This window comes from Methanobrevibacter sp. (genome assembly GCF_045126245.1).
Classification (GTDB): domain Archaea; phylum Methanobacteriota; class Methanobacteria; order Methanobacteriales; family Methanobacteriaceae; genus Methanocatella.
On record NZ_JBGVOG010000080.1, the window covers coordinates 1 to 50397 of the forward strand.

Sequence of the window (50397 nt, forward strand, 5' to 3'; positions counted from 1 at the left end):
CCCAAAACCTTCAATGTTGCAATTTCCCGCTCCATTTCTGTAAATGATAAAATTCCCAAATTGTACAATACCAAAATAGCTAGGGCAACCGCTACAAATGTCACCACATAAACCATCATCATTACCGCTTCGGTTACCTTATCCCAACTTTCCTTCATCTTATCGATGGTTGAAACCGATTTGATTGAATCATAGTCCTCATCGAATTTCTCTTTGGTCAGGATATTTGTAGGGGTGAAATTCAGTCCCTGATCATTCAGAGTGTCCGGAGACATTATGAGCCCTTGTGATACAGGTTCTGCATGAATCTGGCTTATCTTTGAGTCTACCCACTTGTCGCTTCCGACAATGTGCCATTCAATCTCATCACCAACAGCCAAGTTAAATTTCTCTGCAAGCTTAATTGAAATTGAAACATCCCCATCATCAATTTCAATCGGATTCTTATTTTTATCTGTGTAGGAAATCAAGTCCGTGTTGTTCGATACCAAAAGCACTACCTGGTCTTCCAGGTCATTTGCTTTGATTTCAATAGCTTGCTGCATGATGAAACTGCCATTGGTTTCATTTAAGATATCCGATACTTCCATTTGGTCAACATCATTAGAAAGCAATAGTTTAGACTCGAAATGGCTGATGTCATCATATTCCCAGTGTTTCAGCTCATCCATACTGTCATTCATGCCGAAGGCTGCAATCAATAATGCCACACAACCCATCACTCCCACTATTGCCATCAATGCTCTGAATTTGTTTCTTCTTGCATCACGCCAATTCCAACGAAGATTGAAGCTCAAATGATTCCACAATTTTGACTTTTCAATTAAAGCCCTTGAGGAGACATTCGGAGCTTTAGGCCTTAATGTGTTTGCAGGATTTTCCTTTGAAATTCTTCTGCATGACAGGTATGTGACAAAAACGGAAGATACGACAAGCAATAGAGAAATGTAGATAAAACTCATGTCAAAGCCAGGATTCCAACTAGGCATACTGTAAGTCGCAGCCATTGTCGGATAAAACATTTGAGGAATTATCATAGGCCCTGTAATTAGGCCTAAAATGGATCCTATTAAAACCGGCCAGAACCCATAAGAAATATAATGCAGGATAATTGTTTTGTCTTTGTAGCCGACTGCCTTTAGAATTCCAATCTGAGTGCGTTGATGAGTTACAATTCTGGTCATGGTTGTCAAAAGTGTTAGAAAAGTAACCAAAATAAATACGATTGGAAAAACGTCCCCTATCATCTTGTGTTGTGCCATTTCGTCTGCAAATTTGGCAACACTGATCTGGTCTTCCTTTTTGGTGAGTGACAGGTAATCAATAGAATCATCCAGATCATCCTTAAAATCACTATCTGAGCCATTATACTTAACAAGCAAGGTATTATAAGTAATATCTACAGGAAATGCCTTATAAGACATGTAAGCAAAACCGATTTGTGAAAAATCAGGAGTTAGAGAATTGGGTGAAGATTCATAAATATATTCCGGAGAATATCCGATACCCTTGATTTCCTTTGTAATATTGATGTTATTGAATTCAAAAGTGATTTCATCTCCAACGCTTAAATTCCTTTCATCTGCAAAACGCTTATCCAGCCAGACCCCCGAGTCATCTGATGCATCAAAGTCCTTACCTTCTGTAGAATAAAATTTGGATATCTCTCCCTTTTCAGCGAAGTGCAGCGTGATGTCAGGTTTGTTATCAAAATCAGCTACCGATTGAACAACCAGCTGTCTTTCAGTTTGTGTTGTAAACTCACTTATCTCATCGATTGAAGCATTATCAAAATTAGTATTGTAAATCCAAGCATCCGCCATATTGGTAACATTATAATATTCATCGGAAGTTTGCACTAACCCATAATACTCACCATAAATTCCACAGTAAGCAAAAATGCCTAAAAATGCCATTAGAAATATCGCAATAAACTGTGTTTTATTGATTTTTATATCCCTCAGCATTTTTCGAGTAAGTGACATAATATAATATTAGAAACTGAAACATAAAAAACCTAACTAAATTGATTTCATGCATCATTAAAAAGACAGTTCCACATAAAAATGATAGATTTTTTAGGAGTATTTCACATTAACACCAAGCATTTCTTCAAAATAGATTGATTGAAAACATAGATATACATCAAACAGCTAAAAAAAGAATTAATATGAGTTAATCAGCTCACTGAAAAGGGAAACTGTTTCACCAACACTCATTTCAGCATGCTGGCTAACTTCCTCAAGATTGGCTTCCCATAGGGAAATTTTCCCCATGGGTGTAACTAAAAATTTGAACTTATGGTTCCTCTTGACAAGATCTGTCTTAAGCAACGGATATTCATTCAGCAGGTCCATATATTTTGACTTGGAAGTAACTTCAACCATCATATCACCTAAATAATAATCTAAGTTACATCTTTTTAAACATTTTGTCACTAATGGGGGTGAATGGTATAAAACCTATTCAACACCCTTAAGTGATTCAACCATATCCAACTTCCTGATTTTACCTGAAAACATCAAATTCACAAGTATTGACAGAGTGAATGTTATTACGGCAGTCAAGATGAAGTTTGTTATTGATATGGACGGCAATACATAAAATGAATCGCCTGAGGATTGCCACATTATGGCCAGAATATAATAACCCACTGGAAGGCCCAATATAAATCCAATAGCTGTAAACCATAAGTTCTGTGTTAAGAGCAACTTCCTTAAGGCACCTGTTTTGAAACCCAAAACCTTCAGGGTTGCAATTTCACGTTCAATTTCTGTAAATGACAACAATCCCAGATTATAAAGCACAACAACCGCCAAGAGGCTTGCAAAGAATATCAATATGTAAATCAAAAGCCACATTGATTCTGTTAGCTCATCCCAGCTGGAGGTCATGTCCTTCATTGAACTTGTTGACTTGATTGCTGAGAAATTTTTATCAACATGTTCACTGGTTACAATGCTTGTTGGAGTGTAATTAAGTCCCAAATCTTCCAGTTTATCTTTAGACATAATAAATCCTTGTGAAATCGGGTCTGCGTGAATCTTATCTATGGTTACATTAACCCATTTATCTGAACCCATGATGTGCCATTTTACGGTATCGCCAATGCCAACACCCAACAGGTCAGCCATTTTCTGTGAAATTGAAATCTCATCATCGGCAATTTCAACTTTATTCCAATCATAATCAGTAGGAGTTACCAAATCAGTATCGTTTAGAACCAATAGCGAACCTGACTTTTTAGTCGAACCTGCCTCAATTTCAATGGCTGATTCCATCAATTTATCGCCGTCAACTTCATCGGCAACACTGTCAATTTCAGAAATGCTCGCCTCTTCATCAATGACAAGTTTTGAGTCATAATGATTAATCTGATTATATTCCCACTCCTTTAAATCATTCATGCCGTCATACATTCCAAATGCAGAAACCAGAAGTGCAGTACATCCTATAACACCAACAATGGTCATTAGTGCCCGGAATTTGTTTCTTTTAGTATCCCTGTAATTCCAGCGTGCATTGAATGACAGTCTCTTCCAGAATCCCAATTTTTCCAAAACGCCTGTTGTGGAAATCTTCGGCGCTTTAGGCCTTATTGTATCGGCAGGATTTTCCTTCGAAATGCTTCTGACTGCAACATATGAAACAATCAGTGACATTATTATCATCAATGCGGCAACATAAATAAAATTCATGCTCCATGCGGGATCCCATGAAGGAAGTTTATATGTAGCGCTCATTGAAGGATAGAACAGCTGCGGCAAGGTCAAAGGACCGACAATCAAACCTAAAATTGAACCTATAAATACTAGCCAGAAACCATATGAGACATAATGAAAGATTATTGACCTGTTTTTAAAACCGTTAGCCTTTAAAATACCTATCTGGGTTCTCTGATGGGCAATGATTCTTGTCATTGTTGTTAAAAGAATCAGCATTGCAATCAATATGAATACAACAGGGAAAATATCCCCCATCATCTTGTGCTGGTCCATTTCTTCAGAAAACTGGCTTACACTGGAATGCTCTGATTGTTCAACAAATGAGTTATAATCACCATCCAACTTATCGGACAGCAAATCATTATAATCGCTTGGACTTCCTGTGAATTTTACTTCCAAAACATTATATGGAACATTATCCATTGGAAATGCCTTATATGACATGTATGCAAAGCCAATCTTGTTAAAGTCAGGGATTATGGATGCTGAAGATGCATGATAAACGTATTCAGGGGAATATCCAATTCCCTTAATTTCCTTTTCTATAGAAATTCCGTTAAACTCAAAAGTAATCTTGTCACCGACTTTTAAGTTTTTAGCATCTGCAAAGCTTTTGTCCAACCATACGCCGTCGCCGTCAGAGATATTTAAAGGTTCACCATCCATCAGATAAAACTTAGACAGGGCATTGTTTTCTACAAAATGCAGCGTAATTTCCGGATCGTTTGAAAAGTCTGCAACCGAATCCAGAACAAGCTGTCTTTCCGATTGGGTGGTTGGGCTTAAATTGTTTACCTTATCTACAAAATCATCATCCAGATTTGCTGAGTAAATCCAACCGTCGGCAAGGTTGGTGTCCTCATAATAATTATCCACATTAACTTCAAGGCCAACTGATTCTCCGCCGACACCTGCAAAAACAAAAACTCCTAAAAACGCCATTAAAAAAATTGACAGAAATTGGGTTTTATGCTTCCAGATGTCTCTCAACATCTTTTTTGAAAGCATATGCTCACCATTCCAAATCAGTTACCTTTTTAGGATTGTCATTTATAGCAATACTTTCTATCTGGCCGTTCTTAATTCTTATAACCTTATCGGCCGCTTCGGCAAGTATTGCATTGTGAGTTACAATTACAACAGTAGTATTCCTGTTATTGCTCATGTCCTGGAGCAAATTTAAAATTAGCACACCTGTTTTTGAATCAAGTGCTCCTGTCGGCTCATCACACAAAAGCATGGTCGGTTGTTTGGCTACTGCTCTTGCAATAGAAACCCGTTGCTGTTCTCCACCGGACAACTGTGCCGGAAACTGGCTGGCATGGTCCTTAAGCCCAACGGAGTCTAAAACTTCAAGCCCGTCAATATCCACATCAACAATGTCCTTCATTAGCTCAACGTTTTCCAGTGAAGTCAAATTCGGAATCAGGTTGTAGAACTGAAATATGAAACCGACATTTTTTGCCCTGTATTCAGTTAGCTGATTATCGTTGAAACTTTCCACGTTCTGATTATTTACAATGATTTGACCGGAGGTTACGCTGTCAAGACCTCCCAGGAGGTTTAAAAGTGTTGATTTTCCTGCTCCTGACGGGCCAAGGATTACGACAAACTCCCCTTCATCAATTGTAAAATTAACATTATCCATAGCTTTTAAGATGTGATCTCCGGACTTATATTCCTTTACCACATTTTTAAATTCTATAATTGTACTCATTAATATGCCTTCTTTATTTAATTATACTTATATTTTATTTATTTTAGTATATAAATTTAGGCATACCTAAAAATTTTATAGGGATATAAACAATACATATAAAACATTTCAAAACATATAATTAAATTATAATAAAATAGTACAGGAAAAATGTAAATGTCATTTAAAAAAGATGAAATGTTGATAATGCCCGCAGTGGACATCAAAAATGGAAAATGCGTGCAGCTCGTTCAGGGCGAACCAGGAAGTGAAATGGTCGAAATAGAAAATCCAGAGCTTGTTGCTCGCCACTGGGAGGATTTAGGAGCTAAAAATATCCATGTCATTGACCTTGACGGAACCATAAATGGACAGGCCAGTTTTGATGTCATTAAAAAAATCCTTAAGGAAGTTTCCGTTCCGATTCAGCTTGGTGGCGGAATAAGAAGTGTTGAATATGCTCGCCAATTATTGGACTTGGATATTGAAAGAATCATAATTGGAACAATGGGTATCAAACACCCCGAAACCATTTCCCAACTTTCAGAGGAATACGGAACAGACAGAATCATGATTTCACTTGACAGCAAAGACAATAAAGTTGTAATCAAGGGATGGCAGGAAAAGATTGACAAAAGCCCTGTGGAACTTTCCCAAGAGTTTAAGGAACACGGTGCAGGCAGCATCCTATTTACAAATGTCGATGTTGAAGGCCTTTTAGGTGGCTTTTACACAGAACCTGTTGAAGATTTGAAAAAGTCCGTTGACATTCCTATCGTTTATTCAGGAGGAATTACAACAATTGACGATATCAAAAAATTAAATGAAAGCGGTGTGGAAGGAATTGTTATCGGTTCTGCACTTTATACTGATAAAATTGATTTAACTGAAGCGTTAAAATACCAAAAGAGGTAATTGAATGAAAAAAGTAATGGCAAGCGGTGCATTTGACCTGCTCCATCCTGGACATGGAGTCTATCTAGAAGAAGCAAAAAACCTTGGAGGATACAATTCCAAACTGTATGTTGTTGTAGCCCGTGACTCAACTGTAGAGAAAAGGAAAAGGGTTCCCATCATCGGTGAAAATCAACGTTTGGAATTGGTAAAAATGTTAAAGCCCGTAGATGAAGCTTATTTAGGCAATGAAGAAGGAGATATCTTTAAAATAGTAGAGGATATCGACCCTGACATTATAGCTATCGGACCTGACCAAACCCATAACGTTGAAAAGCTGCAAAAGGCAATTGATGACCGGGGTCTGAAAGCACGTGTACAGCGTGTGAAAGTTTATCACAAAGATGAACTGGACAGCAGCTGTAAGATTATCAAAAAAATTAAAAATACTGACTTTGAAGGAAAAATATTAGATAACTGTGAAGATTAAGGAGATTATTAAAATGTTTAAAGTAGCAATTATTGGAGCAAGTGGATATACTGGCGGAGAGCTATTAAGAATGCTTTTAAACCACCCTGAAGTGGAAATTACCGACATTACTTCAAGACAATACGACGGAACTCCGGCACATAAAATCCACCCCCATATTAGAGATTCAGGACTTGTCTTTAAAAACAAGAGCCCATCTGAGTTAGATGCCGATGTTGTATTTACCGCAACCCCACATGGAGCATCAATGAAAATTGTTCCGGAAATACTTGAAACCGGTGCAAAGGTAGTTGATTTGAGTGGAGACTACAGATACAGGGATACCGCAGTCTATGAAAAATGGTACGGGATGGAACACACCGACAGTGACAATGAAGGTGTATTCGGACTTCCGGAACTGTACAGAGATGAAATCAAAAAAGCAAACCTGGTTGCAAATCCAGGGTGTTTTCCAACAGGCGCAATCCTATCATCATATCCTCTTGTTGAAAATGGCTTGGTTGAACGAATCATAATTGACTCAAAAACTGGAGTGAGCGGAGCGGGAGTAAATCCGTCTGCAACTACACATTATCCTAACATTGCAGATAACGTCAATCCATATAAGATTTCATCACACAGGCACATGTCTGAAATCCAACAGGAATTGCATGGATTTGATGAAGTTAAAGTTTCCTTTACACCGCACCTGGTGCCAGTGAACAGAGGAATTCAGACAACAAGCCATAGCTTTTTAAATGATGAAAATAAAGATATCACTCCTGAAGAGTTAAGAAAGCTATATGAAAAGCAATACTCAAAAGAATACTTTATCAAACTTATGGATGATGGAGAAGTACCTCACTTAAGCTCAGTTAGGGGATCCAACTTTGTTCACATTGGAGGATTTGAAATAGATGACACCGGAAGAGTTGTAATGTTATCCGCTATCGATAACCTTGTTAAAGGCGCATCCGGTCAGGCCATCCAGAACATGAACATTTTACTTGGCATTGATGAGACAACTGGCTTAACTCACTTCGGCCTTCATCCTTAAATAAAAAGGAGATTGGAAAATGGCAACATTAATCATGTATTACTCACAGGGAGGTACAACAGAAACAGTTGCAAAAACGCTTGCCGAAAACTTGGACGGAAGTTTACTTAAAATCCATGATTTGAAAAATCGTGACGGATTTAAAAATAGGTTATTGGCTTCCATAAATGCATTTAGAGAAAACAAAACAGACATCTACCCTGCAAGAGTTGATTTGGAAAATTTTGATACAATATACATTGGAACTCCTACCTGGGCGGGAAATCCGACACCGGCGATACTGACCATTATTGACAGATGCAACTTTACCGGAAAGGATGTTGTCCTATTTGCTACAATGGACAGCAGTCGAGGAGACAGCAATATTGCAAGACTTGAAGAGAAAGTTAAAATGCGTGGGGCGAGAGTCATTGAAAGTTTTACAATTGAAACTAAAGGCAAAAGCCCTGAAAAATTAGTTAACGATACCGAAGCAATTATTGAAATGAAAGACTTAAAAATGTATAAAAGGTAGATAAAATTGACAAAAAACAAAAAATCAGAATTAAAGATTAAAGCTATTGAAAATGGAACAGTTATTGACCATATCACTGCCAATAAAGCTCTACACATTCTTAAAATTTTAGATCTTCCTGATGCTGAAACACATAATGTCACAGTGGCCATGAATGTTTCATCTGCCGAAATTGGCAGAAAGGATATTGTAAAAATTGAAAACCGAGAATTGGATCACAAAGAACTTAATCAAGTTGCGTTAATTGCTCCTAAAGCTACAATCAACATCATCAGGAATTATGAAACTATCAAAAAAGACAAAATCATACTGCCTGATAAGATTACATCAATAATAAAATGCACCAATCCGAAATGCATTACAAATTACGAAAATGAACCTATTACACCAATTTTTAATGTAATCAATAAATATCCTCCCGTTGTAAGATGCCATTACTGTGAAAAACTTATAAAAACAGAAGATATCGATAAGCAATTCGAATAATCTTCTTTATTTATTTTTTAGATAATCAGCCAATCTTTTAGATAATGCCAGAATTGTCAGTATTGGAGGTTTTCCAGGTGATATTGGCAATACGCTTGCATCACTTACAAACAAACCATCGATTTCTGTTTCCTGATTTGAATCAACTATTTTTCCTATTTTAGCTGTTCCTCCAGGATGTGCTCCCCTATAGACTGTAGAACCGATAGTTGATGGGTCAACTCCTGCCTTTTCAAGAATAAATCCTGCAGTAGCCACTCCTTCTGCCAGATATCGGATATCCTGGATGGTGTTCTCTTTTATTACATCACCTTCGCTATCGACATAACCCCTGCATTCATCAGCGGTTTTGACCATGATGCTTAAAATGTCTTTATCGTCAACTTTTTTATCATCAATATTTCCTTTAATGAATGATGAGAAATGCGGGGATAAAACGAAGTTTTTACCTATTACCAATCCCGCCATCTGAACTTCAGTATTGAAATTTATATCCTTTAGATATCCTCCAACACTAACAAATGGATCAAAGAATATTTCGCTGCCTGCATCTTCAATTCCTGATTGCCTTAAAATCAATGTAGTTCCAATGGCTCCCGCAGATAAAACTACAGTATCAGCGTAAATTGATTCTTTTTTATTATCTTTAATGTAAGAAACACCTTTTACTTTATTATTCTCAGATATTACTTCAATTACTTCAGCGTCAGTTATTAATTTAGCTCCAGCTTCAACCGCTTCATCAACAAAGTCCTTTCCTGAAAACTTTGCATCAGCCGGACAACCAAATGCACATCTGCCGCATTGAACACAATCCTCCTCTCGAATAGCTTTAGGCATTTTGAGTGTGTTCAAGCCCAATTCATGACCTGCATCCAAAAACAATTGTGTTCCTCTGCCAATATGCGAATCGTCAAGTTGGTGAACTCCAACCAATTTTTCAACATAATCATATTCCTCAGTTAAATCAATGCCGAATTCGTGCAATTCCTCATCAAGGGCTCTAACCATGTTTGCCATTGACACGATTGTCGCCCCACCAATACATGTGGTTGTTAGTAAATCCACAGAATCATTGTACTCATCATAATAGTTAAATGCTTCACCCGATTTTATATAAGGTCCTTTCTCAATAATAGTAACTGGTATGTTTTCTTTTGATAGTTCACGAGCTATAATAGCTCCTCCAGCACCGGTACCAACAATAATAACCATTCAATCACCAAATTTCAAATTATAATATGTCAATTGTTATATTATACTTCAACACATAAATAAATTTTATTATAGATGTACTCCAATATAAATATTAGATTAATAATAATGAGGGATAGAATGGAAGAATACATTGATTTATTCGAAAAGATTATTACACAAACAATCCCTAAAGTAGATTACATAGACATCAGAGCCGGAAAAAGTGATAACACTTCCATATTGATGAAAGACGGAGATGTCGATGAAATCAACACCGGAATGAGCTTAGGAGCCAGAATAAGAGTGTTGAAAAATGGAGCATGGGGATTTGCATATACTACAGATTTATCAAAATTAAATGAAATAACAGATACTGCCATCCAATTATCAAATTCACTTACAGGAGACGTCAAGTTAAGTGAAAGTGAAATAATTAAAGATAAGGTGGCTGTTGATGTTAAAATACCTTTTAAAGATATTTCAATTGAAGAGAAAAAAGAAATCATGAAAGATGCAAATGATTCTGCTACAATTGAAAAGGTCAACAGTACCACCGTAAGCTATTCAGATGGTGAAATAAATGAACTGTTCATGAACAGCGAAGGCAGTCAAATTCAGACAATCACAAGCAAAGTGAGAATGGCCTTAAACGCATCTGCAACAGATGGTGAAATTATCCAATTTGGTCATGGAAGCCTTGGAGGAGTTAAAGGATTTGAAGTCATAGCTGATGAGGATATTGAAGAATTCGGTCGAAAAATCGGCGAAAAGGCTGTGAGATTACTTGATGCTGAAGCAGCACCATCCGGAATTTTCCCCGTAATAGCTGACCCCGAGTTAACAGGAGTTTTAATCCATGAAGCATTGGGACATGCCGTTGAAGGAGATTTGATACTTCAAAACGATTCAATCCTAAAAGACAAGATGGGGGATAAAATCGCGTCAGACATTGTAAACATATTTGATGATGCAAGCAGAAAGGATGGATTCGGATACTACCCATATGATGTGGAAGGAGTTAAAACCAAACCAAATCAGCTGGTAAAAGACGGGAAATTAATTTCCCTTTTAAATTCAAGGGAAACAGCATCAAAATTAGGAATGAAATCCTCAGGAAATGCAAGGTCAATAATAGCGGACCAGCCAATTGTAAGAATGAGCAATACATATCTGCAGCCTGGAGACAATAGCTTTGAAGAATTATTTGAAGACATACAAGACGGAATTTATCTGAAAGGTTCCAGAGGCGGACAGGTGGATACAGGTAAGGGAATTTTCCAATTCAATGCTGCGGAAGGATATCTGATTGAAAATGGTGAAATTTCAACACCTTTAAGGGATGTTTCATTATCTGGAAACATATTGGAAACCCTTAAAAACATTGACGCCATTGGAAATGACTTTAAGCTAAGTGTTGGTTTTTGTGGAAAAGATGGTCAAACCGCACCTGTTGGAGATGGCGGTCCACACACAAGAATTCTAAATGCAATAGTTGGAGGAATGGGATAATGATAAGTGATAGAGCTGGGCAATATTTAGTGAAAATAGCAAAAGATGCGATTGGACATTATATAGAAACAAAAGAGAAATTAGAAGTACCTGAAGATTATCCGATTGAATTAGATGAAAAATTAGGAGTTTTTGTAACATTAAATAAAAATAATGCACTGCGAGGATGCATTGGATATGCTGAACCAATTGAACGCGCAATTGCTGCAACAATAGATGTTGCTATTGCGGCTGCATTCAACGATCCAAGATTCAGTGCCGTGACTAAAGACGAATATCCTATACTTGATTTGGAAGTTACAGTTTTGACAAAACCTGAACTGATTGAAGTAGCCCATCCGAACCAATATTTTGATGAAATTGAAATCGGAACAGATGGTTTGATTATTCAAAAAGGATATTCAAGAGGATTATTGCTTCCGCAAGTGGCAACAGAAAATCTTTTTACTGTTGAAGAATTCTTAGAACACACCTGCATGAAAGCAGGAATCAGCGCCGACAGCTGGATGGATGAAAGCTGTGACGTGTATAAATTCCAAGGACAAATTTTCAAATAGTGGCGGTCATTTTTGTTCTGACATTCGACTGTTGGATAAAGAGATTAAAAAACTAGGTAAAAAGCTTAAAAAAGCATGAGAGTTTTATCTCTCATTTTATCTTTTTTTATTATTTAATAGTTCAAATTAAGCATTATTTCCCCATATTGTACATTAATTATACCTAATAACGTTCCAATGCAATATGGCATCATATTTGTGCTTCAGGAACCTTTTTGTAATTTGATGCATCCAGTTTCAGTTCAATTGGAGGGTAATCTAACTCTTCACCTGTCATTTCATGGGTTTCCGGGTTGAGTTTAACCTTTAAAGTTTTGCTGTTTTTGTTTTGTGCCCAGATTACATCGTTCAGTATTTGTTTCCCATCTTTGAATGCTTGAGTCTGCATATCATTACAGTATGAAGTGATGTAATTTGCTCGCGTATTATTGTCCTTCATTTTAGCTGCATTTGAGAGTACTTTGCTCATTCCAGCAAACATATTGCTTTCTGCATCATACCAGTAACTTTGCACAGGCTCACCATAATCTTCATAGTTTTCTGGTCCAATGCAGAGACTACTAAGTTCTTTAAAGACATAATACGGGTATTTATCTGTATCAAACTCACCTTCCTTCTCCGTAGGTTGATTGGCTCCGTAAGGCTCACTGACATTTATACAATCATTGGATATTGGTACAAACACTCCATAATTTGGCGGGCCGCAACTGACCCAACTAACATATGACATTTCCACAGGTAAATCTGGGAATACCTGTATCGCATGGGCACTTAGTGTTGTCTCAGTTCCAATCACTCTCATATCAATTCTACCGGTCTCATCAGGGGAATATTTTGTTCCTTCAAATCTATCTCGCAAGAGTTGGCAGACATCTTGTACTGAAACATCCTTATCTGGTGTGAAGCAAAGAGGATATCTAGCATTATGGTTGTAGTCTGCACTGAAGTTTGAAGGCGCTAGAATTTGGTGTCCAATCCAGGTTCTCATATGGGAGTATTCGGTTGTTGTCTGATTTCCTGAATAAGTATCAAACAAATTAACCTCATTATTTTTACCATGTGCCGCGAAGTTATTTTCCTCTGCTAGACTAATTAATTCTTTGGATGTGATGGAATCCTCATAGTCAGATAAGTACTCTAAGCTATACTCATTACCAAAGACTGATACTTTGTCAGCTGGCAATTTCACTGCAGCATACTGGTGTCCAGTATATATCTCCACATATCATACTTCGTTCTGATCAGCAATCATGGCAATATTGGATTCGCTACTTCCATACTTATCAATGGTTCCCAAAAGAACTTCGACTCCTTCCCTAGCTGTTTTGCTCTGACAGATAACAAGGTCCGAAGCTGCAAGTTCAGTAAGTCCATCATCTACTAAGGGGTCGCTTCCAATGAGGCATTGTTTGGAAAGGCTGTAACAGCCATAGTTATGGACACACCGTATTCATTGGTGCATGCAGTTGCATCACTGCACAGTTCGTTGTATGCCTGTGTGCTGTTCATAAATGGTGTAGAAGTGTATTTAAAAGTGGTTGCCGGAATTTCTGTTTTTATCTTTCCATCCGCGCTTATGGGCATTAGACGACCAAGCTCATTCTCTAGCCTAGGGGTCACTTTGATATGATTTCCCCAAACATCAGGATAGTCGTTTGACCGTGCAAAAATCACTGAACCGTCAGCACTAACATCTTTGCCCACATATATTCCGGTACATGCTGCGCCTGCAGGCATACTGCACAGTAGCAGTCCACAGAAAACCAGAACTATAAATTTTTTGGATAGATATTTTATTTCCAACTTAAAATCCCCCTTAAACAATCTTGGAAATGATTACACCCATTAAATAATATTGGGCACTGATTCATAAATTTTGTTTATTGAATTGAATAAAATCTTTAATTTTTTTTATTTAATTACCATATTTGTTATTAATTAATTTAAACGTTTTTGTTATATCCATTGAACTACTTCGACCTTGAAGAGATTGAGGCAGTCAGGAATGATATTTTCTGAATGCATAGGCAAGAATTGATCCTGCAAAATTCTGCAAGACAGAATAAAGCGCACCGGGAACAGTTGCCTGAGATAAGTTTGGAAAATGAGTTTTTGCAAGGCTAGTTGACAAACCTGAATTTTGAAATGCCAGTTCGATAGCTATTGTAATTATCTGTTTTCTGTCCATTCCTACAAGGCGGCCAATTCCAAATCCAATTAACATTGCAAGAATATATTGTAGGACAATGACAATGAGTATTATATAGGATGAAGTTAAAATAGCTTGTTTATTTGCTCCAATTACTCCTGCAACGATTAAACAAATTACAATAGATGATACTGTAGGCAAATAATCTTTTAATTTTTCACAAAAATTAGGGAATTTGTAATTCAATATTAAACCTAAAATAAGTGGGACAATCACTATCTGAACAATTGAAATGAACAAGTCAACCGGATTGAAATGAATCTGATTACCGATTAACAATAATGTGATTACTGGAGTTAATATGGGTGAAATCACAGTAGAAACTGCAGTCAAAGAAACAGACAATGCCACATCCCCTTTTGCAAGAAAAGTGATGACATCAGATGCTGTTCCCCCAGGCACAGTTCCAACAAGAATTAGTCCAACTGTCAAAGCAGTATCCAGGGAAAATGCACTTGCAAGAATAAATGCCAAAAGAGGCATTATGACATATTGTGCTGAAATTCCAGCTGCAATTTCCTTAGGATTCCTGAACACATTAATAAAGTCATCAACTTTCAATGTGGTTCCCATTGTAAAAAGAACAATACTTAAAAGTAAATTAATTATGTTGACACCATTATATTCACTTAAAACCCATTTAAATGAATTTGGATAAAGTAGAGAAATAGCTACCGCCAACAATATTACAATGAAAAAATATTTTTCAACAAATTCAAAAATCCCTTTCATATTTTAATTTTTGATTTAAAACATTAAAAAGGTATTTGATTGTCCGCCAAAAGTGATTTTAAGGTGATAGCAATATTAGGAGATTCCATTAATTGTGTTGTTTTTAATTGAAAAACTTTATATTATTTCATGAAACAAGAAATATGCTACTGAAATACATAACCTTATCCACAAATTTAATTAACCAACCCAATCTAAACTATAGTATAGAAATGTTGAGAGAAAAATAATTAATGATATTTAAAGTGATATAAATGATGGCTCCATCGGAAATATCAATCACTTATCAAAATACTCTAAAGTGTATAAATTAATATCACGATTTGAAATTTGATGAAATATGTTTTGAATAGTCAAGATGGTTGTTTATGTAAAATTTTGAAATGATGGTGTTTTAAAAGGATACTCTCAAACCTTTATTTTTCATTTTCTTTTAGTTTCTGTTCCAGCTTATCGACTTTATTTTTATATTCCTCTAATTCCTGTGATAACTCCATTATTCTTTCGGTATGAACATCAATAATATCCATATTGGTTGAAATGTCTTGCCTATTTTCCCGAACTTCCTTTTCAAGTTCTGTTGAAGCTTCCTCTTTTTTCTCAGTTAAAAACATGGTGAACAATAGCATTCCAAGCACTGCGGTGAAAGTCATTGGGGCATAAAGTGCATTGGCAATGACTAAACCCTGTCCTCCGGAACTTAAAACTGATATTATAAACATGTCAAATCCACTATAGAGAAACATCAGTAGCGCACCGTTGAATGGATTTAAAAACCGACCATCACTCCATTTATAGATTAATCCCCCTATAATACCACATAGTATTGTTGCAACGGAACATGAAAGGGCAGTAGGCCCTCCGAGGAAGTATCTCCAAACGCCGGAAATGAGTCCGACAGGGATTCCAACAAAAGGCCCTCCGAATAATGCTGCAATCATCACGACCAAGCTTCTTGCATTGGCAGGGACTCCGTTAACGCTTAAAGTGAAATATGATGATAAAATTCCAAGGACTGAAAATATGATGATTTGCCATATTATTGATTTTCTTGAAATCTTGCCTCTGACAGTAGCATTGAAACTTTTGGATTTGGTGGCTATGAATGTTAAAATCAATATTACTGACAGCATCCTAAACATTTCCAGAAATGGAGCCCATAAAGACTCTCCATTTGTAGATTTGTTAAAATAAGAAACTGTAATACTCAACAAGCCAATAATTACCAGATAAGCGATTTCATAAATGGATCCATCAGTAATCTCTTTAAGTCTTGGAAGTCGGGTTGAAATAAATCCTAAGATAATAATTGCTGAGATAATGGTGCCCGCCTCATGCAATATAGAAATATTTACATGTTTTACAATAGTCATATATTCAAATAGGTTAATGAAAAGGAGAAGATTGAATATAAACAAAACTGTCAATATGACTGCTATTTTTCTATCATTATGTAGGTTATTTTTTAATCGGTCAATCATAGAACTTCCAAGTAATATTTTTATAGTTTCTCATATTTAATTGTCTAATATAATATGTGATTCCATTGATTAATTATGGAATCTTTTCACTCAATAATTCAGTTATAGATTAATCCTTAAGGAATGTTGTAAGCATTATACTTTTCAGCGATTTCATCAACTGCTTCATCTTTAGAATTTCATCTAAAGTTTTTTTTGAACATGATTTTTTATATCTGTGCTTCCTTTTTTAAATCCAATTCCATACTGCTCATAGAATAACGGCTCGTCAAATTAAATATAAACACTTTATTAAATTAAATACATGAAAAATAATATTCAAGCAGCAGGTCAACCCCCTAAATTTTATTAAAATAATTAATCAAAGAATTAGAATAAACGAAAAAATATTCAATGAAAAAAAAATTAGAAAAAATCTTAGCTTGACAGCATTGAACCTTATCCACAAATTAATTAACCAATCAAAACTAAACTATATTATAGAAATGTTGAGAGAAAAAATAATTAATTGATATTTAATGTGATATAAATGATGACACCATCGGAAATATCAATCACTTTTCAAATGTTCATCATTAACATTTATAATTATCAAAATATTAGTAGGAATAACGAACTTTGAATTTTTTGAAAAATACACATTTTACATTTGGAGTCCATCTTTATGAGATTATTTGTTGGCAATATAGGTAATGCAGTAAAGTATGCATTAAGCGATAGAAAGGGAATCCTAGTAATCAGTGCCCTGATGGCAATTACCTCCATTGCCACTGCAAACCAGCATCTCAACTCATTCTGGAGAATGTTGGCTGTAACTCTGCTTATTGTTATGGGATACGGGTCATATGTCTCATGGTATACTCTTAACGGTTCGGATGAACATCCAAAAATCAACAATTTAAAAAAGCTAATCTGGGAAGGCTTTAAAAAATCCGCCCTTACATTTATCTATTCCATACCCCTGACATTCTTTGTTCATATGGCAAAAGTGAACATGAACGGAAACATTATACTTTCAGTAATAGGCATTATCCTATTTGTACTGACATATCTCTGTTTTATCGCAGGATCGTTAAACAGATACCTGCATAAAGGAAAATTTACAGAGGCTTTCAATCTCCGTGAAATATGGAATTTAGCATGCCTGTTTGATATTAAATCTTTTATAAGAGTTGTAAGTGCAGTTATAATCTCACAGATATTTGCAATTACAGTCATTGTCGGATTCAGTGACGGATTCGATTTGATTGAACTTGTAAAGTCACTTTCAACATTCTTTTTGGCACCGTTTTTCTATATTTCTGCCAAAAGATTTGTTGGTTTGAATGTCCGTGAACTTCTTAATAATACTCCAATATAATCATCTCCATTATTAGACATATCCATAAATTTAATTAACCTGCCAAATCTAAACTATAGTATAGAAATGTGAGAGAAGAATAACTAATTGATATTAAAAGTGATATAAATGATGATACCGACAATACCTACTCCAGAAGAATTATTAGACAAGGGATTTAGTAGGGGTAAAAAGCAAGCAGACTTAATCAGGTCTCAGAAAATCCCTAAACATTTAAAAGGCAAAAGAATAGAAGAGAGAAGAGTTGTCACTTCATGCCAAGTTATTAAAGACAAATTGAAATCAATTATCGATGCAGTTCCGGAAATTGAGGAACTCCACCCATTCTATCAGGATTATATCGACATCACTGTTGGTGTGGATGATATGAAACAATCCTTAGGAGCTTTAAATTGGGCTTATGGAATCATTACCCAACTTGAAAAGGAGTATGGTGCCAAAATCAGGAAAAATCCTTCTGAAAAGGCAACTGCAATACAAAAGCAAGCATACGGAAGAATATCTTCTGTTGTGAATAAAATCAAAAAGGATTTGGACTTTTTGGATTTTGCAAAACAAAACTTAAGAAATATGCCTACAATTGATTTTGACGCAACCACAATAGTCATTGCCGGTTTTCCAAATGTAGGAAAATCAACCCTTTTAAGGCAAATTACCGGTGCTGATCCCCAAGTTGCAAATTACCCATTTACAACAAAAGGTATTCAAATCGGCCACACTGAAATACATTGGAGAAGCATACAGATTATAGATACTCCCGGACTGCTAGACCGGCCTGTTTTGGAGATGAACGATATTGAGATGAATGCTATTGTTGCGCTTGAGCATTTGGCCGATGCAATCCTGTTTATTTTTGATGCATCAGAGACATGCGGCTTCCACCTGGAAAACCAATATAACCTGCTTAAGCAAATCGAGAAAATATTTGCTGAGATTCCTGTGTATTACTTATTCAATAAAATGGATTTAGTGGAAGATAAGGAATATCTCAACCAGTATATAGATGATGAAAACAAATCCATCTTCATTTCAGCCATTGAAGGCGAAGGTGTTGATGAAATCAATAAGGTCATTCGCTCCATTAAAAAAATAAACCGAACTCCCGAAGAAGAGGAAGATGATGACTATTATTGATTAAATTGTGCTCTGGAAAATGAAAATTCATTTCCAGAAATGCAATTACTCTTAATTTTTAATTAAATGTAAAATTATATCCTCAAAAAAGTTTTTAAACAAGAAAAATAAATTATTTAAATGAAAAAAATAGACAAAATAGGAGACGGATTAAATGAAAATTACAGTTGCAGGTGTGGGATATGTAGGGCTTTCCCTTGCAGTTCTACTCGCTCAAAAACATGACGTTACAGCAATCACAACAACAGAATCAAAAGCAGAAAAGCTTAATCAGTTTATTAGCCCTATTCAGGATGATGAAATAGAAAGATTCTTTAAAGAGGCACGAGAGGGTGAAAGAAAACTTAACCTTCATACAACTACAGATAAGGAATCCGCCTATAAGAATGCCGAACTTGTTATCATTGCCACACCAACAAATTATGATGATGTCAATCATTTCTTTGACACCTCCGCAGTGGAAGATGCGATAGAATGGACTCTTAAGGTCAATCCCGATGTCCTTATGGTTATCAAGTCAACAATACCTGTCGGATATACAGAATCTGTGCGTGAAAAGTATGGAATTAAAAACATTATATTCAGCCCAGAATTCCTTCGTGAGTCAAAGGCGCTTTATGACAATCTTCACCCAAGCCGTATAGTCGTTGGATGTGATGATGACCAAAAAGAGGAATGCCAGATGTTTGCAGACCTTCTCCTAGAAGGTGCAAGAGAAGAAGAAAAAAGAGCTGGTTGTCCTGAACAAGACATTCCAGTATTGCTTGCTCATTTAACAGAATCCGAAGCCATAAAGCTTTTTGCAAACACTTACCTTGCCGTGAGGGTAAGCTACTTCAATGAACTTGATACATATGCCCAGACAAAAGGTCTCGACACACAGATGATTATAGACGGTGTTTGTATGGATCCCCGTATTGGCGGACATTACAACAATCCATCATTCGGATACGGAGGATACTGTTTGCCTAAAGATACAAAACAGCTGTTAGCAAACTATAAAGATGTTCCGCAGACCATGATAGAGGCTGTTGTCCATTCAAATGTAGTGCGTAAGGATTTCATTTCAGACCAGATTATTTCAAAAAATCCCGAAACAGTCGGTGTCTATCGCCTTACCATGAAGAGTAACAGTGACAATTTCCGCGCATCTGCTATCCAAGACGTTATGAAAAACATAAGGGCAGAAGGAATTCCTATTATTATCTACGAACCGACACTGGATGATGGAAGCGAATTCTTCAGGTCTGAAGTGGTGAATGACATTGACCGTTTCAAAAGCGAAAGCGATGTAATTCTCGCAAATCGCTTTGATTCAGACATCCTCGGTGACGTTGTGGATAAGGTATATACAAGAGATCTCTTTAGAAGAGATTGAAATAATTAGTAAAAAAAACTATCTTCGTTGAATAGTGCTTAAATTAAAATTAAGCACTCTCATTTTCTTTTATTCTTAATTTATCAAATTATGCATAGCTATCTAAACATTGCCTGCAAACTTAAGCAATATTCATCTTCCATATAACAAAACAACTATAGTTCGAAATTAAAGCTTACTGCTGTAAATTTCATGCCGCTGTCCCTGATTTTTTTAGATTTTATTTCAACATCCCCGTATTTCTTTAAGAAAGTATTAATCTCTCTTGAGACAGCGTTGTAATTTTTTCTGTCATAAACCCTGTAGTTTCCCATGAATTTGACTGTCTCAGCTTTATTGAGAATGTTTACTTTATCCATCCTGAATGATTCGTTGTTTTTCTCTAAAACAGAGTTAATTTTGGTTACTATCTCCTCTTTGATTTTCGCTTTTTCCTCTTCGCTAATCATGATATATCCCCCATTTATCAGTGAACATCCACATTTGGCTATCCCCAATCTTCGAAAACTCACTGGTTAAATAAATAAATTAATCATCAGTAATATTTATTTTACTTACTTAATAGTTATATATCATTATTTTTAAAATTTGTGCAGGGTTATGATATGTGAAGGAGAAACCGAATATGATAATGCCTTCCGGCAGCAATGGCTCCAGACCTGCAAAACCGAATAAATGGAAGAATATACGTAAAAAACAATACATCTGTCCAGAATGTGGGAAAACAGCACCACAAGTTTAGAAAATTTTATAAAAAGATATTCTAATTATACACTGCCAATTTGCAAAAAATCATTAGAATATGAGTCCATTGCTTATTTATCCTACCAAAAAAAGGCAGAACAAATCAGATGGACACGAAGAAATGCTGTTGACAATCTCAACTAAAATTACACAAAATCATGACGATTTTTGACGGCGCCTTTAAAACACTTATTTTTTTAAAATTAGATTAATTAGTTATTTTTAAATTATTTTAAGATGTAAGTGGGCACTTACACTCGAAAAACTTTATATATGGTCTTGAATAAACTTACAGTGAAAAATACAAGTTTCAAAAAATAAGAAAGGTGTTAATATGAAAAAATTTGCATTAATCACATTTTCATTATTGATTTTAATTATCGGTGTTGGCATTGCTTCAGCAACAGATATTAATGGTACCATTGATGATGCATCCCTCCATGCAATTAATCATCAATGTAGTGTAGATGAAATAGATAATACTGTTCAAAATGACACCAATGATAACAGCATTATTTCTGTTGGAAATAATGCAGATGTTAATGGCACTATTGTCAATAGCAACAGTTCCACCGCTGCAGTTGGGAATTCAAATCAAAATCCTATAGACCAAAAAGTAGTTCCAACCGTTGGTGTAAAAAATCCAAAACATATTGATTTAAGTCCTGAAAATCAAGATTCTCTTAAAAAAGACATTGCAAAATATAACAAATACTTCCAAGATAATCATTTAAAAACAATGTCAAACGGTAAAAAATTCTCTAAAATGGACTTGATTTTAGAGATTTACAAACACTATTCATTTGAAGACACTGTAATAATCGCAACCCATGTATTAAGGGATGGAGGATTAAAAATATCCTTCAGTGAAGTGGAAGCCATGATGTACCAAATGATTGACGGATCAGTATATACAGGTTCCAAAGAAATGAACGGTTCCTATTATAAGGATGAAATGCACAAAGCAGATGAATTACACAAGTCAATCGACAATGAATCCAAAAAATACATAGAACTCTTCAATAAACAGAATGGAAAGGCTTTTATAGAACGTCCTGATCTGCATTACTCATATCTTGATTTGATTTTAGATGTTTACAGGAATCATTCCAGCATTGAAGAAACAATATTGATTGCTACTCATACTTTGAAGAATTGCGGTTACAATGTCACTGCTGCATCCATAGAAGAAACCTTTAATCAAATGATGCATGCATCAATCAAAACAAATAGCAGTCAGTTTACTCCGCTTCAGTATTTCCTTTTCTTTACTGAATTAAAAATTATGCATGAACAGGGCCTTGCCCCTGAAGCTTTTGGTTCCACAGGTACCGGATTTCCTGTACAGTTATAATATAACAAGAAATTATTATGTTTAATTAACTAGGATTTTTTCCTAGTCCTTTTCTTTTTTTATTTTTACATTTTAAATTAAATGCTTATTTTTGAGAATTTTAGCCCGACTTTTGAAAAAATTTCATGAAAAATTAAAAAAATATGAAATTCAATGAAAGAGATTAGATAAAAACAATTAATACATTATCAAATCTTTTTAGTGAAAAATATTCTTACCCTAAGGACATCATAAAAAATTGCATATTTACTTCCTACTAAGAACAATTTCAACAAATTATAAAGTAGGATTTTATTTAATTTTAGCAATCAAATAATCCCCATTAATAATACCAATGAAATAAATCATAAATTTTATAAAATAACACCTTATTTATATGAAAAACCAAAGATTAAAAGAATTATTTTTTAAATAACTTTTAGTTATAAAAATAGAAAACTTTATATAGTAACAAAAAGTAAATAAAATACATTCATGCAATTCATCAAAATAAGGAGCGTGAAAATTATGGTAGATAGCGAAACTATTGAAACCAAAATCTCTGAAGAAAATGAAGAAACCGAAGAAAAATTTGATGAAACCAAAGACAAATTCGAAGATAAAAAAGATGAATTTGGTGAAAAATTCGAAGAAACCAAAGAAAAAGGCAAAAATATTGCAGACAATGTAATCAGTGATTTATACAAAAGCATTGACGAATTTAAAGACAGCCTTAAAAACATGCAAAAAACTGCAGATCAAAAATACAACGATTACAAAAAAGCAACCGTGCAAAGTTTGGATGCTGACTTAATCGAAACTGAAGATGTTTACTACCTTAAAGTAGCTGTTCCAGGAATCAGCAAAGAAGATATTTCCATTGAAGCTGGAGACAATGACATTACTGTTGAAGCAACCTTCAAAGCATACATTGAAGAATTTGAAGAAGATGAAACCGCAGAAGTAATTGCATCTTCCCTAAAAGCAGGAACCTGCGTAAAAACTGTAAGATTTGAAAACAGCATCGATATCGAAAACATCACTGCTAAATTCAACAACGGAACCGTTACCGTAAGCATTCCAAAATTAGTTATACCAAAACATAAAGTAAATGTAGAATAAATTCTACATTTTTATTTTTCTTTTTTTAAAAAAAATAATAAATTTTTAATATCTGACTTTTCCAATGTGTCTTGTTGCACCAGGATCTTCACCGTTGAAGTGAGCCAAATAATATACAAACCATTCTAGCGGAATTACCAATATGAACGGTGACAACAGCTTATCCACATCAGCGTAATCTTCCAGATTATATATTATTGATTTCAACTCCAAGTTTTCAGAAAATTCAACGGCCTTTTGGGTTATTTCATCAGATTCAAAATCGGATTTTAAGAATATTATTGGAACATCCTTCTCAGCCCTTTCAATCAGACCATGCCTAAATTCGGCAGAATATTCCGGACAAGCGTGTTTGACTGCCCCTTCCATAAGCATTGTCATGGCCAATTTATAAGCAAGCCCGAAGTTAGGACCACTGCCCAGACAGTAGAAAATGTCTTCATCTTTAAACTCTTCAGCCAAAGCTTTGTTTTCACCTTCAGTCAAGAGCAACAATTTCTCCAATATTTTCGGCATTTCAGACAACTGAGCCAATAATTCAGTTTTGTTTTCATAATCTGATGCCTTAAATAAAATCTGATATAAACATGCCAGTTGAGTGATATAGGTTTTTGTACCTAAAATGGCCGTTTCTGTCTCACACCGGGTTGTAATCGGAGTTTTAGCTTCTTTAATCATTGAACTTTCAGGTTCATTTGAAATGGAAACAGTATGAATGCCATATTCATTTGCCCTTCTGAGTGATGCCAAAGTGTCAGCTGTTTCACCAGATTGAGAAGTGAAGATAGCTATTGTATTCTCATCTTTTTGTAGTTTCTTATTATAGAAAAATTCATAACCTGTGTAAACTTCCAAGTCAATGTTGGTGGAAGACATCCTTATAGCATCCCTAACACTGTAACAAGTTGAAATTGAACTGCCGCAACCAATCAGATAAACTTTATCCGCATCAGCGACTAATTCTGAAACTTCATCCATTGTGGATAGCTCACTATGAAAAGTTTTCGTAAGGGATTCAGGTTGCTCCATCATCTCATCATACATTTTGTATTTCATTTGCTAAACTCCTTAAAAATTAATTAACAATATTAATATGTTGTTAAAACATATATAAAAATGTTTTTTAATTAAATAAAAATAATGATAACTATGGAAGTTGATTTAAGTTTAATAGGAATGGAAAAAGGAAAACAGTATGAAACAATCATTACTACAAATGATTGTGAAAATCTTCAAAATGCCGCACCCATTGGAGTATTGTGTGCCGGAAAGGACATTATTTTAAACCGCATTTTCAAAGGAAGCCACACACTGGAAAACATTATCGCCCAAAAGGAGTTTGTAGTCAACATCACACATGACCCCGAATTATTCCTAAAATCAACATTTGGAAATTTGCCTGAAAGTTATTTCAATGAAGACAATACCCTGAAATGTGCTGACGCCTATTTTAAATGTGAAGTAATCAGCTTAAAAGAGGCCGTCAAACAAAGTGATCCAATCAAAAAGAAAGGCGAAGCCATAGTTATAAAATCAAAAGTAATCGAATTGGTCATCAACAAACCTACCAATGCATTCAATAGAAGTTTCGGTTGCGTTATAGAAACCTTAGCGAATTTTTCACGTTTTGATTTGGTTGATGAGCCTCAAAAAGAATATTATTTAACCAGATTTAGAGAATGCAGCCGTATTGTAAATAAAGTAGGTTATAAGCAGGATAAAATTGCAATGGGAGAAATAAAAAAAGAATTGGAAAAAAGGGGATATGAACCCTAATCTCTTATAACATCCATAAATTCAAATGCATCACCATCAAACAATCCCTTATCAGATAGTTTAATAGAAGGAATTACCAATAGGGACATGAAAGCCATTGTCATGAATGGTGAGTCTAGGTCACAGCCCAGCCCAATTGCCCTTTTATGCAATTTTTCAAGTTTGTCGGAAACTTCATAAACATCTTCATTACTCATCAAACCAGCAATCGGAAGAGAAAGTGACTCTTCGAAGTCATCACCGACAATAGCAAGTCCGCCCATATTATCAATAACTATATTGGCTGCTTTAGCCATCATTTCAGAATCGCATCCGATTACAACAATATTATGTGAATCATGAGCTACAGAGGATGCAATAGCTCCATTCTTAAGATTAAATCCAGTGATAAATGCATTTGATACATTATTACCACCGTATCTTTCAACCACCGCTATTTTCAATACATCCTGAGAAGTATCTGCCTGGACTTTACCATCTATGCATTTCAGTTTAGCTGTTTTCTTTTCAGTTAAAAGTTCACCATTGAAACATTTGATGACATTAACTTCACAATCATCCCCTTCAAATGATATTTCAAAGTCTTCAGCTGTCTTTTTGGAAGCATTGATTGAATTTTTAGGTGAAACTTCCTCCACATCAAACAAAACATTCTCACCATCAAAAACGCATTCCCCATCGATGTAGGTCTTCAATACATTGAAGTCATATAAATTGTCGACAATTATAAAATCAGCTTTAGCTCCAACTACAATTGCCCCTCCATTAATTCCATAGTGATTTGCAGGATTGATTGTAACAAGCTGAATGGCTTTCATAACATCGATTCCTATCCTAACTGCCTTTTCAAGGGATTTGTCAAGGTGGCCTTCAATCAAATCGTTAGGATGTTTGTCATCACTTACAATAAATTCAAATATCGGAGTTGGCAATCTTCTCCAGATTACCTCCATAGGCACCAAACCAAATATTTTTTGGTTTCTCAATATGTCAATCTTAGTCGGAATATCCAATAGAGCCTCCATATTTTTAGCAGATGACCCATCACGAGCCATAATTTTCATGCCTTTAAGTGTTTTGTCCATAGCTTCAGAGAAATAACTGCATTCATGTTCAGTTGATATACCTTGTGCTACATATAAATCTAATTTTTCCCCATTTAACAGAGGAGCATGACCGTCAATAGGTTTTCCGGATTGCCTTGCAACTTCCAATTTTTTTAGAACTTCCTCATCACCGTTGATGACACCAGGATAATTCATCATTTCACCAAGCGCAACCATCTCATCTTTTTTGAGCAAAAATTCTATATCGTTATGGTCTAAAACTGCACCCGATGTCTCAAAAGGAGTTGCAGGTACACAAGAAGGTGCTGTAAAATAAAAATTGAATGGAACTTTAGATGCATTATCTATCATGAATTCAATAGCATCAATTCCACCAACATTTGCTATTTCGTGCGGATCACAGACAACAGAAGTGGTACCATGGCGAACCGCAATCTTAGCAAACTGCTGTGGAGTCACCATACTGCTCTCAATGTGGATATGCGAATCAATCAAACCTGGAAGAATAACACCTTCAACATCTATTACCGTATCCTCCTCTAGAAAAATTAACTCAATCTCCTTGAAGATTCCATCTTCAACAACCATTCTAACCGGATAAATAGCTTCAGTTAAAACATCCAACATATAAGCTGTGAATTCCATTTTTACTCCTCCTGCAATGCATTATACAGAAGTGGCAGGAATGTTCCAATATCTGTAACAATACCTACTACCTGTGCACTTCCCCTATCGGACAATTTTGTAACTGTAGATGGGTTGATGTCTACACAGATACTTTTAACTCTTGAAGGGAGCAGGTTTCCGGTTGCAATGGAATGGAGCATTGTTGCAATCATGATAACCATATCCACTTCCTGTGCGTATTTTCTCATTAGCTTTTGAGCTTCAACTACATCAGTTATGACATCCGGAAGAGGCCCATCATCACGAATAGATCCGGCAAGAACAAATGGAACATCGTTTTTGATACACTCATACATTATTCCTCCTGTTAAGGTTCCATCCTCAACTGCCTCCCTTATTGAGCCTGAACGGTTGATTCTATTGATTGCCCTCATATGGTGAGTGTGACCATGTGCAACAATTTTTCCGGTTTCCACCTCAATACCCAAAGAGGTACCAAAGAGATTTGACTCAATGTCATGAGTTGCTAAAGCGTTTCCGGCCATAATAACATCTATGTAACCGTCTTTAACTAAAGAGGCCAAGTATTTTCCAGAACCTGTGTGCACAATAGCAGGACCTCCGACTATACCGATTTTTCCCCCTTTAGCTTTGATTTCCCTCATTTCTTTTGCAATACCATTGATTAGATTCATTAATGGCTTTTCAGAGGATACCTCACTGTTCATGAATTCAAATACCTGCTGTTCATCTCTTGACCTGTGAGGAGGTGTTACCTTAACACCATCAAGGCCAACAACTATTTTATCGCCCACTTTAATATCTGCTATTGGCTTTACAAAAGCCCTATTTTGCTCTTCGTCAACGACAACCAAACAGTCCATTTCAATTTCTTCAACAGGAATCCAGTTGCCTTTGTAAAAAATATGAGTGGTGTGATTGGATGATGAATAAAAACCTTCAGGAGCAACTTTATCTTTAGATGCCGCCACAAGATTAACTTCCTTAATCTCATCGATTGATGCACCTAGAACAGACAGTTCATCTAAAATGGACTCTAACAATTCGGGAGAATCTGCTTGAACTTCAATTTTTGCATGACTTACATCGGATTTTTTGCGTCCAACATCGATTTCCAATATATCAAATTCCCCACCTTTGTCCATAATTATGCCCATTGTTTTAGTCAATGTCAATGAGTCGATAATATGGCCTGAAAGCTCTATAATTCTTTTATCCATAATATTAATGCTCCAATTAGTTAATATTATAAATATATGTTTTGGTGATATTTAATGATTGTTATGGTTGAAAAAAAGAAAAAAATAAGTTGAAGTCCTGATTGGCCAATCCTAAAAAAAAGATTATAACCAGGATGCGAAATTACCTGCAATTTCCCGAATATTCTTTTTTAAATAGACATTTGAAACATAAGCGCAGATTATTCCCAAAATAATCAACAATAGAATCTGGCCGCCAAAAAACCATTCATAAAGTCCTGCTACAAAGGAACCATACCAAAATTCAACCAATGGATTTTCCAATATTCCCAATATTAAACCCACAATTGCACCCATCACAATTGCATTGGCTTCATTATCGACAAGTCCCGCGAAAAATCCGACGCTGATAATAATTGCTATGATAAATGAAACCCATGAAAATCCAATCAGCAATCCTAATGAGGACAATATAATAGAGACTATTAACGTGATTACTGTCGGTTTTAAGATTGTGTTTAAATTGATTTTATCCACAAAACCTTTATCAGAATCAGATGACTGAATCATTTCTTTGGTTTTTTCTCCAGTGAATATATTAGAGCCACATTCCGGACAGAATGTGGTGCCCTGATTCACTATAAATCCACAATTAGGACATTCCTTATTTATCTCAGGCTGTTTCTGTTCTATTTTAGCGCCGCAAGTCGGACAAAATAAAACATTTTCCGGAATTTCAGACCCGCAGCCTTCACATTTTGGAACTTCGTTAGCCTCATCCACTTTATTTCCGCATTTATCACAAAATGCGGCATCTTCTTTTAAAGTTGCACCGCAATTACTGCATGTTATATTATCACCGGATTGCGGTTCCGGCGATTCAGCAGCACCGGTTAAATCGTTTCCACAATTTGGACAGATGTTCCAATCACCGGTTATATCAATTCCACAACGATTACATTTAGCCATATTTTACACCAATTAACCGAATAATAAATCTTTCTTGAGTTGATCAAACTCTTCCTGGGTTATTGCACCGCTTTCGAGTAATTCTTGGTATTCTTTAATTTGTTGAGCTTTAGTCGGCTCGCCAGATTGGTTTTCAATAACCACAGTTTGAGGTTTATCTCTTAAAGCCTCATATAAATCCACTAAATTTTGACCGAATTCATAACTTGGAAGTCTGATTTCATAAGAGGTGTTATCAACCAATTTTATCAATAGCCTATCAAACATGTCCGCACTGTCATTGTTGGCAACCATATCCTTAAATCTTGTTGCTTTAAGAGAAGCTATTTTATTTTGGATATCCCTTCTGATATCATGCGGAGATGTCCAAGCCCTTTTTGTAATATCCTCATATCGGCTTTCATCACCTAATCTTTTAGTGACCCTCATTGAAACAATTTTATCAAAATAAAAATTATTTATACCCGCATTGACTTTTTTAAAGTCCCTGTTATCAATTTCCATGAAAACAAATTTATTTTCTTTGATTAAGAAAAATCCATCAATTTGAGTTTCATTACCTATGAAATTACCCGGATTATAACCTGAAACCCATTTATTAATTGTTTTGTGTTTTGATGATGATTTTTCCAACATGTTGAAACGTTCAACACTGGTCAGGAAATAATCTTCATCCTTAATTCCAAATTCCTCTGCAAGCTTATCATATCTGGCAAGAACTTCATCACGCCTAGCATTCCATTCCTGCTGCCTGAATGAGACAGATGCCCCACTATCCAATTTGTGGCCACATTCAACACAGAAATTTGTGTTTTTGGAGTTTTTGGTTCCGCATTTTGGACAGACATCCGAATTGCTTTCATATTTTTCTACTTTCTCACCACAGTTAAAGCAAAAGTCAGATCCAACAACTTCCGCTCCACAGTTACTACATTTAACCATTCAATCACCTACTGTTGATTAATTGTTTTTCTAATCCTATTTCCCCAATCCTTTTCTTCAATGTCATTTACAGTGCTTTGAAGATTATTGGATACATCAGATATGGATGAATTCAAGGCATTGATCTTATTGTCCATAATATCAATTTCCAATTTCATGAACCCCTTTTCAATGTCTGTATAGGTTTTAGAATTCTCCTCTGAAATCATTTCAATGCCATTTCCCTCGTTTAGCATATCCATCAATCTTAGGAACACATGTTCCTGGTGCTGCTTTTCATATTCCTTAATATCTGAAACGCTGTAAACCTTATCCAATAACATTTTAATTACATTAATGAAATCTTCCCTGTCTGAATGACCATTAACATTATTTGGAAGAATATCAGTTTTTAGCAGGAATACTGAATCGATTTCTTCGCCTTCTTTTAAAACTAAGGAATATCCCTTATTTTCAATGTAAACTAAAGCGATTGATTTTCCGTCATAAATATCAACTTCAACTTTAGCGAACTCTTTTGGTATAGATAAAAAATCCAAATTACGCACTAACATTTAATCACCTTAACACTATTTAATGAAATCTTTAGCAAATTTTCCAATTAAATAAATTACAAGACCAATAGCAGCTATAATAAATATTATACCAAAAATATAGCCAATCAATCCAATAAAAATAGGAAGAACGTACCTAAGAGTAGAAATTACAATAATCAGTATGATTATTGAAATGACAATTCCCAAGCCCAATCCAAAATTTTCAAAGATTTCACCAATATCCATTTTATCACCTATTTAAATTCAACAGAATCTGCATATCTTTTCAAATCATCAAGATGGTGTCCACCAACAAAAACAGCTTTGCTTCCATCATCATTTTTAACGCCTACAAGATATGGAGGCATCACTTTCATGCCAAGGTCATTAGTTAAAACCAATGAATTTCCATCATCCTGAACTACTTGGTAAAAATAAGATGTTGTAAGGTCATTGACTGCATGCTGCCATGCATTTGATTCCCCTTCCACCAGATAAGAATCATTATAATAAAAAATCATGATGTCATCCTGTTCCAGTTCACAACCAGTATTATCATCCAAATATTCCCTTGAACAACCCAATGCCCCATTTGGAAGGCAATATGCCACATCCGTAAAATGTTGGCCTGCAGGAATGTCCATTGTAAACAATCCGTCGAAATCCTGATTGGATTTAAAGGAAGTTACAGCCATTATGGAAGTTAAAGCCAATATAATCATCAAAATTAAAATAACCTTTTTGTTCATGAACTCCACCTCATGTGTATACCTAATTATGTTACACACATAATATAAACATTGCTATTAGCATGCTAATATCATATACATATCCATAAAATAGCTAAAGTTTATAACTAAAATCATGAATAAAAAGGATGACATGAGCATAATTTCATTACTTGCAAGGTCAAAAAAGAGAATCAACGTTTTGAAATCACTTGAAAATGAAGATAAGATACCTTCAAAAATCAGTAAAGACATTCACGATAACAGCAATCATGTATCCAAATACTTAAAGACCCTAAAGGAAGCCGAACTTGTGGAATGTCTTAATGAAAATGACAAAAGATACAGATTCTACAGCATCACCGATAAAGGCAAATACTACTTGGATAAAGTTGAAAAAGATTATAACGACTAATTTTAAAAAAAAAGAAAAAATTAAACTCACATCTGTGAGTTTAAAGTCCGAAGAACAGGTATATTATAAATACTATTACAAGTATCCACATACCCCAACTTAATTTATCTTTATTAGCAGCAAGACTTGCGATTGCATAAACAACGAATCCCCATGCAATACCTAAAGAAATGGAGTATGTTAAAAGCATCATAATAATTGTCATGAATACGGAAGCTGCAACGACTAAACTGTCCCATTGAACTTCTTTCAATTGCACAATCATTAAAATACCTACAATCACTAATGCGGCACATGTAACCGGAGAAGTGAACAATGCCAATATCAACGGAGTGAAGAATATTGATAATATGAATAAAATACCGGTGACAATAGCTGTTAAACCTGTTTTACCGCCTAAACCAATACCTGTTGCACTTTCTACATATGCAGTAACTGTACTTGTACCGAATATTGCACCAATAATACCTGCAACAGCATCTGCTAAAAATGCGTTTTCAATACCTACAGCCTGACCTTTTTCATCGATGAATCCGCATTGTCTACCTAATGCCATCAAAGTTCCTGTTGTATCAAAGAATGTAACGAATACAAGTGAGAACAGCATCATAATCAAGTTTGGAATATTAGTAAATAACTGTCCGAATCCACGTACAAATCCTCCGAATAAGGATAAATCAAAACTGGTAGTGATGAATTGTGCCGGAACAGAAGGCATCAACATGTCACCCGCACCGAATCCTAATGCAGTAAATATTATACCCACTATAGCTGTAACAACCAATCCGACAAATACTGCAGCAGGGAATTCCCTTACATATAAAATCAAGGTAATTACAATACCTATCAATGCAAGAAGTGCCGGAGCGGCCATAAGGTTACCCATGGTAACGAAAGTTGATGGATCAGCTACAATAATGCCTGCACCTTTCAATCCTAAGAATGCAAGGAAAAATCCGATAGCAGCACCGATACCGAGTTTTAAATCAAGAGGAATTGCATTTAAAATAGCTTCCCTTAAACCAGAAATAGTAATAATTAAAAAGATTATGCTTGAAATGAATACTGCTGCAAGTGCAGTTTCCCAAGTGTTTCCCATTGTCAATATAATAGTATATGTAAACAATGCATTTAGTCCCATACCTGGAGCTAATCCGACTGGATACTTAGCAACTAGCCCCATAATTATACAAGCTATACCGGAAGCAACAGCTGTTGCGAATAATACTCCGGTAGCAGGCATTCCCCCATCCGCCAAGATGACAGGGTTTACACCTAAAATGTAAGCCATAGCAAGAAATGTGGTGATACCTGCAATGATTTCAGTTTTGAAATCAGTTCCATTTTCCTTAAATTTGAAAAAATTGTCCAACATATAACACCTCATCAGAAAAACGTAATAATTCCGATATAAATATTTATGTAAAATTAGTGTTATAATATTATCGATAATTTTTCATGATTAATCATGAACTGAAAAGATTATAATAACGAAAAAGTTAAAGTTTTAACGCGTTGTTTGGACAATCATGAATACATCTCAAACATAAGATGCATTCAGTTCCATTTTCCCTTTTTCTGGAATTATTTAGCATGTCCACATCCATTGGACAGTTTTTGATGCATTTTCCACATACATTGCATTTATCGTTGTTAACAGTAACTCTTAAAAGTGAGAAGTAACTGGTGAATTTAAAAAATACAGTTATTGGACAAACATATTTGCAGAATGCACGATTGTCCTTTAAATGATATGCCAATGCAACCCCTACAATGTAATACAGGATATTTCCGGCAAGGAATGTGTAGAATATTATTTCATCCAAGTTATTCATTTTGAATATGAACAGTAAAACTACAAAACAAAGGATTGCCACAAACAGAACATATCTAAAGTAACCCCAGTTTTTTCTTTCATGATTTGGGGTCTTGTAAGGCAGCAAATCAAATATCATTGCTGTCCAACATGCATATCCGCACCATCCCCTTCCAAAGAGAAACGGTCCGGCAATTTTGGCAATCAAAAAGTGAATTACTGCAGCTTCAAAAACACCTAAAAAGAGATAATACCAAAAGCCCGAAAGTGACAGACTTTCATGCCCTAAAATGCTTACGTAAAACAGCAAATATGATCCGACAACAAGCATTATCAAATTACGACCATATTCATGACCATTACCTATCAGAAAAATACCCATTGCAATTGCAGTCCCTATAAACAGAAAATTGAAAATGAAAAAGTCATTTCCAGTTATAAAATAAACAATACCCGCAATCAAAATGAAAACTGATTCCATAATCAATGGCGCTTTGATGTTCATAATATCCAATTAAATTATTCGACTAGAGTTAAAAAGTCATAAATTATTTTGGCCGCAACAACAGCTGTAGGGTCTCCCAATTCCTTGCTGGCGGTCTCCACAACATCCAAACCCACGACATTTTTGCGGCATAACGTTTCAAGGATTGTTTCAATGTCATGCACAAATAACCCCCCAGGAGTTGGATTTCCAACATTAGGCGCAATAGCCGGATTGAAAACATCCATATCTATTGAAATGTAAATTGGCCCTTCGATGTTTGTCAAATAATACTCGATTGCATCCATGTGCCTGTGAACATCCCTATTTTTGAATGTTTGAATATTGAATGTTGATTTTATGAACTCCTCCTCATCAAGGGATGATGACCTAATTCCTATTTGAACCAAATCCACACCAGTTTCATGCGCCCTCCTCATTACTGTCGCATGTGAGTATTTCTCTCCGATGAATTCGAATGCAAGATCCCTGTGAGCGTCCAAGTGTATTACAGTTATTTTATCATATTTTTCGCTCAGTGCCTTGATGGCCCCAATTGAGGCTGAATGTTCGCCTCCGATTATGATTGGCTTTAGATTTAATGTTAAAAGCTCATTGACTGTATCCTCAACGATTTTACAGGTCTTTTCACAGTTTCCTGGAACGATATTTACATCACCAAAATCATAAAAAATAGTTGTTAAGTCTTTATTAAAAACAGTATTGTATTTTTCAAAACCAAATGATGCTTCGCGAACAACAACTGGTCCCAAACGTGATCCGGAATGATAAGAAGTAGTGCTGTCAAATGGAACTCCGATAATTCCATATGAATTTCCTTCGATATTTTCACTTTCCTGTGAAAATGCGAATTTCCATGGTTCGTATGTATTTAAAAGCATAATTTTTCTAAAAAAGGAAAATAAGTAGAGAACTTAAGCAGATCCTCTAGTTCTCATTATTTTCATGTTTCCTAAAGCAACAATGTATTCAACTTCAATACCTTCAACGATGTCATCTTTCAAGTCATCTGGCATTGGTAAGTCGATGGTATCATAGTTTTCCATATCCATAATTTGAACATTGCTACCTTGGATAGATATAACTTGTCCTAATCTTTTGTCAATGATTGGAATATCTACTTTGTTATCTACTGGTTTAACAAGACTTCTTTTTTGGTTATCGAATACACCGACTGCTTCAATTCTTGCTTTAGCAGCTCCGTGTTTACCAGGAGATGAAGTAGTATAACTGATAATCTTACAAGCTTCTCCGCCTAAAACAATATATTTTCCTACTTTTAAAGTTTTAATCTCTACAACTTTTGTTGACATTAATTTTCCTCCATAATTAAAAACCGGTTTTTTATAATCTTATAATAAGGAATATTATTAGATTAATATAAACTATATCTTCTATTTTATATAAAGTATTCGTTTATTTTAGAAAATTTGAAAAAATTAGACCAAACCGTTATTAATTGAATACAGCCAGAGGGAAACCGCCGAGAGAAATAGGATTAGCAAAACCCAAACAACCAAAAAGACCTTTTTTGAATCGCTTTGCCCTTTAGTAATATAGCTTTCATTCGGCCTGTCGCTGGATGTTTTTCTGGTGTTTTTATACTCCTCATCATTTCTTAAATAGTTATAGAATGCACGAGAAATAAAATAATAAATCACGACGAATGCAATGCCAATAAATGGAATGGAACCTCCATTAAAAAAGACCACTGCAACTGATGAGGTTAAAAGCATCAGCAGCATGAACAGACATGCCGACAGAACAATTGATAAATATTTATTAAAAATCATTAGGTACACCTAAATTAACATTTGGATTTCATAATTAAAATATTTTATTAGATAGAAAAACTAAAAATTAAAGTAAGTGATAAAATGAAAATAGCTATTGTCAGTGGAAAAGATGAAGGCCCAACAAAATTAAATGCTTTCGATAATGCTTTAAGCAATGCGGGAATTGGCGATGTAAACTTAATTAAAGTATCCAGCATGCTTGCAGGAAATGCAGAGATTGACGAATTGCCCAAACTTAAAGCAGGCTCTATGGTCAACTGTGTTTTATCAGAAGTTACATCAGATACACCCGGAGACATAATAACCGCAGTCATAGCAGTAGCTATCGGAGATGAATTAGGTTGTGTAGTTGAAACAACTGGAATCAACAAAAAGGAAAGTGAACTAATTATTGAAGCTCAGGATATGGTTAAATACATGATGGATAAACGTAATGTTGATATAAAAGATTTAATCATCAAATCAGCTACAACAACAGTCAAAAACATTGCATCTGTTGTTGCATCGGTAGTTTATCTGGAAGATGAAATAATTGAGGGATAAAAATGGATGCTCAGGATAAAAAAATTGCAACTGACCTTTCTTATGAAATCATTAAAGAGGTAAGCCGTGCCATACGGCCTTATGTTGGAAAACCCGAATCGGGCGAAAAGGTAAAAATGGGAGCAGACGGGACACCAACATCATTAATTGACATTATTGCAGAAGAAAAAGTCATAAATATCTTAAAGAATGCCCCAGTACTTTCATATATTGTAAGTGAAGAAATCGGAGAATTGAAACTGGGAAAGGGAACTAAAAAAAGCATTAGTTTAACCCACGAGTTAAGACGTGATGATATAGAAGATGAAGACAAGCCAAAATTCATATTTTTAGTTGATCCGATTGATGGAACAAGCAATGCGGTTAAGGAAATTCCTGCTTTCGGCATTTCAATAGCTGTTGCAAACGTTCCGGATGGCAGATTAGCTACTTTGAATGATGTTGAACTGGGTTTTATCAGCAACTTTGCAAACGGTAACTTCTTCGAAGCTGAAAAGGGAAAAGGCTGTTGGCTAAACAATGAGGAAGTCCATCCAAGCACAAACATCAACATCAGCAACATGACCCTTGGAGGATTTACCAAAAGCGGAACATCTGCAGCTTCCCAACTGGTTGACAATGCAAGAAGAATGAGAGTGCTTGGAAGTGTGGTTTTGGAGCTATCTTATGTTGCAAGCGGAAGATATGATGCATTCCTTGACCTTAGGGGAAGTCGAATACTGGATATTGCAGCATCAAAATTAATCCTTGAAGAAGCCGGAGGAATTATCACCGACAAATACGGAGAAAAACTGAACAGCAAATTGAGCATCCATGAAAAAGTTATAGTTGTTGCAGCAAACAATAAAATCCTCCACAAGCAAATGATTGATATCCTAAACGATAATCAAACTGATTTTATTGGGAAAATAGGAATTGCAAGCAGAATTGATCAGGACCGCCCAATACTGTTTTCAGCAAAAATCATCGATTATCTGCTCACAAACGGCCGTGAAGTCATAATCGAAAAAAGGCTTGCCAAAAAACTTGAAGAAATGAAGACCAATCCAAATCTGGATAAAATCATTGAAAGAACCAAAAAGCAATACCCCGACATTGCCCATTTGCTGGACAACATCAACTTCAAAATCGACTACAAACAGATTTCCTGCGGAATTCTTGATTTTGACTGCGACATGGTAATAGTTTTAGGTGGAGACGGAACCTTGCTTAGAGCACAATCCAAACTTAAACCTGAGATTCCGATTTTTGGAATAAACATGGGTACTGTTGGATTTTTAACAGAAATAGAAGCAAGAGACACATTTATCGCTCTTGATGACGTTCTGAAAGGAGATTACTACAAGGAAAAAAGAACAAAACTTGTCGTATCCCACGAAAACAACCATTACTCTGCAATGAATGAAGTAGTGATAATGACCGAAAAACCTGCAAAAATGCTTCACTTCCAAATAAAAGTGGATGGAGAGACAATTGAAGAGGTAAGGGCTGACGGATTGATCGTTTCAACACCAAGCGGTTCAACAGCCTATGCGATGTCTGCTGGAGGACCAATTGTTGATCCTAAAGTTGGAGGATTCATTATAATCCCAATTTGTCCTTATAAGCTTGGTGCAAGACCTTTCATCGTATCCGACAACAGTGAAATAACAGTGAAACTGCTTAAAAAAGGTAAAAGTGCTGTGTTTGTAATGGATGGTCAGAGAAACGAAGAAGCCGAATATGAAGAGGAAATCAAGTTTAAGAAATCCCACAAAAACGTTTACCTAATCCGAACATCCACCAAATACTTCTACAAAAAAGTTAAGGATAAGCTTAGCGAAGGCGGAATAAACAATAATCGGTGCTAAGATGCATTACCTTGTAATTGATTTGACCCATGGCGGAGTTAAAATAGCCATCAGCCTTGCTAAAGAAGGCAAAATAGTATATGCATATGACATTTACAATACTTTAAGTCCCATTGACCGCGAAATGATGGGAATATATGATATACAGATTATAGATTTAGATTACCTGGCAAACCTTAAGGGAGACATTACCGTCATATCCCCCATCCACTGCCCATTGACCGAAGATGAAATCATAGAATTCAACCGCGATTTAAAGTATACTTTTTTAACACACCACCAGGCCATCGGAGAGATTCTAAAAGGCTGGGGCGAAGACATTTTAAAAATTGAGGTAACCGGAGTTAAGGGTAAAACAAGCTGCGTCTTTATGCTAAAAGAAATCCTGCTTGATGAAAACCCCCTAATATTGTCAAGTCTTGGTGCTCGGCTATATGAAAATGATAAGGAATTCATCCTGAAAAAGGACATTTCAATTACCCCTGCAAACATAAAGGAAACAATTGATTTGGCATATAAAATCGCAAATCCGATTTGCCAGATTGCTGATGGAACAGTGAAAAGTCCGAATCTCCGAAAGTACTCATCAGCCATATTTGAATCTTCACTAGGGGTTAGCGGTGTTGGTGATGTTGGCCTTTTAACAAATGTTGTTGAAAATTATCCGATTGCGAAAAATAAAAGTACCGCCGCCGAGGCAAAAAAACAAGTATTCAGATGCCCAGTTGTAGTATGTGATAAGGAAAGTCTTGATAAATACTATTCCAATGTTGACCATCCCAAAATTAACTCATTTTCGCTAACTGATGACACTTCTAATCTATATACAGAAAATATTAATTATTCAATTGATCTAACTGAAATTGATATCAAATACAGGGACGTCAAAACAATTTCAGGAAAAAGTTTGAATGGGAAGATTTCTATTAAGACATTTGCACCCGGCCCCCACCATGTTTTAAATGTATTGGGAGTTGTTTTGACTGCTTTATCATTAGATATAAACCATGCTAAAATTATCAAAGGACTGGCTAATTTTAAAGGAATTACTGGAAGAACCAACAAAAGAAGTAACGGCAATTTGATTGTGATTGAAGAAATCAATCCTGGAATCAATACCGAAGCAATCAGGCAATCTATTGAAATGATAGAAAATATTGACGAATACTACATTTCAGTTGGTGGGGATTATGGAATTACCTGTGAAGAAATTGATGAAGACAAGGTTTCAAAGTATTTGGATGAAATTGAATGTAATATCATTCTTACTGGTGATGTGGGCTATTCAATTTTAAATAAAATGTCTAAAAAAGTCCCATATCTAAAAAACTACAATCAAGTTTATGATATGGCTTTAAAAGATAATAAAAACCTTCTTTTTATTTATAGGTCCAATTATAGCAAAGTTTCACAAAGATGATTTAAACTGATTTTTTGGCTAAAAATTGAAACATTTAATAATTAATAGCAATAAAAATTAACAATGTAAAACTGGAAAGTCATTTCCAGTAATAATTAATTTTTCTTAGAAAGAAAAATTCGGAGATTTAAATAATGATTGTTGGAACTCGCGGAAGTCAATTAGCACTCGCTCAGACAAAACAGGTCTGTAGAGACTTGTCAAAACTAACTGGCGAAGCAATTGAAACAGAAATTATTAAAACTAAAGGAGATAAAATCACCACCTCCCAACTTTACAATATGGATTCAAAAGGTCTTTTTACAAAGGAACTGGATATTGCACTGCTTGAAGAGGAAGTTGATTTTACTGTACATAGTTTTAAAGATTTGCCTAGCGAACTTGATGAAGATTTAGAAATTGTTGCAGTTCCAAAACGTGAATCTCCTAATGAAGTCCTCATATCAAATAAAACTTGGGAAGAGTTAGGGCCAGGCTCTAAGCTTGGAACCAGTAGTCTTAGAAGAGAAGCTTTTTGTAATCTCCATGAAAAAGACTTTAGTTTGCAACCAATTCGGGGAAATATTGAAACCAGAATTGATAAAGCCCTAAATAGTGATTTAGATGCAACAATAATGGCTGAAGCAGGACTTAAGAGATTAAATCTAACCAAATACATCAAAGAAGTATTTCCACTAGATTACATTACTCCGCCAGCAGGCCAAGGCGCATTAGCTATCATCACCCGTAAAGATTATGATAAAAAGGACAGAATTGCAAAATTGAATCATTATATATCCATGCAAGAAGTATTTGCAGAAAAAAAAGTGCTTGAAGAGCTGGGTATTGGTTGTCAATGGCCAATCGGAGCCATAGCACGGATGAACGATAAAGAATTTAGTATATATTCAATCTTATTAACAAAAGAAGGAGAAATCCTTAAAGAGCAAACCGAAAAGGGTTCTATTAGGAATGCTGTTGAATTGGGTAGGCAAATTGGAAAACTTTTCGGAGATTATGTCTAAACGGAGGAATTAAATTGAGAACTGTAAACGTAGGAGTAATTGGTGTAGGTGCAATGGGTGAAAACCATGTTCGTGTATACCATAAAATGGAAGAAGCTAACTTGATTGCTGTTTCAGATGTAAGTGAAAGAGCACTTAAAAAAATTGAGAAAAAATATGGCGCCAAAGGTTTTACGGAATATGATGATTTGCTCAATGACCCTGATATTGAAGCTGTAAGCGTATGTGTGCCGACCACATTTCACCACGCCGTTGTGATGGAGGCCATCAAACATAAAAAACATGTCTTAGTTGAAAAGCCAATCGCATTTACATTAAATGAAGCTGAAGAAATGATTGCTGCTGCAAAAGAAGCAGGAGTTCTCCTTGCAACAGGACACGTGGAAAGATTCAATCCGGCAGTTCAAAAGGCTAAAGAGCTTATTGATGATGGAGTTATCGGTGATATCGTTTCCGCTTTTGCAAAAAGGGTAGGACCGCTTCCACCAAGAATAAAAGATGTTGGCGTTTCAATCGACCTTGCAATTCACGATTTAGATATTATGAACTACTTATTTGAAGAAGAAATTACTCAAGTTTACGGTACAATGAACAGCAGTTTTGATGACAGCGAATTTGAAGATCATGCGGAAATCATGGTAAGTTTCGATAACGAATCTACTGGAATTATCGAAGTGAACTGGTTAACTCCATATAAAAGGAGAGAATTGGAACTAACCGGAACTGCTGGAATTATTTCTGTAGATTATATCCAACAAAGCATTGAAGTTTACGGAAAATTTGCTCAGGATATTCAAATTAAACATGACGAACCTTTAAAAGGTGAATTAAAATCATTCCTCAATTCAGTTGTTGAAGAAAAAGAACCTGAAATAACTGGTGAAGATGGACTTAAAGCTCTTAAAATGGTTATTGCAGCTAACAAATCCTCTAAAGAACATAGACCAATTAGTTTAGATGAACTTGAATAGGTGAGATAAGTGAAAGAAAAATTAATCCAAAAGGCTCAAGAACTTAGACAGCACGGTTTTACTACTGGTGAAATTGCAGATGAACTTAATGTGAGTATGGATACTGCAAGATGGTTAACATTGCAAAAGCCAACTGAAGAAAAAACCGATGCTCCAACTGACTTTGCTATTAACTGGAAAAGTATTGGAGGCAACTCAGCACGTTTAAGATATGTTTCCAGTGCATTAAGTGACATGACATTAACATATGGAGAAGCAGAAGTTGTCTGCGGAATTGCAGTTAGTGGAGTGCCATTTGCAACCATGATGGCTGATGTATTAGAGGACATGACAGGTTTTGAAACTTCACTCGCTATTTTCCACCCAAACAAACATAGGAAAGATAGTGACGAAACCTCCGACGAGGGTACAATAAGTACCAACTTCGGAACCGTTGAAGGCAAAAAAGTCGTAATTGTAGATGATGTCATTACCAGCGGGAAAACAGCTCGCGAAGTCATTCACACAGTAAAGGATTTAGGCGGAGAACCAATCTGCGTTACTGTGTTGATTGATAAAGCAGGCCTTTCCGAAATTGAGGAAATTCCTGTCGAATCTTTAATTAAAGTTAGTAGATTATAATCTACTAAATTTTTGTTATTTTTGAATTTATTTTACAAGACACTTAAATGAAAAATTTAAATACTCTCTAACATAAAATATACACAAGGTGATAACATGGAAATTATAGATTGGAGCGAAAAAGATATTTTTATCACAATAAATGCATTTTCAATGTTTCATGGCGTAAAACCATTTAAAACCGGGAAAATAATGAAACTGACCAAAGATACAGCCAATACATACGACAACGAAGCGATAGCATGTGAAATGAGATATTTTGGTAGAGTAGGATTCGTTGCAAACAGCGTGAATACCGTTGTTAAAGGGTGCATGAGTGCAGGAAGAGTATACGATAAAATTGAAGATGGATATTTTGCAGAAGTTAAGTTTCTCACAAAAAGTGAGGCAATAGCTAAAATACTAACCATGGATGAATACCTAAAAGAAATTGAAAATCCTGAAAGTGACGTTCATTATTTAAGTGATTGAAATGATACTTGAAGATAAAGATATTGGATTTGATATGGAGGTTTTGAATCCACAAGTTCATGAAAATATGGCCGTAATCCCATTAAAGAGCAAAATTTCATATAAACTAGATATTTTAACACTTAAAAAAGGTTTGGAACTGGGCCTTGTTGAAGTTAAGGAATGTGAAAAGAGTACAGTAAACACAATTATGGTTACAAACAATGCAGTTACACCACTGATTCTAATTGACGGCGAGGAAATTCTTGGGGCAAAACAAAACCGTATCGTGAACAACACATTGCTGATAGCTCCAAAAACAACACAATCAATTTCAGTGAGCTGCACAGAACACGGCAGGTGGAAACATACAAGCGAATTCAGGCAATCAGATTATATTGCAAACTTTAAGACCCGTCGTGTGAAAGAATATGCTAGCAGAGGCAACGGAAATACTCAAAGTGCAATATGGAATTCAATAAGTTGTCTTGAAGAAGAAAATTCATTTAAATCCCCTACAAGCGCGATGTCTGAAAGCTACGATAACCTTAAAGTTGACCATAACGCATTTTTAAAGGCCTTTGAAATAGTGGATGGGCAATGTGGCGTTTTGATTATTCAAAATGGTGAGATAAAAGGTTTTGAAATATTTTATAATCCTCAGATCTATAAAGAATACCATAAAAAAGTTTTAAGAAGCTATTTAATTGACAATAAAGTTGAAAATACAACATTCAGCATTAATGTTGATGAAATTAAAAGCTTTATAGATGATGCGAATTACCTTGCATTTGACAAAAAAGAAAGTGAGGGCATGGAAGTCAAATTTGAATTTGAAAATGATGACGGTCTTGGAAGCCTCTATACATATGATGATGAAATACTTCACTTTTCATATTTCAATAAAATGGAGGACAGCATTCCGGATGACATGAATGAACAAATGCAAGTTGGATACGCACTATAATCTGATATCCAGCTCAGCCATCATCTTATCTATTTTTTTATTCAATTCATCCATTTTCTCATCAATCTCATGCTTATCTTTCTTTAAATCCTTAAGATTAACGAATATTCCCTCATAAGTATCAACATATCTTGAAACGGTTAAATTGAAATCGTTTTCACCCAATTCATTTAAACTGATAAGCTGTGAGAATTTTTCGATTGTTTTTCTTTTTGTGAATACGTCCATGACTTTATTCAATGTTTTTTCATCCAGAATTAAATTACGCTTAAATACCCCTGGAACAACATTTTTAGGTCTGACAAGATCATAATCCTTTGAAAAGTCAATGAATAATATATCATCCCTATTTCTATTCTTTTTAAATACTATGATAACTTCAGGCCTAATTGACCTGCTTAAATCTTCAGGAAGGGAAATGATAGTGTCAATGTAGTTATTTTCATAAGTCAAAAATTTCCTTAACTTTGTCAATGACTTTTTAAACAGGAAGTTTTGAGAAACTGAAATTGCCATTATTCCATCTTCCTTAAGTGAGTTAATCATATTTATGACAAATAAAAACTCACTTTCAATTAAATGTTTATATTCATCATCAAAGTGAATAATATTATTTTTTTCAACAGATTCAACCTTTTTTTCCAAGACACTTAAAGCATTGAGCAATTCTTCATCTTCAACTAATTCCGACAGATCATATTTTGAAATCACTTGCTCTTTTATATCCTTTTTATTCGGATTTGGGGCTTCAAGATTCTGTCTTGGATAAACATCCTTAGAGTATCTGTTTGGAATTTTTGACACAATCACATCAAACAGCTCATCATCAAATGACATTGCCTCGATTGCATCTTCTTGCCTTAAAAATACTCTATCGAAATCATATTCATAAATGAATGCCTTAATTAAAGTATAAAAATAAAATAACTCATTTGATTCCTTACCATATACCAGTGAGCCCAGTGCATTTGAAACACTGATTAAATTAGCCCCATCCCTCATAAATGGGTCGTATACACTTTGTGCGGAATCTTTTTCTGTGGTGATGATTTTTTCAAGAATTTGTGTAATGTATTCTGGAGTTCGAATTAATCTGATTTGTCTTGCTGATGCAATCAAATCATAACATTTGCGGAATGTCAATTCACTTTCCTCGATATCGAGCTTTGAAACATACAATAAAAAGTTGCTGACAAGCAGTTCCTGTTCGGCATCATAACTCATCCGATAGAATCTGGTCTGCTTTTCAACATACTCAACAATGGTTTTGAAATATTTCTCACATGGATTATTTTTACTGAATACAATATTTTTCTTCAAATCAAGCAGGAATCTTGGATCTATTAAATCATCGATGAATGCGTTTCCAATGAACTGGTCAATGTATACATCATAGCTTTCAATGAAATAACCCAAGTCATTTAAAGCAATCTCCCTGATTTCTGCTTTACCTTCATCAGTCATGTAAAAAATTCTTAAATCATCCCCGCTAGCACCAAACTGGTTTAATAGATGGTGTTTAAGTTTATCAGATAAATATTTGTATAAAAATGCATATAACATTAGATAATTGGCATTATTGGAAGATTTTAAACGTCTGCCATTTCTAATCAAATAATTAAGAATATTTTCATTGTGGGATTTTGTTTTTCTCATTGTGAATCCTCCCAAATTTTATTCAATATTCCTTCCTTGAGGTTTCTGTCATAATCAACCAGTTTCAAATCTTGCGCTATTTTTTCATTAATGGTGTTTAACAGTTTACCGTATTTGACCTGTGTGGCGTAATCAGGTATGACCAGCTCCAGCTCTTTGATTTCCTTTATGGAAGTGTGGGGTATTTTTTCAGTACTTCCAAGTTCATAGAGTTGCTTTTTAACATGAGTATTTGTAAGCAAATGTGTAATAAATGATGCATCAAAACCTTCATTTAGACGGATTATTGCAATCCTGTCGCTGATAACCAAATTTTCCTGACTAACACAGACAACATCATAGGGGTAGGGCATTTTCATCAAAATATCCTCTTTTTTGGTAAAGTAGTGTGGTTTAGGTTGTTTTAATCGAATATTTTCAAAATCTTCCAAGATTCCATCTTTCTTAATGGATCTCTGAACAATAACATCAAATGATTGTGATTCATCATCAACATATCTTCTATATGAAAGACCTGACGATACATCAGCAATGTCTTTAAGTTTTACTTTGTCCATATTTTTAGCCCCTATAATAATTTTTATATTTTAAAATATAAAAAATTAGGTTCCAAAAACCCTATTTGGAACCATATTTGCACCAATGGTTTTAGCCCAAAGAGCTATGTGGTGCGGCACTTGGTGGTATTCTTCAATGTATGTGAAAAAGGTTAATCTTTTCCACATCATATACATTGATTTGAATAATGATAATTGGTCGAAATAAGCATGTTTGCGGTTATATGACTTTTGCCAGACTTGGTATTCCTGGCATCGAAGCAGGTACTTGATTTCCCTTCTAAGCACATCCATCTGCCGGTACTCCTCTGGAAGAGGAGGGTTTGACAGATTGTAATAGTCATTTTGAAACTGCCTTATTTTCTTGTTTAAAAGTTGCTCCCTTTTATAATAGTCATTATCCCTGTGTTTTCTTGTTGAATTTCTTCTTCTCATGGCTGGCCCTAAAAATTAAAAAGGTTTATTGGTATAAACCTCCAAAGTCGTCCTCCACATCAGTGTTTTGTGGGATTTCCTTTTGATCGATTTTTTCGGCAGACACGCCACCAATAACCCCAACACTTTGAATGTTTGATTTCAAAACGGCAGTTGAAGTGATTCCAGGCCCTTGTGGTGACAACACGAAAAGGTCAAGGAATGTATCATCCTCTGCGACGATGAATGCAGGCTCGATACATTCAGCCGCTTTTGTTTGCACTTTGATTAAAATGTGCTTTGCTTCAGATTCCCCCTCGATTCCAATTTCTTTTCTGATATTTTCATCAAGGTTTTTAACTTTTTCGGACCAATTTATAACGTTTTCATTGTTTTTTAAGTTGTTCATAATTGTTTTCTCCCATTATTTTATTGATGTTCACCTTAAAAGATAAGACATGTGAACAATGGTGATATCTTTTTTTGAAATATACTTGATACTTCATATGTACATTTTTGGTAAAAGTACATTTGTGTAATTATACTAAGATTAATTTAGTATATAAACTTATCGGTAATTACATAATAATTTTTTAAAAAATGCAAATTTTACCAATGTAAGTAATAATATGAATTAGGTTATATATAAATGTTTGTATTTTTTTAAAAAGTGCAAATATGAAAACATGCCAAAGCATTGGGGACACGAAAGTTACGGCAAAAACCCTAAAAAATCTTAAAAAAATAGTAAATAAAATGAGTTTATGCATTTCGAAGGAAAACTGCAAAACTCTTGAAAAAAAATGGAGTGGATAATTTAGTCATCAGCCAAATTATCAAAGTATCCTTGGATAAATATAACCGGTGTTCCCTTATCTCCAGAACCGCTTGTCAAATCACATAATGAACCGATTAAATCAGTCAATACCCTTGGAGTGGTTCCTTCAGTAATCATTTGTCCAGTTAAATCTTTATCTTTTTGTTTAATTTCATTTTTAATAGCTTCTTTTAATTCATCGCCTTTTAAATCAGCGAATTTATTATCGGAAACATATTTCAATTTGATTTCATTTGGATAACCGATTAATCCATCGGTATGTGCTGGTGAAACAACTGGATCTGCTAGCTCCCAAATTTTTCCAACAGGGTCTTTGAATGCCCCATCACCGTAAACCATTACTTCAATTTGTTTGCCTGTAAGATCAATTAATCTTTTTTGAACTTCCTTAACCAATTTGTCTCCGGTTTTTGGGAATAATTTTAATCTTTCTTCAGTTGCTTTGTTGGAACCTAAGAGTCCGTAATCTGGGTTACAACCGGAACCATCAATGGATTCTGTTAAAACTTCATGCAGGCCATATACATTAGCCCCCATGCTTTTGAGCAATTTTGTGGTTTTGTATCTTGTGTGAATGTCACAAGTTAAAACATCATCAACATAATCAAGGATTGTTTTCACGTCATTTGAAAAGACAAATTCAACTTCACAGTCTTCACTTTCGATTAATTCACGGTAAAAATCAATCATGTTAATTCCAGTGAAAGGATGTTTCCATGATCCGAAAGTTTCAGCGTATTCACTTTCTGAAATTACACTTCCTAAATTGTACTCGCTTGCATCTAAAATAGATTCATCCAAAATACCGTTTCCGACTTCATCTGCAGGGAAAGATGTTAAAAGGGTGATTTTGTCCATTGCCCTTGCAATACCTTTTAAGATAATTGAAAATCTGTTTCTACTCAAGATAGGATTTACAACTCCGATGTTTTTGGATGGAAACTTGTTTTGTAAATCTTTAGTAACATCATCTACAGTTACATAGTTACCTTCTGAGATTCCCACAACAGCTTCAGTAATTGCAACAACATCCTTGTCTCTAAATTCGAATCCTTCAGCCTCTTTTGCTTGCATTAATGAATCCACAACAATAGTTGCTAAATCATCGTTTTCTTTAATAATTGGTGTTCTTATACCACGTACTACAGTACCAACACATCTCATTTTTTATTACTCCTAATATAACAATAAAGGTTTTTCTAAATACAACTAAAAAACCCATTAAATATATTAATTTAATCATATATTAATTTTTTCTAAAAAAAATTATAAAATATACGGAATTTACTTTCCGGCGATGAGTTTTAAAAACATCAAAAACGATTAAAACAAGGAATAATCTTTTAAAAAGATGTATATTATAATTAAATTATTTAGACATTGTTAATTAAAAAACAGAGAAAAATACATGAGTTTAAAGAGTCAGATTTTAGGGTTCGAAAAATAGATTGAATATAAAAAACTAACAAAAAAAAATAATAAATAAGAAGAAGCTTATTCATCTTCTTTCTTATCATCTTTCTTATCTTTTTTTACGATTTTCATTTTTTGTTCTTCTTCATCAACTTCCATAACAATTGGATCTTCCTCAAGTGCCCCAGGATCTTTTTCTACACATTCATTAATCTTGGATTGAATAGCACCAATCTCTTCAGTATCGATTAAGTCGACGATTTCCAATTGTTGCTGGAATCTTTCAATACCGTCGAGAGGAACATTTTCAACGAATGGAATAGCTCCGGTTGCTCCGATAATTTTCTTTTTATCCGGATCTGCTCCGTTTTCATATAATGCCTTAATACTTTGACCTGTAATGTGTCCTTGTACTTCAGCACCTGTTACAATCAAGAAACGAATGTTTGGATTTGAGATAATGTTTGCAACTACTTTTTCTATTCCTAAGTTTTCTGTTTTACATGGTCCAGCAATTGCAGCTCCACTCAATTCAGCTTCAATGTGAGAAGCAAGAGTTGTTACAGCCACTGGGCTTTCAGGGTCCCCCACAATATAGTCCCCACTAATTACTGGCCAACCATCTGCAGGAGCTTTTTTATCAGCCATCTTGATATCCTCCTTAAATCTATATTGATGGATATATTTTAAAATATATTTAAATATTTTGTAACTTTTCAGGGTAATAAGTATTAACCAGTAAATGCAATTTTATATTATGGATTTGAATACACAATTATTTTATTTCATTAACAATGGATTGAGCAATCCCCATCTTGATGTTTTGATGCCTCATTTGTCGGATTTTGGAGGGATTACCTTTTATGCCTGCCTTTTTATTGTGTTGCTGTTAATCACCCGCAAAGATGTTTTCGGATTGAATAAATATTACCCATTGGTTAAATTGTGTATCTGCTCACTTATCCTATGTGTCTTGATTACAGCCTGTTTAAAATTGTTTTTTTCATCACCTAGGCCATACCTTGTTTTGGAGCATGTGAATATCCTAACATCATCCGTTGATCCGAACTCATTCCCCTCAGGACACAGTTCAACAACACTGAGCGTGATGACAGTGCTGTTCTTAAAGGCAAAGGATTATTTCAAACATTTTAATCTAATAAGATGTGGCACAATCATTTATGCATTCCTGATACCATTTTCAAGAATCTACATTGGCATGCATTTCCCGTTTGATGTTGTGGTTGGGATTGTTATTGGGATGGTAAGTGGTGTTGTGGCAGTAAAGTATCTAAAAGTATAACTCAGAGGGTTTTCCGATGTATTCAAAGTCATCCTTATTTTCGAGATATTTGACACCGATGACTTTTTCATCACTGAAACATGTGACGACGCTCATTCCGTCATTGGGATCAATCACGATGACTTTAGTGTTATCTCCGCTTTCAGCTTCAATCTTAATAATGCCATCATTTTGAATTAGTTTCGGTTCTTCAAATTCTTCTCCCACATCAGTTGAAAACCAGTGCTGAGGCAATTTTATTCTGATTCCTAAATCGTCCAATACGTCTTTTACATGCATAATTACACCTTTTTAGAGTAGTTAATATTAGTTTATTTGTTTTATATTTAAATATTTTGTAACTTTACAAGGGTTAAAAGTAGTTTTTAAAAGAAACTTATCGATGAATGCTATTGG

The 50397-nt window shown here is 35.0% G+C and carries 50 protein-coding genes and 2 pseudogenes; 23 read left to right on the forward strand and 29 right to left on the reverse strand.

Features of this window, described 5'->3' with window-relative positions:
* From ACJMLZ_RS06065 to ACJMLZ_RS06080, 4 genes are all read right to left on the reverse strand, one after another.
* The coding region (locus tag ACJMLZ_RS06065; protein ID WP_405304548.1) for an FtsX-like permease family protein at window positions 1-1985 on the reverse strand (1985 nt) is incomplete at its 3' end.
* Between the two features lie 180 nt (window positions 1986-2165).
* Entirely contained in the window at window positions 2166-2387 is a 222-nt protein-coding gene (locus ACJMLZ_RS06070; RefSeq protein WP_405304550.1) for a hypothetical protein, read from the reverse strand.
* 75 nt (window positions 2388-2462) lie between these two features.
* Window positions 2463-4733 carry an ABC transporter permease gene (locus ACJMLZ_RS06075; RefSeq protein ID WP_405304552.1) on the reverse strand — a complete coding sequence of 757 codons (2271 nt, stop codon included), beginning with the start codon at window positions 4731-4733 and terminating at the stop codon, window positions 2463-2465.
* A 4-nt stretch (window positions 4734-4737) separates the two neighbouring features.
* Window positions 4738-5442 (reverse strand): ABC transporter ATP-binding protein, encoded by a 705-nt coding sequence (locus tag ACJMLZ_RS06080; protein ID WP_405304554.1) that lies wholly within the window; start codon window positions 5440-5442, stop codon window positions 4738-4740.
* 156 nt (window positions 5443-5598) lie between these two features.
* Between ACJMLZ_RS06080 and hisA the strand changes: the two genes are divergently transcribed.
* From hisA to pyrI, 5 genes are read left to right on the forward strand one after another with little or no spacing between them, the layout of a single operon-like run.
* Window positions 5599-6336 (forward strand): 1-(5-phosphoribosyl)-5-[(5-phosphoribosylamino)methylideneamino]imidazole-4-carboxamide isomerase, encoded by a 738-nt coding sequence (hisA, locus tag ACJMLZ_RS06085; RefSeq protein ID WP_405304555.1) that lies wholly within the window; start codon window positions 5599-5601, stop codon window positions 6334-6336.
* Window positions 6337-6340: 4 nt separating this feature from the next.
* Window positions 6341-6805: an FAD synthase gene (locus tag ACJMLZ_RS06090; protein WP_292821821.1), complete on the forward strand. Its 465-nt coding sequence runs from the start codon at window positions 6341-6343 to the stop codon at window positions 6803-6805.
* A gap of 13 nt (window positions 6806-6818) precedes the next feature.
* Window positions 6819-7841 (forward strand): N-acetyl-gamma-glutamyl-phosphate reductase, encoded by a 1023-nt coding sequence (argC, locus tag ACJMLZ_RS06095; protein WP_405304558.1) that lies wholly within the window; start codon window positions 6819-6821, stop codon window positions 7839-7841.
* A 19-nt stretch (window positions 7842-7860) separates the two neighbouring features.
* Window positions 7861-8355: a flavodoxin family protein gene (locus ACJMLZ_RS06100; RefSeq protein ID WP_405304560.1), complete on the forward strand. Its 495-nt coding sequence runs from the start codon at window positions 7861-7863 to the stop codon at window positions 8353-8355.
* Between the two features lie 6 nt (window positions 8356-8361).
* A complete protein-coding gene (pyrI, locus tag ACJMLZ_RS06105; RefSeq protein WP_405304562.1) occupies window positions 8362-8841 on the forward strand; it encodes an aspartate carbamoyltransferase regulatory subunit in 480 nt (159 codons plus the stop codon).
* 6 nt (window positions 8842-8847) lie between these two features.
* On the opposite strand, the gene ACJMLZ_RS06110 is transcribed toward pyrI, so the two are convergent.
* Window positions 8848-10056: an FAD-dependent oxidoreductase gene (locus ACJMLZ_RS06110; protein WP_405304564.1), complete on the reverse strand. Its 1209-nt coding sequence runs from the start codon at window positions 10054-10056 to the stop codon at window positions 8848-8850.
* Between the two features lie 120 nt (window positions 10057-10176).
* On the opposite strand from ACJMLZ_RS06110, the gene ACJMLZ_RS06115 reads away from it, so the two are divergent.
* Together ACJMLZ_RS06115 and ACJMLZ_RS06120 are read left to right on the forward strand one after the other, a co-directional pair.
* Complete coding sequence (locus tag ACJMLZ_RS06115) at window positions 10177-11547, forward strand: TldD/PmbA family protein (protein WP_405304566.1); 1371 nt, start codon at window positions 10177-10179, stop codon at window positions 11545-11547.
* The gene (locus tag ACJMLZ_RS06120) at window positions 11547-12104 is read left to right on the forward strand and encodes a TIGR00296 family protein (RefSeq protein ID WP_405304568.1); all 558 of its coding nucleotides are present in this window, start codon (window positions 11547-11549) and stop codon (window positions 12102-12104) included. The genes ACJMLZ_RS06115 and ACJMLZ_RS06120 overlap by 1 nt, the downstream gene beginning before the upstream one ends.
* Window positions 12105-12294: 190 nt before the next feature.
* Here ACJMLZ_RS06120 and ACJMLZ_RS06125 read toward each other — a convergent pair.
* The 3 genes and pseudogenes from ACJMLZ_RS06125 to ACJMLZ_RS06135 all read right to left on the reverse strand — a co-directional run bounded on the left by ACJMLZ_RS06125 (window position 12295) and on the right by ACJMLZ_RS06135 (window position 16418).
* A pseudogene (locus ACJMLZ_RS06125) lies at window positions 12295-13841 on the reverse strand (C69 family dipeptidase).
* Window positions 13842-14103: 262 nt separating this feature from the next.
* On the reverse strand, window positions 14104-15045 hold the full coding sequence (locus tag ACJMLZ_RS06130; RefSeq protein WP_405304570.1) for a bile acid:sodium symporter family protein: 942 nt from the start codon (window positions 15043-15045) through the stop codon (window positions 14104-14106).
* Window positions 15046-15461: 416 nt separating this feature from the next.
* Window positions 15462-16418, reverse strand: coding sequence for a LytS/YhcK type 5TM receptor domain-containing protein (locus tag ACJMLZ_RS06135; RefSeq protein WP_405304572.1), 957 nt, complete (start codon window positions 16416-16418; stop codon window positions 15462-15464).
* Window positions 16419-17190: 772 nt separating this feature from the next.
* Between ACJMLZ_RS06135 and ACJMLZ_RS06140 the strand changes: the two genes are divergently transcribed.
* The 3 genes from ACJMLZ_RS06140 to ACJMLZ_RS06150 all read left to right on the forward strand — a co-directional run bounded on the left by ACJMLZ_RS06140 (window position 17191) and on the right by ACJMLZ_RS06150 (window position 20398).
* Complete coding sequence (locus ACJMLZ_RS06140) at window positions 17191-17886, forward strand: DUF4013 domain-containing protein (protein WP_405304574.1); 696 nt, start codon at window positions 17191-17193, stop codon at window positions 17884-17886.
* Window positions 17887-17994: 108 nt separating this feature from the next.
* Entirely contained in the window at window positions 17995-19020 is a 1026-nt protein-coding gene (locus ACJMLZ_RS06145; RefSeq protein ID WP_405304576.1) for an NOG1 family protein, read from the forward strand.
* Between the two features lie 154 nt (window positions 19021-19174).
* Complete coding sequence (locus ACJMLZ_RS06150; RefSeq protein WP_405304578.1) at window positions 19175-20398, forward strand: nucleotide sugar dehydrogenase; 1224 nt, start codon at window positions 19175-19177, stop codon at window positions 20396-20398.
* 155 nt (window positions 20399-20553) lie between these two features.
* Here the strand turns inward: ACJMLZ_RS06150 and ACJMLZ_RS06155 are convergent, their stop codons facing one another.
* Window positions 20554-20847, reverse strand: a complete 294-nt coding sequence (locus ACJMLZ_RS06155) for a hypothetical protein (RefSeq protein WP_405304580.1) — start codon at window positions 20845-20847, stop codon at window positions 20554-20556.
* A gap of 629 nt (window positions 20848-21476) precedes the next feature.
* On the opposite strand from ACJMLZ_RS06155, the gene ACJMLZ_RS06160 reads away from it, so the two are divergent.
* Window positions 21477-22496, forward strand: a complete 1020-nt coding sequence (locus tag ACJMLZ_RS06160; RefSeq protein ID WP_405304582.1) for a hypothetical protein — start codon at window positions 21477-21479, stop codon at window positions 22494-22496.
* A gap of 507 nt (window positions 22497-23003) precedes the next feature.
* Complete coding sequence (locus ACJMLZ_RS06165) at window positions 23004-23597, forward strand: Hsp20/alpha crystallin family protein (protein WP_405304584.1); 594 nt, start codon at window positions 23004-23006, stop codon at window positions 23595-23597.
* A gap of 45 nt (window positions 23598-23642) precedes the next feature.
* Here ACJMLZ_RS06165 and ACJMLZ_RS06170 read toward each other — a convergent pair whose 3' ends face one another.
* The gene (locus ACJMLZ_RS06170; RefSeq protein ID WP_405304586.1) at window positions 23643-24653 is read right to left on the reverse strand and encodes an SIS domain-containing protein; all 1011 of its coding nucleotides are present in this window, start codon (window positions 24651-24653) and stop codon (window positions 23643-23645) included.
* A 93-nt stretch (window positions 24654-24746) separates the two neighbouring features.
* Here ACJMLZ_RS06170 and ACJMLZ_RS06175 point away from each other — a divergent pair, with 93 nt between their 5' ends.
* Window positions 24747-25373 (forward strand): DUF447 domain-containing protein, encoded by a 627-nt coding sequence (locus tag ACJMLZ_RS06175; protein ID WP_405304588.1) that lies wholly within the window; start codon window positions 24747-24749, stop codon window positions 25371-25373.
* Here ACJMLZ_RS06175 and ade read toward each other — a convergent pair.
* The 7 genes from ade to ACJMLZ_RS06210 all read right to left on the reverse strand — a co-directional run bounded on the left by ade (window position 25370) and on the right by ACJMLZ_RS06210 (window position 31483).
* Window positions 25370-27085 (reverse strand): adenine deaminase, encoded by a 1716-nt coding sequence (gene ade / locus ACJMLZ_RS06180; RefSeq protein ID WP_405304590.1) that lies wholly within the window; start codon window positions 27083-27085, stop codon window positions 25370-25372. The two genes, ACJMLZ_RS06175 and ade, sit on opposite strands and share 4 nt — an antisense overlap.
* 2 nt (window positions 27086-27087) lie before the next feature.
* On the reverse strand, window positions 27088-28308 hold the full coding sequence (locus ACJMLZ_RS06185; RefSeq protein WP_405304592.1) for a TIGR00300 family protein: 1221 nt from the start codon (window positions 28306-28308) through the stop codon (window positions 27088-27090).
* A 123-nt stretch (window positions 28309-28431) separates the two neighbouring features.
* Window positions 28432-29256: a zinc-ribbon domain-containing protein gene (locus ACJMLZ_RS06190; RefSeq protein WP_405304594.1), complete on the reverse strand. Its 825-nt coding sequence runs from the start codon at window positions 29254-29256 to the stop codon at window positions 28432-28434.
* A gap of 12 nt (window positions 29257-29268) precedes the next feature.
* On the reverse strand, window positions 29269-30198 hold the full coding sequence (locus ACJMLZ_RS06195; protein WP_405304595.1) for a zinc-ribbon domain-containing protein: 930 nt from the start codon (window positions 30196-30198) through the stop codon (window positions 29269-29271).
* Between the two features lie 8 nt (window positions 30199-30206).
* Window positions 30207-30752, reverse strand: coding sequence for a hypothetical protein (locus ACJMLZ_RS06200; protein WP_405304597.1), 546 nt, complete (start codon window positions 30750-30752; stop codon window positions 30207-30209).
* Between the two features lie 15 nt (window positions 30753-30767).
* A complete protein-coding gene (locus tag ACJMLZ_RS06205; protein WP_405304599.1) occupies window positions 30768-30980 on the reverse strand; it encodes a hypothetical protein in 213 nt (70 codons plus the stop codon).
* Window positions 30981-30988: 8 nt separating this feature from the next.
* Complete coding sequence (locus ACJMLZ_RS06210; RefSeq protein WP_405304601.1) at window positions 30989-31483, reverse strand: hypothetical protein; 495 nt, start codon at window positions 31481-31483, stop codon at window positions 30989-30991.
* A 115-nt stretch (window positions 31484-31598) separates the two neighbouring features.
* Here ACJMLZ_RS06210 and ACJMLZ_RS06215 point away from each other — a divergent pair, with 115 nt between their 5' ends.
* Window positions 31599-31877 carry a winged helix DNA-binding protein gene (locus tag ACJMLZ_RS06215; RefSeq protein ID WP_405304603.1) on the forward strand — a complete coding sequence of 93 codons (279 nt, stop codon included), beginning with the start codon at window positions 31599-31601 and terminating at the stop codon, window positions 31875-31877.
* 40 nt (window positions 31878-31917) lie between these two features.
* Here the strand turns inward: ACJMLZ_RS06215 and ACJMLZ_RS06220 are convergent, their stop codons facing one another.
* From ACJMLZ_RS06220 to ACJMLZ_RS06240, 5 genes are all read right to left on the reverse strand, one after another.
* Window positions 31918-33252, reverse strand: a complete 1335-nt coding sequence (locus ACJMLZ_RS06220) for an NCS2 family permease (RefSeq protein WP_405304604.1) — start codon at window positions 33250-33252, stop codon at window positions 31918-31920.
* A gap of 124 nt (window positions 33253-33376) precedes the next feature.
* A complete protein-coding gene (locus tag ACJMLZ_RS06225; protein WP_405304606.1) occupies window positions 33377-34198 on the reverse strand; it encodes a 4Fe-4S binding protein in 822 nt (273 codons plus the stop codon).
* Window positions 34199-34212: 14 nt separating this feature from the next.
* On the reverse strand, window positions 34213-35079 hold the full coding sequence (gene speB / locus ACJMLZ_RS06230; protein ID WP_405304608.1) for an agmatinase: 867 nt from the start codon (window positions 35077-35079) through the stop codon (window positions 34213-34215).
* Between the two features lie 33 nt (window positions 35080-35112).
* Window positions 35113-35511, reverse strand: coding sequence for a translation initiation factor IF-5A (locus tag ACJMLZ_RS06235; RefSeq protein ID WP_292818201.1), 399 nt, complete (start codon window positions 35509-35511; stop codon window positions 35113-35115).
* A gap of 126 nt (window positions 35512-35637) precedes the next feature.
* A complete protein-coding gene (locus ACJMLZ_RS06240) occupies window positions 35638-35991 on the reverse strand; it encodes a hypothetical protein (RefSeq protein ID WP_405304610.1) in 354 nt (117 codons plus the stop codon).
* A gap of 84 nt (window positions 35992-36075) precedes the next feature.
* Here ACJMLZ_RS06240 and ACJMLZ_RS06245 point away from each other — a divergent pair, with 84 nt between their 5' ends.
* The 8 genes from ACJMLZ_RS06245 (at window position 36076) to ACJMLZ_RS06280 (ending at window position 43820) form a co-directional block, all read left to right on the forward strand.
* Window positions 36076-36537: a pyruvoyl-dependent arginine decarboxylase gene (locus ACJMLZ_RS06245; protein ID WP_405304612.1), complete on the forward strand. Its 462-nt coding sequence runs from the start codon at window positions 36076-36078 to the stop codon at window positions 36535-36537.
* A gap of 2 nt (window positions 36538-36539) precedes the next feature.
* Window positions 36540-38387 carry a bifunctional NADP phosphatase/NAD kinase gene (locus tag ACJMLZ_RS06250; RefSeq protein WP_405304614.1) on the forward strand — a complete coding sequence of 616 codons (1848 nt, stop codon included), beginning with the start codon at window positions 36540-36542 and terminating at the stop codon, window positions 38385-38387.
* A gap of 1 nt (window position 38388) precedes the next feature.
* On the forward strand, window positions 38389-39807 hold the full coding sequence (cfbE, locus tag ACJMLZ_RS06255; protein ID WP_405304616.1) for a coenzyme F430 synthase: 1419 nt from the start codon (window positions 38389-38391) through the stop codon (window positions 39805-39807).
* 134 nt (window positions 39808-39941) lie between these two features.
* Entirely contained in the window at window positions 39942-40811 is an 870-nt protein-coding gene (gene hemC, locus ACJMLZ_RS06260) for a hydroxymethylbilane synthase (protein ID WP_405304618.1), read from the forward strand.
* Window positions 40812-40825: 14 nt separating this feature from the next.
* Complete coding sequence (locus tag ACJMLZ_RS06265) at window positions 40826-41782, forward strand: Gfo/Idh/MocA family oxidoreductase (RefSeq protein ID WP_405304620.1); 957 nt, start codon at window positions 40826-40828, stop codon at window positions 41780-41782.
* Between the two features lie 9 nt (window positions 41783-41791).
* Entirely contained in the window at window positions 41792-42403 is a 612-nt protein-coding gene (locus tag ACJMLZ_RS06270) for an orotate phosphoribosyltransferase-like protein (protein WP_405304622.1), read from the forward strand.
* Between the two features lie 96 nt (window positions 42404-42499).
* Window positions 42500-42874, forward strand: a complete 375-nt coding sequence (locus ACJMLZ_RS06275) for a hypothetical protein (protein ID WP_405304624.1) — start codon at window positions 42500-42502, stop codon at window positions 42872-42874.
* Between the two features lies 1 nt (window position 42875).
* On the forward strand, window positions 42876-43820 hold the full coding sequence (locus ACJMLZ_RS06280) for an ARPP-1 family domain-containing protein (protein WP_405304626.1): 945 nt from the start codon (window positions 42876-42878) through the stop codon (window positions 43818-43820).
* Here ACJMLZ_RS06280 and ACJMLZ_RS06285 read toward each other — a convergent pair.
* From ACJMLZ_RS06285 to mtrA, 6 genes and pseudogenes are all read right to left on the reverse strand, one after another.
* Entirely contained in the window at window positions 43815-45476 is a 1662-nt protein-coding gene (locus ACJMLZ_RS06285) for an N-6 DNA methylase (RefSeq protein ID WP_405304628.1), read from the reverse strand. The genes ACJMLZ_RS06280 and ACJMLZ_RS06285 overlap by 6 nt on opposite strands.
* On the reverse strand, window positions 45473-46033 hold the full coding sequence (locus ACJMLZ_RS06290) for a hypothetical protein (protein WP_405304630.1): 561 nt from the start codon (window positions 46031-46033) through the stop codon (window positions 45473-45475). Before ACJMLZ_RS06290 ends, ACJMLZ_RS06285 begins: the two co-directional genes overlap by 4 nt.
* Before the next feature lie 45 nt (window positions 46034-46078).
* Entirely contained in the window at window positions 46079-46468 is a 390-nt protein-coding gene (locus ACJMLZ_RS06295; RefSeq protein ID WP_405304632.1) for a hypothetical protein, read from the reverse strand.
* Window positions 46469-46493: 25 nt separating this feature from the next.
* Window positions 46494-46856, reverse strand: coding sequence for a hypothetical protein (locus ACJMLZ_RS06300; protein WP_405304634.1), 363 nt, complete (start codon window positions 46854-46856; stop codon window positions 46494-46496).
* A 408-nt stretch (window positions 46857-47264) separates the two neighbouring features.
* Window positions 47265-48449 (reverse strand): coenzyme F420-0:L-glutamate ligase, encoded by a 1185-nt coding sequence (locus ACJMLZ_RS06305; protein WP_405304636.1) that lies wholly within the window; start codon window positions 48447-48449, stop codon window positions 47265-47267.
* Window positions 48450-48815: 366 nt separating this feature from the next.
* Window positions 48816-49346 (reverse strand): annotated as a pseudogene (gene mtrA, locus ACJMLZ_RS06310) (tetrahydromethanopterin S-methyltransferase subunit A); the annotation flags it as partial.
* A gap of 109 nt (window positions 49347-49455) precedes the next feature.
* On the opposite strand from mtrA, the gene ACJMLZ_RS06315 reads away from it, so the two are divergent.
* Complete coding sequence (locus ACJMLZ_RS06315) at window positions 49456-50001, forward strand: phosphatase PAP2 family protein (protein ID WP_405304638.1); 546 nt, start codon at window positions 49456-49458, stop codon at window positions 49999-50001.
* Here the strand turns inward: ACJMLZ_RS06315 and ACJMLZ_RS06320 are convergent.
* On the reverse strand, window positions 49990-50280 hold the full coding sequence (locus ACJMLZ_RS06320) for a hypothetical protein (protein WP_405304640.1): 291 nt from the start codon (window positions 50278-50280) through the stop codon (window positions 49990-49992). The two genes, ACJMLZ_RS06315 and ACJMLZ_RS06320, sit on opposite strands and share 12 nt — an antisense overlap.
* Window positions 50281-50397: the final 117 nt, after the last annotated feature.

Coding starts and splice junctions, on each gene's coding strand:
- ACJMLZ_RS06145 (WP_405304576.1), top strand. CDS start 17,995: ATGATGATACCGACAATACCTACTCCAGAAGAATTATTAGACAAGGGA.
- ACJMLZ_RS06190 (WP_405304594.1), bottom strand. CDS start 29,256: ATGGCTAAATGTAATCGTTGTGGAATTGATATAACCGGTGATTGGAAC.
- ACJMLZ_RS06215 (WP_405304603.1), top strand. CDS start 31,599: ATGAATAAAAAGGATGACATGAGCATAATTTCATTACTTGCAAGGTCA.
- ACJMLZ_RS06195 (WP_405304595.1), bottom strand. CDS start 30,198: ATGGTTAAATGTAGTAACTGTGGAGCGGAAGTTGTTGGATCTGACTTT.
- ACJMLZ_RS06295 (WP_405304632.1), bottom strand. CDS start 46,468: ATGAGAAGAAGAAATTCAACAAGAAAACACAGGGATAATGACTATTAT.
- ACJMLZ_RS06300 (WP_405304634.1), bottom strand. CDS start 46,856: ATGAACAACTTAAAAAACAATGAAAACGTTATAAATTGGTCCGAAAAA.
- ACJMLZ_RS06305 (WP_405304636.1), bottom strand. CDS start 48,449: ATGAGATGTGTTGGTACTGTAGTACGTGGTATAAGAACACCAATTATT.
- ACJMLZ_RS06240 (WP_405304610.1), bottom strand. CDS start 35,991: ATGATTTTTAATAAATATTTATCAATTGTTCTGTCGGCATGTCTGTTC.
- cfbE (WP_405304616.1), top strand. CDS start 38,389: ATGCATTACCTTGTAATTGATTTGACCCATGGCGGAGTTAAAATAGCC.
- ACJMLZ_RS06120 (WP_405304568.1), top strand. CDS start 11,547: ATGATAAGTGATAGAGCTGGGCAATATTTAGTGAAAATAGCAAAAGAT.
- ACJMLZ_RS06070 (WP_405304550.1), bottom strand. CDS start 2,387: ATGGTTGAAGTTACTTCCAAGTCAAAATATATGGACCTGCTGAATGAA.
- ACJMLZ_RS06200 (WP_405304597.1), bottom strand. CDS start 30,752: ATGTTAGTGCGTAATTTGGATTTTTTATCTATACCAAAAGAGTTCGCT.
- ACJMLZ_RS06170 (WP_405304586.1), bottom strand. CDS start 24,653: ATGAAATACAAAATGTATGATGAGATGATGGAGCAACCTGAATCCCTT.
- ACJMLZ_RS06080 (WP_405304554.1), bottom strand. CDS start 5,442: ATGAGTACAATTATAGAATTTAAAAATGTGGTAAAGGAATATAAGTCC.
- hemC (WP_405304618.1), top strand. CDS start 39,942: ATGATTGTTGGAACTCGCGGAAGTCAATTAGCACTCGCTCAGACAAAA.
- ACJMLZ_RS06155 (WP_405304580.1), bottom strand. CDS start 20,847: ATGATTAGCGAAGAGGAAAAAGCGAAAATCAAAGAGGAGATAGTAACC.
- ACJMLZ_RS06090 (WP_292821821.1), top strand. CDS start 6,341: ATGAAAAAAGTAATGGCAAGCGGTGCATTTGACCTGCTCCATCCTGGA.
- ACJMLZ_RS06140 (WP_405304574.1), top strand. CDS start 17,191: ATGAGATTATTTGTTGGCAATATAGGTAATGCAGTAAAGTATGCATTA.
- ACJMLZ_RS06285 (WP_405304628.1), bottom strand. CDS start 45,476: ATGAGAAAAACAAAATCCCACAATGAAAATATTCTTAATTATTTGATT.
- argC (WP_405304558.1), top strand. CDS start 6,819: ATGTTTAAAGTAGCAATTATTGGAGCAAGTGGATATACTGGCGGAGAG.
- ACJMLZ_RS06220 (WP_405304604.1), bottom strand. CDS start 33,252: ATGTTGGACAATTTTTTCAAATTTAAGGAAAATGGAACTGATTTCAAA.
- ACJMLZ_RS06185 (WP_405304592.1), bottom strand. CDS start 28,308: ATGGATAAAAGAATTATAGAGCTTTCAGGCCATATTATCGACTCATTG.
- ACJMLZ_RS06110 (WP_405304564.1), bottom strand. CDS start 10,056: ATGGTTATTATTGTTGGTACCGGTGCTGGAGGAGCTATTATAGCTCGT.
- ACJMLZ_RS06250 (WP_405304614.1), top strand. CDS start 36,540: ATGGATGCTCAGGATAAAAAAATTGCAACTGACCTTTCTTATGAAATC.
- ACJMLZ_RS06320 (WP_405304640.1), bottom strand. CDS start 50,280: ATGCATGTAAAAGACGTATTGGACGATTTAGGAATCAGAATAAAATTG.
- ACJMLZ_RS06135 (WP_405304572.1), bottom strand. CDS start 16,418: ATGACTATTGTAAAACATGTAAATATTTCTATATTGCATGAGGCGGGC.
- ACJMLZ_RS06315 (WP_405304638.1), top strand. CDS start 49,456: ATGGATTTGAATACACAATTATTTTATTTCATTAACAATGGATTGAGC.
- ACJMLZ_RS06165 (WP_405304584.1), top strand. CDS start 23,004: ATGGTAGATAGCGAAACTATTGAAACCAAAATCTCTGAAGAAAATGAA.
- ACJMLZ_RS06225 (WP_405304606.1), bottom strand. CDS start 34,198: ATGAACATCAAAGCGCCATTGATTATGGAATCAGTTTTCATTTTGATT.
- ACJMLZ_RS06130 (WP_405304570.1), bottom strand. CDS start 15,045: ATGAAAGGGATTTTTGAATTTGTTGAAAAATATTTTTTCATTGTAATA.
- ACJMLZ_RS06160 (WP_405304582.1), top strand. CDS start 21,477: ATGAAAAAATTTGCATTAATCACATTTTCATTATTGATTTTAATTATC.
- ACJMLZ_RS06290 (WP_405304630.1), bottom strand. CDS start 46,033: ATGGACAAAGTAAAACTTAAAGACATTGCTGATGTATCGTCAGGTCTT.
- ACJMLZ_RS06275 (WP_405304624.1), top strand. CDS start 42,500: ATGGAAATTATAGATTGGAGCGAAAAAGATATTTTTATCACAATAAAT.
- speB (WP_405304608.1), bottom strand. CDS start 35,079: ATGCTTTTAAATACATACGAACCATGGAAATTCGCATTTTCACAGGAA.
- hisA (WP_405304555.1), top strand. CDS start 5,599: ATGTCATTTAAAAAAGATGAAATGTTGATAATGCCCGCAGTGGACATC.
- ACJMLZ_RS06280 (WP_405304626.1), top strand. CDS start 42,876: ATGATACTTGAAGATAAAGATATTGGATTTGATATGGAGGTTTTGAAT.
- ACJMLZ_RS06205 (WP_405304599.1), bottom strand. CDS start 30,980: ATGGATATTGGTGAAATCTTTGAAAATTTTGGATTGGGCTTGGGAATT.
- ACJMLZ_RS06075 (WP_405304552.1), bottom strand. CDS start 4,733: ATGCTTTCAAAAAAGATGTTGAGAGACATCTGGAAGCATAAAACCCAA.
- ACJMLZ_RS06175 (WP_405304588.1), top strand. CDS start 24,747: ATGGAAGTTGATTTAAGTTTAATAGGAATGGAAAAAGGAAAACAGTAT.
- ACJMLZ_RS06245 (WP_405304612.1), top strand. CDS start 36,076: ATGAAAATAGCTATTGTCAGTGGAAAAGATGAAGGCCCAACAAAATTA.
- ACJMLZ_RS06235 (WP_292818201.1), bottom strand. CDS start 35,511: ATGTCAACAAAAGTTGTAGAGATTAAAACTTTAAAAGTAGGAAAATAT.
- ACJMLZ_RS06210 (WP_405304601.1), bottom strand. CDS start 31,483: ATGAACAAAAAGGTTATTTTAATTTTGATGATTATATTGGCTTTAACT.
- ade (WP_405304590.1), bottom strand. CDS start 27,085: ATGGAATTCACAGCTTATATGTTGGATGTTTTAACTGAAGCTATTTAT.
- ACJMLZ_RS06115 (WP_405304566.1), top strand. CDS start 10,177: ATGGAAGAATACATTGATTTATTCGAAAAGATTATTACACAAACAATC.
- ACJMLZ_RS06150 (WP_405304578.1), top strand. CDS start 19,175: ATGAAAATTACAGTTGCAGGTGTGGGATATGTAGGGCTTTCCCTTGCA.
- ACJMLZ_RS06100 (WP_405304560.1), top strand. CDS start 7,861: ATGGCAACATTAATCATGTATTACTCACAGGGAGGTACAACAGAAACA.